Source organism: Streptomyces sp. NPDC088817 (assembly GCF_044750345.1).
GTDB lineage: Bacteria > Actinomycetota > Actinomycetes > Streptomycetales > Streptomycetaceae > Streptomyces.
The window spans coordinates 1-57,671 of sequence record NZ_JBIVJN010000015.1; the positions used below are offsets into that span (position 1 = coordinate 1).

At 72.0% G+C, this 57,671-nt stretch carries 38 protein-coding genes and 1 rRNA gene (1 of these 39 running past the window's edge); 21 read left to right on the top strand and 18 right to left on the bottom strand.

Annotated elements, in window-relative coordinates:
• Positions 1–87: ribosomal RNA gene (gene rrf, locus ACIP4X_RS25270) — 5S ribosomal RNA — on the top strand; the annotation flags it as partial.
• 116 nt (positions 88–203) lie between these two features.
• Here rrf and ACIP4X_RS25275 read toward each other — a convergent pair.
• From ACIP4X_RS25275 to ACIP4X_RS25295, 5 genes are read right to left on the bottom strand one after another with little or no spacing between them, the layout of a single operon-like run.
• A complete protein-coding gene (locus ACIP4X_RS25275; protein ID WP_401350749.1) occupies positions 204–1,514 on the bottom strand; it encodes a DUF58 domain-containing protein in 1,311 nt (436 codons plus the stop codon).
• Complete coding sequence (locus tag ACIP4X_RS25280; RefSeq protein ID WP_358728012.1) at positions 1,514–2,503, bottom strand: MoxR family ATPase; 990 nt, start codon at positions 2,501–2,503, stop codon at positions 1,514–1,516. Before ACIP4X_RS25280 ends, ACIP4X_RS25275 begins: the two co-directional genes overlap by 1 nt.
• Entirely contained in the window at positions 2,503–3,699 is a 1,197-nt protein-coding gene (locus ACIP4X_RS25285; RefSeq protein ID WP_401350751.1) for a DUF4350 domain-containing protein, read from the bottom strand. The genes ACIP4X_RS25280 and ACIP4X_RS25285 overlap by 1 nt, the downstream gene beginning before the upstream one ends.
• Positions 3,696–4,481, bottom strand: coding sequence for a DUF4129 domain-containing protein (locus tag ACIP4X_RS25290; RefSeq protein WP_401350753.1), 786 nt, complete (start codon positions 4,479–4,481; stop codon positions 3,696–3,698). Before ACIP4X_RS25290 ends, ACIP4X_RS25285 begins: the two co-directional genes overlap by 4 nt.
• Positions 4,482–4,485: 4 nt before the next feature.
• Positions 4,486–5,853 (bottom strand): hypothetical protein, encoded by a 1,368-nt coding sequence (locus tag ACIP4X_RS25295; protein ID WP_358728017.1) that lies wholly within the window; start codon positions 5,851–5,853, stop codon positions 4,486–4,488.
• Positions 5,854–5,993: 140 nt separating this feature from the next.
• On the opposite strand from ACIP4X_RS25295, the gene mtnA reads away from it, so the two are divergent.
• The 7 genes from mtnA (at position 5,994) to ACIP4X_RS25330 (ending at position 14,837) form a co-directional block, all read left to right on the top strand.
• A complete protein-coding gene (gene mtnA, locus ACIP4X_RS25300; RefSeq protein ID WP_358728019.1) occupies positions 5,994–7,136 on the top strand; it encodes an S-methyl-5-thioribose-1-phosphate isomerase in 1,143 nt (380 codons plus the stop codon).
• A gap of 122 nt (positions 7,137–7,258) precedes the next feature.
• Positions 7,259–7,948: a two-component system response regulator MtrA gene (mtrA, locus tag ACIP4X_RS25305; RefSeq protein WP_009188938.1), complete on the top strand. Its 690-nt coding sequence runs from the start codon at positions 7,259–7,261 to the stop codon at positions 7,946–7,948.
• A gap of 1 nt (position 7,949) precedes the next feature.
• Positions 7,950–10,019 (top strand): MtrAB system histidine kinase MtrB, encoded by a 2,070-nt coding sequence (gene mtrB / locus ACIP4X_RS25310; RefSeq protein ID WP_401350755.1) that lies wholly within the window; start codon positions 7,950–7,952, stop codon positions 10,017–10,019.
• Positions 10,009–11,847 carry an LpqB family beta-propeller domain-containing protein gene (locus tag ACIP4X_RS25315; protein WP_358728023.1) on the top strand — a complete coding sequence of 613 codons (1,839 nt, stop codon included), beginning with the start codon at positions 10,009–10,011 and terminating at the stop codon, positions 11,845–11,847. Before mtrB ends, ACIP4X_RS25315 begins: the two co-directional genes overlap by 11 nt.
• A 137-nt stretch (positions 11,848–11,984) precedes the next feature.
• A complete protein-coding gene (locus tag ACIP4X_RS25320; RefSeq protein WP_401350757.1) occupies positions 11,985–12,872 on the top strand; it encodes a ComF family protein in 888 nt (295 codons plus the stop codon).
• A gap of 316 nt (positions 12,873–13,188) precedes the next feature.
• The gene (hpf, locus tag ACIP4X_RS25325) at positions 13,189–13,875 is read left to right on the top strand and encodes a ribosome hibernation-promoting factor, HPF/YfiA family (RefSeq protein WP_358728027.1); all 687 of its coding nucleotides are present in this window, start codon (positions 13,189–13,191) and stop codon (positions 13,873–13,875) included.
• A gap of 215 nt (positions 13,876–14,090) precedes the next feature.
• Entirely contained in the window at positions 14,091–14,837 is a 747-nt protein-coding gene (locus ACIP4X_RS25330; RefSeq protein WP_358728029.1) for a response regulator transcription factor, read from the top strand.
• Between the two features lie 24 nt (positions 14,838–14,861).
• Here ACIP4X_RS25330 and ACIP4X_RS25335 read toward each other — a convergent pair whose 3' ends face one another.
• Positions 14,862–16,064, bottom strand: coding sequence for a winged helix-turn-helix domain-containing protein (locus ACIP4X_RS25335; RefSeq protein WP_401350759.1), 1,203 nt, complete (start codon positions 16,062–16,064; stop codon positions 14,862–14,864).
• A 127-nt stretch (positions 16,065–16,191) separates the two neighbouring features.
• Entirely contained in the window at positions 16,192–16,770 is a 579-nt protein-coding gene (locus ACIP4X_RS25340) for a GNAT family N-acetyltransferase (protein WP_401350761.1), read from the bottom strand.
• Between the two features lie 297 nt (positions 16,771–17,067).
• On the opposite strand from ACIP4X_RS25340, the gene secA reads away from it, so the two are divergent.
• The gene (secA, locus tag ACIP4X_RS25345; protein ID WP_358728035.1) at positions 17,068–19,884 is read left to right on the top strand and encodes a preprotein translocase subunit SecA; all 2,817 of its coding nucleotides are present in this window, start codon (positions 17,068–17,070) and stop codon (positions 19,882–19,884) included.
• A gap of 89 nt (positions 19,885–19,973) precedes the next feature.
• Here the strand turns inward: secA and ACIP4X_RS25350 are convergent, their stop codons facing one another.
• Positions 19,974–20,690, bottom strand: a complete 717-nt coding sequence (locus ACIP4X_RS25350; protein ID WP_401350763.1) for an Rv3235 family protein — start codon at positions 20,688–20,690, stop codon at positions 19,974–19,976.
• Between the two features lie 782 nt (positions 20,691–21,472).
• On the opposite strand from ACIP4X_RS25350, the gene ACIP4X_RS25355 reads away from it, so the two are divergent.
• The 4 genes from ACIP4X_RS25355 to ACIP4X_RS25370 all read left to right on the top strand — a co-directional run bounded on the left by ACIP4X_RS25355 (position 21,473) and on the right by ACIP4X_RS25370 (position 30,076).
• Positions 21,473–21,988, top strand: a complete 516-nt coding sequence (locus ACIP4X_RS25355; RefSeq protein ID WP_401350765.1) for a DUF6912 family protein — start codon at positions 21,473–21,475, stop codon at positions 21,986–21,988.
• A 92-nt stretch (positions 21,989–22,080) separates the two neighbouring features.
• On the top strand, positions 22,081–22,749 hold the full coding sequence (locus tag ACIP4X_RS25360) for an HAD hydrolase-like protein (RefSeq protein ID WP_358728041.1): 669 nt from the start codon (positions 22,081–22,083) through the stop codon (positions 22,747–22,749).
• 637 nt (positions 22,750–23,386) lie between these two features.
• Entirely contained in the window at positions 23,387–28,321 is a 4,935-nt protein-coding gene (locus ACIP4X_RS25365) for an NAD-glutamate dehydrogenase domain-containing protein (RefSeq protein ID WP_391457848.1), read from the top strand.
• A gap of 240 nt (positions 28,322–28,561) precedes the next feature.
• Positions 28,562–30,076 carry a hypothetical protein gene (locus ACIP4X_RS25370; RefSeq protein WP_401350768.1) on the top strand — a complete coding sequence of 505 codons (1,515 nt, stop codon included), beginning with the start codon at positions 28,562–28,564 and terminating at the stop codon, positions 30,074–30,076.
• Between the two features lie 40 nt (positions 30,077–30,116).
• Here the strand turns inward: ACIP4X_RS25370 and ACIP4X_RS25375 are convergent, their stop codons facing one another.
• Both ACIP4X_RS25375 and ACIP4X_RS25380 read right to left on the bottom strand, forming a co-directional pair.
• On the bottom strand, positions 30,117–30,926 hold the full coding sequence (locus tag ACIP4X_RS25375; protein WP_358728047.1) for an ABC transporter ATP-binding protein: 810 nt from the start codon (positions 30,924–30,926) through the stop codon (positions 30,117–30,119).
• Positions 30,919–31,833, bottom strand: a complete 915-nt coding sequence (locus tag ACIP4X_RS25380; RefSeq protein ID WP_358728049.1) for an ABC transporter permease — start codon at positions 31,831–31,833, stop codon at positions 30,919–30,921. Before ACIP4X_RS25380 ends, ACIP4X_RS25375 begins: the two co-directional genes overlap by 8 nt.
• Positions 31,834–32,003: 170 nt before the next feature.
• Between ACIP4X_RS25380 and ACIP4X_RS25385 the strand changes: the two genes are divergently transcribed.
• Positions 32,004–32,642, top strand: a complete 639-nt coding sequence (locus ACIP4X_RS25385; protein ID WP_358728050.1) for a TetR/AcrR family transcriptional regulator — start codon at positions 32,004–32,006, stop codon at positions 32,640–32,642.
• A gap of 75 nt (positions 32,643–32,717) precedes the next feature.
• On the opposite strand, the gene galE is transcribed toward ACIP4X_RS25385, so the two are convergent.
• The 8 genes from galE to ACIP4X_RS25425 form a co-directional block, all read right to left on the bottom strand.
• Complete coding sequence (gene galE, locus ACIP4X_RS25390) at positions 32,718–33,689, bottom strand: UDP-glucose 4-epimerase GalE (protein WP_358728051.1); 972 nt, start codon at positions 33,687–33,689, stop codon at positions 32,718–32,720.
• 58 nt (positions 33,690–33,747) lie between these two features.
• A complete protein-coding gene (locus tag ACIP4X_RS25395) occupies positions 33,748–35,358 on the bottom strand; it encodes a glycosyltransferase (protein ID WP_391458142.1) in 1,611 nt (536 codons plus the stop codon).
• Positions 35,359–35,402: 44 nt separating this feature from the next.
• Positions 35,403–36,692, bottom strand: coding sequence for a glycosyltransferase 87 family protein (locus ACIP4X_RS25400; protein ID WP_358728053.1), 1,290 nt, complete (start codon positions 36,690–36,692; stop codon positions 35,403–35,405).
• Positions 36,692–37,138 carry a CDP-glycerol glycerophosphotransferase family protein gene (locus ACIP4X_RS25405; protein WP_401350771.1) on the bottom strand — a complete coding sequence of 149 codons (447 nt, stop codon included), beginning with the start codon at positions 37,136–37,138 and terminating at the stop codon, positions 36,692–36,694. The genes ACIP4X_RS25400 and ACIP4X_RS25405 overlap by 1 nt, the downstream gene beginning before the upstream one ends.
• A gap of 208 nt (positions 37,139–37,346) precedes the next feature.
• Complete coding sequence (locus tag ACIP4X_RS25410) at positions 37,347–38,258, bottom strand: carbohydrate ABC transporter permease (protein WP_358728055.1); 912 nt, start codon at positions 38,256–38,258, stop codon at positions 37,347–37,349.
• Positions 38,255–39,598 carry a sugar ABC transporter permease gene (locus ACIP4X_RS25415; protein WP_358728057.1) on the bottom strand — a complete coding sequence of 448 codons (1,344 nt, stop codon included), beginning with the start codon at positions 39,596–39,598 and terminating at the stop codon, positions 38,255–38,257. The genes ACIP4X_RS25410 and ACIP4X_RS25415 overlap by 4 nt, the downstream gene beginning before the upstream one ends.
• A 7-nt stretch (positions 39,599–39,605) precedes the next feature.
• Positions 39,606–40,997 carry an ABC transporter substrate-binding protein gene (locus ACIP4X_RS25420; protein WP_401350773.1) on the bottom strand — a complete coding sequence of 464 codons (1,392 nt, stop codon included), beginning with the start codon at positions 40,995–40,997 and terminating at the stop codon, positions 39,606–39,608.
• 358 nt (positions 40,998–41,355) lie between these two features.
• On the bottom strand, positions 41,356–45,417 hold the full coding sequence (locus ACIP4X_RS25425; protein ID WP_401350897.1) for an FHA domain-containing protein: 4,062 nt from the start codon (positions 45,415–45,417) through the stop codon (positions 41,356–41,358).
• Between the two features lie 493 nt (positions 45,418–45,910).
• Here ACIP4X_RS25425 and ACIP4X_RS25430 point away from each other — a divergent pair, with 493 nt between their 5' ends.
• From ACIP4X_RS25430 to ACIP4X_RS25460, 7 genes are all read left to right on the top strand, one after another.
• Positions 45,911–47,629: a serine/threonine-protein kinase gene (locus ACIP4X_RS25430; protein ID WP_358728061.1), complete on the top strand. Its 1,719-nt coding sequence runs from the start codon at positions 45,911–45,913 to the stop codon at positions 47,627–47,629.
• Between the two features lie 111 nt (positions 47,630–47,740).
• A complete protein-coding gene (locus tag ACIP4X_RS25435; protein ID WP_401350775.1) occupies positions 47,741–48,988 on the top strand; it encodes a serine/threonine-protein kinase in 1,248 nt (415 codons plus the stop codon).
• A 305-nt stretch (positions 48,989–49,293) separates the two neighbouring features.
• Positions 49,294–50,181 (top strand): TauD/TfdA family dioxygenase, encoded by an 888-nt coding sequence (locus ACIP4X_RS25440; protein ID WP_358728065.1) that lies wholly within the window; start codon positions 49,294–49,296, stop codon positions 50,179–50,181.
• A gap of 40 nt (positions 50,182–50,221) precedes the next feature.
• Positions 50,222–51,424, top strand: coding sequence for a cytochrome P450 (locus ACIP4X_RS25445; protein ID WP_358728067.1), 1,203 nt, complete (start codon positions 50,222–50,224; stop codon positions 51,422–51,424).
• A 145-nt stretch (positions 51,425–51,569) separates the two neighbouring features.
• Positions 51,570–52,145, top strand: coding sequence for an FcoT family thioesterase (locus ACIP4X_RS25450; protein WP_358728069.1), 576 nt, complete (start codon positions 51,570–51,572; stop codon positions 52,143–52,145).
• A gap of 7 nt (positions 52,146–52,152) precedes the next feature.
• Entirely contained in the window at positions 52,153–52,554 is a 402-nt protein-coding gene (locus tag ACIP4X_RS25455) for an acyl carrier protein (RefSeq protein WP_358728071.1), read from the top strand.
• Between the two features lie 141 nt (positions 52,555–52,695).
• Positions 52,696–57,671, top strand: partial view of an SDR family NAD(P)-dependent oxidoreductase gene (locus ACIP4X_RS25460; protein WP_401350778.1) — the 5' portion only. It continues 1,384 nt past the right edge of the window; 4,976 of the gene's 6,360 nt are visible here — the first part of the coding sequence; the start codon lies at positions 52,696–52,698; the stop codon falls past the right edge of the window.

Genomic DNA, 57,671 nt, shown 5'->3' on the forward strand with positions numbered 1-57,671 from the left:
GGTTACATTCCGAACCCGGAAGCTAAGCCTCACAGCGCCGATGGTACTGCAGGGGGGACCCTGTGGGAGAGTAGGACGCCGCCGAACAAATTGTGGGAAAACCCCCGTGCTTTCAGCACGGGGGTTTTCTGCGTTTACGGCCGATCGGCCAGCACTCGGGGAGAGATTCACGCTCCCCGTGCCCCGTCCCGGCCTTCGTTTTTCTAAAGCTTCCCCGCCGCCTTCAGCGTCAGATACGCGTCTGCCAGGGCCGGCGCCAGATCGTCCGGTGTGGCGTCGACGACGGTGACACCGTGGTGGCGGAGTTGCTCCGCGGTGCGATGGCGTTCCGTCTGCGCCTGTGCCGCCGCGGCGGCTTCGTAGACCGCGTCCACGTTTCCACGGGCCCCGGCCATCCGTGCGACCAGTGGATCCGCCACCGAGGCCACCAGGACCGTATGGCGCTGGGTGAGTTGAGGGAGCACGGGCAGCAGGCCCTCCTCGACAGGGGCCGCGTCCAGGCTCGTCAGGAGCACGATCAGCGAGCGGCGCGGTGCCGTACGCAGGGCTGTTGCCGTAAGGCCCCGGGCGTCCGTCTCGACGAGTTCGGGTTCCAGTGTCGCCATGGCGTCGACCAGTGACGGCAGGACATCTCCAGCGGAGCGGCCCTGGACCAGGGCGCGAACCCGGCGGTCGTAGGCCAGCAGGTCGACGCGGTCGCCGGCGCGGGAGGCGAGGGCCGCGAGGAGCAGGGCTGCGTCCATGGAGGCGTCCAGGCGGGGTGCGTCGCCCACCCGGCCCGCCGAGGTGCGGCCGGTGTCCAGGACGAGCAGGATGTGCCGGTCGCGCTCGGGGCGCCAGGTACGGACGGCGACCGCGGACTGGCGGGCCGTGGCGCGCCAGTCGATGGAGCGGGTGTCGTCGCCGGGGACGTACTCGCGCAGACTGTCGAACTCCGTTCCCTCTCCTCGCATGAGCACACTCGTGCGGCCGTCGAGTTCCCGCAGCCGCGCGAGCTTCGACGGCAGGTGCTTTCGGCTGGTGAACGGCGGCAGTACCCGTACCGTCCAGGGGACCTTGTGAGTGCCCTGGCGGGCGAAGAGTCCGAGGGGACCGTAGGACCGGATGGTCACGCGGTCCGCCTGGCGGTCGCCGCGGCGGGTGGGGCGCAGGCGGGTGGTGACACGGCGGCGTTCGCCCGGTGGCACGGTCAGGCGGTGCCGGGAGGCCGTCGTCTCGGTGCCCGGCTGCCAGCTGCTGGGGGGCCAGGCGTCACGGAGCCGGGCGCGCAGCGGGCGGCGCGAAGGGTTCGTGACCGTGAGAGTGACGTCGGCGCTGTCGCCCAGGCGCACAGCGGTGTCCCCGGAGCGTGTCAGGCCGAGGCTCCGCACCGGCGCCGCCAGGGCGTAGTCGCAGGCGCAGGCCACAGCCAGAGGGGCGTTCACGGCGAGGATGCCCGACCAGCCCGGGTCCCAGATGCCGACCGGGAGGGAGCCGAGGGCCGCGAGCAGCGCGGCGCGTCCGGTGAGAGCCATCAGCGAGGGACCGGGACGTGGGCGAGGATCGCGTTGATCACCGAATCGGCGGTCACGCCTTCCATCTCGGCCTCCGGGCGCAGCTGTACGCGGTGGCGCAGGGTGGACAGGGCGAGTGCCTTGACGTCGTCGGGGATGACGTAGTCGCGGCCGGTCAGCCAGGCCCACGCGCGTGCCGTCGACAGCAGTGCCGTGGCTCCGCGGGGGGAGACACCGAGGGCCAGGGACGGGGATTCCCGGGTGGCCCGGCAGATGTCGACGACGTAGGCCGTGATCTCCGGGGAGACCGTGGTCCGGGCGATCGCGGCGCGGGCCGCGTCCAGGTCGGCGCGGCCGGCCACCGGGCGTACGCCGGCGGCGTGCAGGTCGCGCGGGTCGAAGCCGTCGGCGTGGCGGGTGAGGACGTCGATCTCGTCCTGGCGGGAGGGCAGCGGGATCGTCAGCTTGAGCAGGAAACGGTCCAGTTGGGCCTCGGGCAGGGGGTAGGTGCCCTCGTACTCGACCGGGTTCTGGGTCGCGACGACCAGGAAGGGGTCGGGGAGCGGGCGAGGGGTGCCGTCGACGGTGACCTGGCGTTCCTCCATGGCCTCCAGCAGCGATGACTGGGTCTTGGGCGGGGTCCGGTTGATCTCGTCGGCGAGGAGAAGGTTGGTGAAGACCGGGCCGGGCTGGAAGGAGAACTCGGCGGTGCGGGAGTCGTAGACCAGCGAGCCGGTCACGTCGCTCGGCATCAGGTCGGGGGTGAACTGTACGCGTTTGGTGTCGATGTCCAGCGCGGCGGCGAGCGTGCGGACGAGGAGGGTTTTCGCGACTCCGGGGACTCCTTCGAGGAGGACGTGTCCGCGGCAGAGCAGGGCGACGACGAGGCCGGTCACGGCGGGATCCTGGCCGACCACGGCCTTGGCGATCTCGGCGCGCAGGGCCTCCAGGGAGGACCGGGCGTGGTCCGTGTCCCCGGTGTGCCCGGCGATGTCAGTGGTCGGGTCCATCATGGACGGCGTACCTCTCTTTCGAGGGCGTCGAGTCGGTCGGCGAGGGTGACGAGGGCCGCGTCGTCGCCGGGCGGCGGGCCGAAGAGCAGGTCGTGCAGGGACTGTCCCTTGCCGTGGACGCGGGCGGACAGGGCGGGGAGCAGGGCCTCGGGCGTGTGCGCCTGGGAGACGGGGACGCCGACGAGGGGCGCCAGGCGGATGCGTGTGGTGGAGCGAAGAGCGGTGGCGGCGCGGTCGCGGGCGTTCGCCTTGCGGTAGAGGCGGGCGCGGCCTTCGACGGTTTCGGAGGCGCGGATCGCCACGGGGAGTTTTTCGGGCACGAGGGGGCCGAGCCGGCGTCCTCGCCACAGGGCGGCGAGGGCTGCGGCGATGAAGAGTTGCAAGGTGCCCCAGACCCAGCCCGAGGGGAGCAGGTCGAAGAAGTCGCGCTCGCCGGCACCGGCGGCGGGGGCGTCGGAGAGCGAGGGGAGGTACCAGACCAGATGGGGGCGGGAGCCGAGGAGTTGCAGGGCGAGGGAGGCGTTGCCCTGTTTGGCCAGGCGGTTGTTGTAGAGGATGTCGGGGGCGCCGAGGACGACGGTGTCGCCGCCCTTGGTGGCCTGCGGGATGCGCAGCAGGGTGGGCAGGCCGTCGCTGGGGTAGCAGGCCTCGGCGTCCTTGACGGTCGTCACGTAGCGGATGCCGCCGCCGGTGTCCGCGTCGCCCGCTCGGCGGGCTGCGGGCAGGGAGCAGGCCGGGGAGAGCGTGGTGTCGAAGCTGGGTGTGTGAGCGGCGGTGACGTCGGGGGCCAGGCCGCTGGCGGAGGGGAAGTCGGGGGCGACGAGGACGGTGCGTCCGCCGGAGGTGTCGGTCGCGTGGCGGAGCCGGGACTGCTGTCGGTCCGTCAGCAGGTCGGGGAGGGCGACCAGCACGGTGGTGTCGGGTCCGGCGGCGGCGCGTGCCTGGTCGAGGGTGGTGACCACGCGTGTGGAGACGCCGCGGTCGGCGAGGAGCGCGGCGACGGCGCGGCTGCCGTAGGGGTCGGCGGAGCGGGGGTCCAGGCGGCCGTGCTTGGCGCCCGACTGGACCGCGGCGATCGCGACGCCGGCGGCGAGGAGGAGGACGAGGGCGAGCAGGATCCCGCGCGTGCGGGTCCACATCTGGCGGCCGGTGCGCGAGACGGAGGTGGAGGGGGACGTGGCCTCGGTGGTCATCCGGCGGCTCCCTGGGAGCCGGCGGTCGTGCCGGTGCCGGTACCACTGCTGGTGCCGGCGAGTTCAGGCTTGGTGCGTTCCAGGTGGCGGTCGAGTTCCGCGATGCGCTGGTACGCCGCTTCGGTTGCCCTGCGGCCGCCGTATGTGACGTCGTCGAAGTCCCGGGCGGCGGCACGCAGTCGTTCGGTGTGCGCGGGGAGGGCGCGGCCGGCCTCGGCGGCGGCCTCGTCGGCGGTGCGGCCGGGGCGTATGTCGAGCAGGGCTCGTTCCTCCAGGGAGCGGACGATGGCGCGCATGCGTTCCTGGACGGCCTGGTTCCAGTGGCCCTGGGCGGCGTGCGCCTCGGCGGCGGCGCGGTGTTCGGCGGCGCTGCGGGGGCGGTTGTCGAACAGGGCCGACGAGGACGTGGGTCCGCGGCGTGGGGTGCCCAGGCGCCACCACAGGGCCCCGGCCACGGCGAGGACGGCCACGAGGACGACGATCAGTCCGACGCTCCCGCCCGGGGTGGCGAGCAGGGCGGTGCCGAACAGTTTGCCGAGCCAGTTCCAGAAGGCGTTCAGAGCGCGTTCCAGCAGGCCCGGGTCGTGCTCGTGGTACATCGGCTTGGACAGTTCCCGTTGGGCCGCCTCCCGCGCCGGGTCGCGTGGGACGGTCACCGGTGGTTCGGCTCCGGAGCGTGACTGTGCCAGGACCGCGCCGTGGACGTGCGCGGCCCGCAGGGCTCCGGCCACGGCTCGTGGGAACGCCGGCAGTGCTGTGAGAACTCCCCCCGCCAGGCTCACGGCATCAGCTCCCGGAGGCTGGAGCGTCGGCGCCGTGGCCCTGCACGCCGGCGGCCCGGGCCAGGTCGAGGTCGAGGGCCTCGCGGCGGATGCGCTGGTCGACGTAGAGCAGCACGGCCACGCCGGCCGTGATCGGGAAGGTGACCGTGGAGCTGATCACGGCACCGATCCCGGTGATGATCAGGTAGGTCCAGCCGATGTTCGGGGTGCCGTCGAGCAGGCCGGACATGCCGTTCCCGCCGAAGGCCACCGCGAGAGCGAGGAAGGGAACGGCGATGACCATGGAGACGAGGCCCGCGATGAGTCCCGCCAGGAACTGGATGCCGAAGACGCGCCACCACGAGCCGCGGATCAGCTTGGCGGAGCGGCTCATCGACTTGCGGATGCCCTGCTTCTCCAGCATCAGGGCGGGCGAGGCGAGCGAGTAGCGGACCGCCAGCCACACGGATGGCACGCAGGCGACCATGCCGCCCAGGAAGGCCAGTGCTATGCCGCCCACGGGCGAACCCGTGGTGGCGACGAGGATGCCGGGCAGCGCGCCGACAGCGATGATGCCGAGGCAGATGACGAGCAGCAGGAGGACCAGCCCGAACAGCTTGAACACCTGGGGGCGGGCGTCCCGCCAGGCCTCCGCGGTGGTGACCGGCTTGCCGAGAACCGCACGGCTGGTGACCGTCGTGAGCAGCGCGGTGGCGATGACGGTGGAGACCAGGGAGACGATGAGGTCGGCGCCGGAACCGAGCATGGTGTCGCCCATCGCGCGGCCGACTTCTCCGGCGGTGGCGTTCGGGTCGCTGAGGGCCTGGCTGCTCGTGGCGCTGTCGATGGCCAGGCGTTGCAGCAGGATGACGATGATCTGGGAGAAGACCGCGACGGTCAGGGTGATGCCCAGGACGGTGCGCCAGTGGGTGCGCATGGTGGACACCGTGCCGTCGAGGATCTCGCCCACGCCCAGCGGGCGCAGCGGGATCACGCCGGGCTTGGCGGCGGGGGGCGGGCCGCCCCAGCCGGCACCCCAGCCGCCGTGGCCGCCGGGGCCGTAACCGGGAGCGCCGTAGCCGCCGGGGCCGTAACCGGGGCTGCCGTATCCTGCCGGGCCGTAACCGCCGGGGCCCTGTCCGCCGTGGCCGGCCGGGGGCGGTGGTGCCTGGCCGGGGGCCGGGGCTCCCGTGGGCGCGGACCACTGGCCCGCCGCCGGCTGCTCCTTGGACCACTTCACGCCGGGGCCCTGCGGCTGCTCGCCCGACGGGTCCGCGGCCGGGGCGGGGTCGGGGTCGGGGCGGCCGGCGGCGTCGGCAGGTCCGGACGTACCGGTCTCCTGCCCGTCGGACGGGGCGGATCCGGGCGAGGCCCAGCCCGGAGTGTCAGTCATCGTCGCTCCTTCACGGTGCCCGTCCGCCGTCGCGGCGGCAGGTTGGCTGCCATCGTGCCATGGGGTGGACTTCCGGCGACCGGCGGTGGTTGCGGCTGCGCACCTTCAATTGTCCGGCGGATACGGGGCAGACTGACGGCATGGCTGATCAGTACGCGCAGACCCGCGAGGACGACCGGGCGGTCGGAACCTCGGCGATCCGCTGGGAAGAGCCCCCCGAGGGGCCGGTGCTGGTCCTTCTCGACCAGACCAGGCTCCCCGCCGAGGAGGTCGAGCTGGTGTGCACGGACGCGCCCGCGCTGGTGGAGGCGATCCGGTCGCTGGCCGTGCGCGGGGCGCCGGTGCTCGGCATCGCGGGGGCGTACGGTGTCGCGCTCGCCGCCGCGCGCGGCTTCGACGTGGACGAGGCGGCGACCGCGTTGGCGGCCGCGCGGCCCACGGCCGTGAACCTCTCCGTGGGTGTGCGCCGGGCGCGGTCCGCCCATCAGGCGGCGCTCGCCAGGACCGGGGACTCGGGGCAGGCCGCCTCGGCGGCGCTCGCCGCGGCGCGGCAACTGCACCAGGAGGACGCCCGGGCCAGCGCGCGGATGGCCGAGCACGGGCTGGCGCTGCTGGACGAGCTGCTGCCCGGCGGCGGGCACCGGATCCTCACCCACTGCAACACCGGGTCGCTGATCTCGGGCGGGGAGGGCACGGCGTTCGCGGTGGCGCTCGCGGCTCATCGCGCGGGCCGGCTGCGGCGGCTGTGGGTGGACGAGACCCGGCCGCTGCTGCAGGGCGCCCGGCTGACGGCGTACGAGGCGGCCCGCAACGACATGGCGTACACGCTGCTCACCGACAACGCGGCGGGCTCGCTGTTCGCGGCGGGTGAGGTGGACGCGGTGCTGATCGGCGCGGACCGTATCGCCGCCGACGGCTCGGTGGCGAACAAGGTGGGCAGCTATCCGCTCGCGGTGCTCGCGCGCTACCACCACGTGCCGTTCGTCGTGGTGGCCCCGGTGACGACGGTGGACCAGGCGACCCCGGACGGAGGGGCGATCGAGGTCGAGCAGCGACCGGGGTACGAGGTGACCGAGTTCATCGTGCCCCAGGCACCGGTGACGGGAGCCGGCGGCGGCCTTCCGGTCGCGCCGCTGGGCACCCAGGCCTACAACCCGGCGTTCGACGTGACCCCGCCGGAGCTGGTGACGGCGATCGTCACCGAGGAGGGCGCCGTCTCGCCGGTGACCGCCAAGGGTCTGGCCGAGCTGTGTGCCAGGTCGCGGGGGGCCGCCACCGACTGAGCATCGGCACCCCTGTTCCCGGGGTTCTCGGGCCGGAGGCAGACAGTGACCGCTCGGTACGACTATCGTCACTGGCCAGTGAGCTGTCTCACCTGGATCTTCGCCACCGTTACGAGAATGGGATGATGTCGTTTATGAAGGGACGAGTCCTTGTCGTCGACGACGACACCGCACTGGCCGAGATGCTCGGGATCGTGCTGCGTGGTGAAGGTTTCGAGCCGTCTTTTGTGGCCGACGGAGACAAGGCGCTGGCCGCCTTCCGTGAGGCCAAGCCCGATCTGGTTCTCCTCGACCTGATGCTGCCCGGCCGGGACGGCATCGAGGTGTGCCGCCTGATCAGGGCGGAGTCCGGGGTGCCGATCGTGATGCTGACGGCCAAGAGCGACACGGTGGACGTCGTCGTGGGCCTGGAGTCGGGCGCCGACGACTACATCGTGAAGCCGTTCAAGCCGAAGGAGCTCGTGGCCCGTATCCGGGCGCGGCTGCGCAGGTCGGAGGAGCCCGCGCCGGAGCAGCTTGCCATCGGCGACCTCGTCATCGACGTCGCGGGGCACTCCGTGAAGCGGGACGGGCAGTCGATCGCGCTGACGCCGTTGGAGTTCGACCTGCTGGTCGCGCTGGCCCGTAAGCCGTGGCAGGTGTTCACCCGCGAGGTGCTCCTGGAACAGGTCTGGGGTTACCGGCACGCGGCCGACACCCGCCTGGTGAACGTGCACGTCCAGCGGCTGCGCTCCAAGGTCGAGAAGGACCCGGAGAAGCCGGAGATCGTGGTGACCGTCCGCGGTGTCGGTTACAAGGCCGGACCGAGCTGACGTGTCGGAGGACAGCGCCGCTTCGGCGCCCGGGGGTACCGGGGCCGGCGCGGGGCGGCCTGTCGGCCGGACGACCGCCGGCTCCCGCTGGGGACGCCTCCTGGAGGGCGGGCTGCTGCACGGCGGCGTCCAGGGCAGCCCCGTCCTGCGTCTCTTCCTGCGCTGGGTGCGCCGGCCGCTGCTGCCCGTGATGCGGCTGTGGCGGCGCAACATCCAGCTCAGGGTCGTCGCCACCACGTTGCTGATGTCGATGGGCTTGGTCCTGCTGCTCGGTTTCGTCGTCATCGGCCAGGTGCGCAACGGACTGCTCGACGCCAAGGTGAAGGCCTCGCAGAGCCAGGCCGCCGGCGGTTTCGCGGTGGCCAAGCAGCGGGCCGACGAGGCGGCGACCGGCGCGGGCGACGACGCCTCCGCCGTGGACGGCCACTCCTCGCAGAACGTCATCCAGTGGATGAGCGACCTGGTGTCGTCGCTGTCCAGCGGCGGTCAGGGCGCCTTCGACGTGGTCACGCTGCCGGCCGGCGACGACAGCGGGGGCGGGCGCGGACCGCGCGCCTCCGGCGGCGTGGATCCGACGGCGAGTGTCCCGGAGGAGCTGCGCGCCCGCATCAACAGCAGCATGGTGGCCGCGCAGAGCTACGCCCGCATCGTCTACCAGGGCGGCGACAAGGGCTCCCAGCCCGCGCTGGTCGTCGGCAAGCAGGTCAACGACCCCAACGGCGATCCGTACCAGCTGTACTACCTCTTCCCGCTCACCCAGGAGGAGAAGTCGCTGAGCCTGGTCAAGGGCACGCTGGCGACGGCCGGACTCTTCGTCGTCGTACTCCTCGGTGCCATTGCCTGGGTGGTGGTGCGGCAGGTCGTCACGCCGGTGCGGATGGCGGCCGGGATCGCCGAGCGGCTGTCGGCCGGGCGGCTTCAGGAGCGCATGAAGGTCACCGGTGAGGACGACATCGCGCGTCTCGGCGAGGCCTTCAACAAGATGGCGCAGAACCTTCAGCTGAAGATCCAGCAGCTGGAGGAACTGTCGCGTATGCAGCGCCGGTTCGTCTCCGACGTCTCGCACGAGCTGCGCACGCCGCTGACGACCGTGCGGATGGCCGCCGACGTCATCCACGAGGCGCGCGAGGACTTCGACCCGGTCACCGCCCGCTCGGCGGAACTGCTCGCCGACCAGCTCGACCGGTTCGAGTCGCTGCTCGCGGACCTGTTGGAGATCAGCCGCTTCGACGCGGGCGCGGCGGCGCTGGAGGCCGAGCCGATCGACCTCAGGGAGGTCGTGCGCCGGGTCGTCGGCGGCGCGGAGCCGCTCGCCGAGCGCAAGGGCACGCGGATACGGGTCGTCGGCGACCAGCAGCCCGTCGTGGCCGAGGCCGACACCCGGCGGGTGGAGCGCATCCTGCGCAACCTGGTCGTCAACGCGGTGGAGCACGGCGAGGGCAGGGACGTCGTCGTCAAGCTCGGCGCGGCGGGCGGCGCGGTCGCGGTCGCGGTGCGCGACTACGGCGTCGGGCTCAAGCCGGGCGAGGCGACCCGCGTGTTCAGCCGCTTCTGGCGGGCGGATCCGGCGCGCGCCCGCACCACGGGCGGTACCGGTCTGGGGCTGTCGATCGCCCTGGAGGACGCCCGGCTGCACGGCGGCTGGCTTCAGGCATGGGGCGAGCCGGGCGGCGGCTCGCAGTTCCGGCTGACGCTGCCCAGGACCGCGGACGAGCCGCTGCGGGGCTCGCCCGTCCCGCTGGAGCCGAAGGACTCGCGCCGCAACCGCGGGCTCGACGACGCCGGTCTGCCGAGCGGGAAGCGTGCCACCGTGCCGGCGCAGGCGACGGGTGAGCGGACGGCGTCGCCGCGGGACATCGTGTCCCGGCCGGCGGTGGCCCCGACGGCCGATCCGACGGCGCTGCCCGGCAACGGCGCGCGCGTGGTGCCCCGGCCGGCCTCGGGTGGGCGACGGCAGGAGACGGTGTCCGCCGCGGACGCGATGGACGACGGGTCGGCGGACCTCGCGGTGGCCGAGCAGGCCGGGCCGCTGGACGTGACACAGCAAGGGGAGGCATTTCGTGGGCGCTGACCGCGTGGGGGGCGTGCGGCGGCCGGCGCGCGCGGTGGCGTACGCCGCTTGCGGGGTCGTACTGCTGGCGGGGTGCGCCTCGATGCCGGACAGCGGGGATCTGCGCGACGTGGAGTCCACCCCGCGCCAGGACAGCCAGCTGCGGGTGTTCGCCATGCCGCCCCGGGAGGACGCCCGGCCCATGGAGATCGTGCAGGGCTTTCTGGAGGCGCTGACCAGCGACGATCCGCAGTATGCGACGGCGCGTCAGTATCTGACGGGGGAGGCCTCGGGGCACTGGCGGCCGGAGCAGTCCACGACCGTGCTCGCGGGTAGCCCGGACATCCAGGTCGATCGCATCACGGAACGCGACAGCACCGACAACTGCGCGTTCGCCCTGACCGGCAGCAAGGTGGCCCGGGTGGACGAGCAGCAGTCGTACACGCCGATGGGCGGCAACTACAGCCAGCCGGTTCATCTGACGCGGGACAAGAAGAGCGGGCAGTGGCGCATCGACGTGCCGCCGCAGGGCGTCGTCATGGGCCAGTCGGACTTCCAGCGCAACTACACGTCCGTCAACAAGTACTACTTCGCCTCCGACTCCTCGTCGGGCTCGGCGGCATCCGCGACCGCCGTCGCCGATCCCGTCTTCGTGCGGCGGCGCGTGGACGCGATGACGCAGGTGGTGCGCTCCCTGCTGAGCGGGCCCACGAAGTGGCTGAAGCCCGCGGTCAGTTCGAGCTTCCCGTCCGGGACGGCGCTGCGCCGCGGCGTCACCTCGCTCGCGCCCGACGACCAGAACCGGCTGACGGTGCCGCTTAACGAGAAGGCCTCCGGGGTCGGGCGCGAGAAGTGCCGGGAGATGGCGACCCAACTGCTGTTCACGCTGCAGAACCTGACACCCACCGTGGACGCCGTCACGCTTGAGCGCGCCGACGGCGGCACCCTGTGCTCGTTCGAGTCGGACCGGGCCGAGTCCGTCGCCACGCGCGGGTCGGTGAGGCGGCCCGACTACCTGTACTTCGTCGACGACAAGCAGCGGCTGGTGCGGATCTCCGACACGGGCACGGCCTCGGGTGTCGAGCCTGTGCCGGGGGCGCTGGGCGAGGGTGTGCAGAAGCTCAAGGCGGCGGCGGTGTCGTGGGACGAGCGCACCGCGGCCGGGGTCGGCTCCGACGGCAGGTCGCTGTTCGTGAGCTCGCTCGTGACGGGCGGTGCCCTCGAGGCGCCGGTGCTGCAGAGTCAGGGCAGGGCCGAGGGCGACGGGCTGACGGTACCGAGCTGGGACGCGCGCGGTGACCTGTGGGTGGCCGACCGCGATCCCGCCCGGCCGCGGCTGTGGGTGCTGGAGCAGGGCGGGGGCGAGCCGCTCGAGGTGAAGGTCCCGGGTCTGAAGGGGCGTGTCGACGCGGTGCGGGTGGCCGCCGACGGAGTGCGGATCGCCCTGGTCGTCAAGGCGGACGACAACAGCAAGTCCCTGTTCATCGGGCGGATCGAACGCGACGAGAAGGCCGGGGAGCGGCCGGTCGTGTCGGTGCTCGGGCTGCGTTCGGCGGCTCCGGAGCTGGAGGACGTCAGCGCCATGTCGTGGGCCGGGGACAGCCGGCTCGTGGTGGCCGGACGGGAGCAGGGGGGCGTGCAGACGATGCGGTACGTCCAGGTCGACGGCTCCACGCCGGAGGGCCCGCCGCCGGCCGCGCTCACGGGGGTGCAGTCGATCGCGGCGGCCGAGGACGACCGGTTCCCGCTGGTGGCGTCGTCCTCGGAGGACGGGATCGTCCGGCTGCCGTCCGGGGCGCAGTGGCAGAAGGTGACCAAGGAAGGGATGGCGCCGGTCTATCCGGGGTGACGCGTCGCTGGTGCTGGTGTCTGTCGGGGCACTAGGTCCCTCGTGTGGGTGAAGTCTCGTTGGCGGTGGACGGAGTTGTCCACAGGCGGTTGTCCACAGGGCTGGCCGGGACGGTGCGCCGTCGGCACAGTGGAGGCATGCACGGGTGGTGGCAGGACCTCACCGACCTGGTGCTGCCGACCGAGTGCGGAGGCTGCGGCAGGCCTCGTACCGTGCTCTGCCCTCGGTGCCGTGCCGCCCTGAGCCACGGCGCACCACGCCGGGTGCGCCCGGTTCCGGAGCCGTACGGACTTCCGGCGGTGTACGCGGCGGCGCGGTACGCGGACGCGGCGCGGGCGGCCCTGCTCGCCCACAAGGAGCGGGGAGCACTGGCTCTCGCCCGCCCGCTCGGCACGGCGCTGGCGGGTGCGGTACGGGCCGGGCTGCGCGCGGCCGCGGTGGGATCGGCGGCGGACGGAACAGCGGGGAGAGTGGCGGGAGGAACGGGAGCGGGTGCCGGGCCGGCCGGGGGGTCCGGGACGGTCGTGCTGCTCGTCCCCGTGCCGTCCGCGCGGCGGGCGGTGCGGGCCCGGGGGCACGATCCAGGGCGGCGGATCGCGCTCGCGGCGGCGGGTGAGCTGCGGCGGTCCGGGACGCCTGCGCGGGCCCTGCCGGTGCTGCGCCAGCGGCGTGCCGTGGCGGACCAGTCGGGGCTGTCCTCCGGGCAGCGGCTTGAGAACCTCGCCGGCGCGCTGGAGGCGGCCGCGGGCGGTGTGCGGCTGCTGCTGAGCGGTCCGGTGGTGCTGGTCGACGACGTCATGACGACGGGGGCCTCGCTGACGGAGGCGGCGCGCGCGGTGACGACGGCCGTGTACACGGCGCGGGTCCGGGAAGGGATGAGGAAACGGAAGCCGGGATCACGGCAGAAGGAGGGGAACCCGATGTACGACGCACCGGAAATGGCGGGAGAGCGCGGAGCCGGTGGAGTGATCTGCGCGGCGGTCGTCGCGGCCTCTCCGGATTCCTTCGGAATAGAACGGAACTGACGGAGAACTTGCATCGTTGCAGGTAATGAGCGGGTCAATTCACCTGAACGGAGGTACGCGGCAGTAGAGGGTGACGTCATCCGTCCGGGCGAGATATGTTCGGGATGTGAGGGAAAGGCGCAGGCCGTCCCCGCCATATCCGAATGCCGTGCTGCGGGTTTTTCGCCATCACCCGTACCGGCCGGGTGGAGATCTCGCCCGCGGGGGAGGAGGAGGTGGACGTCACCGAGTCCGAGGTTCCGGAGCTCACCGGAACCGGGTGCACAAGGGAGATGCTCCGCCGTCGGAGCGGAGCGATCCGGGAACGGAGTTCTGCGTGGACATCGTCGTCAAGGGCCGCAAGACCGAGGTGCCCGAGCGGTTCCGCAAGCACGTGGCCGAGAAGCTGAACCTGGAGAAGATCCAGAAGCTCGATGGCAAGGTGATCAGCCTCGACGTCGAGGTGTCCAAGGAGCCCAACCCCCGACAGGCCGACCGCTGCGACCGGGTGGAGATCACCCTCCGCTCCCGCGGTCCGGTGATCCGGGCGGAGGCGGCGGCCAGCGATCCGTACGCCGCGCTCGACCTGGCGGCGGAGAAGCTCGGGGCCCGGCTGCGCAAGCAGCACGACAAGCGTTTCTCGCGGCGTGGCGCACGCCGGATCTCGGCCGCCGAGGTCCCCGACCACGTCCCCGGTGCGGCCACGCTGAACGGCAGCGGTCAGACCGCCACGGAAGCGGCCGCGGGCCAGGTGCCCACCAAGAAGGTCGGCTCGCTGGAGGTGCAGGGGGACGGACCCCTCGTCGTCCGCGAGAAGACCCACGTCGCTTCCCCGATGACCCTCGACCAGGCCCTCTACGAGATGGAACTGGTCGGGCACGACTTCTATCTCTTCGTCGACTCCGAGACCAAGGAGCCCAGTGTCGTCTACCGGCGGCATGCCTATGACTACGGAGTGATCCACCTCAGGACGGACACGATGGTCACCCAGGCGCCCGAGGCGGGCGGCACGCTGGGCGGTTGAGCAACCCCGTTCGGCGACAACAGCTGTGACGGTGCCCCTGGAGCGCGGTGTGCGCCCCCAGGGGCATCGGTGTGCGCCCCCTTCACACGGCGCTTGGTCACCGCAGTGCCGGCCGGACATGGAATCATGGCGGCAACGGCCCAACCGATGGGTCGTTGCCTTGGGTTGGCCACAGCACCACAGACCGGGCCACAGCCTCAGGGGGAGGAACAACGATGGCGGACAGCTTCGGACCGATGCGGGTCGGGGACGCCGACGGTGGCGCCGTCGGCGTGGGACCGGAGGCGGGCACTGCGCGCAAGGAGCCGATCAGAGTCCTTGTCGTGGACGATCATGCCCTCTTCCGCCGAGGCCTGGAGATCGTGCTCGCCGCTGAGGAGGACATCCAGGTCGTCGGAGAGGCGGGCGACGGGGCCGAAGCCGTCGACAAGGCCGCCGACCTGCTGCCCGACATCGTCCTGATGGACGTCCGCATGCCCAAGCGCGGCGGGATCGAGGCGTGCACGTCCATCAAGGAGGTCGCGCCCAGCGCCAAGATCATCATGCTGACGATCAGCGACGAGGAGGCCGACCTCTACGAGGCGATCAAGGCCGGCGCCACCGGCTACCTCCTCAAGGAGATCTCCACGGACGAGGTGTCCACCGCGATTCGCGCCGTGGCCGACGGACAGTCACAGATCAGCCCCTCCATGGCGTCGAAGCTGCTCACCGAGTTCAAGTCGATGATCCAGCGGACCGACGAGCGCCGCCTCGTCCCCGCCCCCCGGTTGACGGACCGTGAGCTGGAGGTGCTCAAGCTCGTCGCCACGGGGATGAACAACAAGGACATCGCCAAGGAGCTGTTCATCTCCGAGAACACGGTGAAGAACCACGTCCGCAACATCCTGGAGAAGCTCCAGCTGCACTCCAGGATGGAGGCCGTGGTCTACGCGATGCGGGAGAAGATCCTGGAGATCCGGTAGCGCCCGGCGGCGCTGCCCGGAAGGTCAGCCGACGGCGCGGGCCAGCTCCAGCACGAGGGGCTCGCGCAGCTCGGGCGCTTCCACCCGCTCCACGCGCACGTCCGTGCAGTCCACCCAGCTCGCCGCCTCGACGAGCGCCTGGGCGACCGCGGGCACGGACCGGACGCCGTCCAGGGTGACCTGCTTGGCCACGAGGGTGCGGCCCTCCCGGGCGGGGTCCACACGGCCGACGAGACGGCCGCCGGCGAGCACGGGCATCGCGAAGTAGCCGTGAATCCGCTTCTGCTTGGGGACGTAGGCCTCCAGGCGGTGGGTGAAGCCGAAGATCCGCTCGGTGCGCGCCCGTTCCCAGACCAGTGAGTCGAACGGGGACAGCAGCGTGGTGCGGTGGCGGCCGCGCGGGGGCGTCGCCAGTGCCTCCGGGTCCGCCCAGGCCGGCTTGGACCAGCCCTCGACCGTGACTGGGACCAGCCCGGAGTCCCCGATCACCGCGTCGACCTGCTCGGCCTTGAGGCGGTGGTAGTCCGCGATGTCCGCGCGGGTGCCCACGCCCAGGGACTGGCCGGCCAGCCGGACCAGCCGGCGCAGGCACTCGGTGTCGTCCAGCTCGTCGTGCAGCAGTTCCTCGGGGACGGCGCGCTCGGCGAGGTCGTACACCCGCTTCCAGCCCCGGCGTTCCACGCAGACGACCTCGCCGTACATCAGGGCGCGCTCGACGGCGACCTTGGTGCCCGACCAGTCCCACCACTCGCTGGTCCTCTTGGCCCCGCCCAGCTCCGTCGCCGTCAGCGGGCCCTCGGCGTGCAACTGCTTGACGACCTGGTCGTACGCCCCGTCGGGCAGCTCGTGGTTCCAGTGCGGGCGGTTGCGGTAGGCGCGGCGGCGGAAGGCGAAATGGGGCCACTCCTCGATGGGCAGGATGCAGGCGGCGTGCGACCAGTACTCGAAGGCGTGCGGACGCTCCGACGGCTCGCCCGTGGACGCGACCGTCCAGTAGGCCCGCTCGACGGTCCCGCGGCCGACCGCGCCCAGGCGGGCGTAGGGCACGAGCTCGTGGGAGCGGGCGAGCACCGAGATGGTGTCGAGCTGGACCGCGCCGAGGTGCCGCAGGACGCCGCGCACCCCGGACCGCCGGTCGGGCACGCCGAGGAAACCCTGGGCACGCAGGGCGAGGCGGCGGGCTTCGTCCGCCGAGAGGTCGGTGGTGGGGCGCGGGAGCGAGGTCATGGCTCGCACGATAGAGGGCGGCACCGACAACACGGGCTGAGCTGCGCCTTCCCTGCCGCCTGCCGCCTGCCGCGTGCCGCCAGTGCGTACGAAAGCCGCCCGCCGCCCGCCGCCGGGCAGCAGGTCCTTAGGCCGGTGCGGGCAGGTACGGGGCCGCCGAGGGCAGGCTCAGGTCGGACGGCAGCAGGGAGCCCACCCAGCAGTCCCGTCGCACCCCCTTGTTGTTGAGCCCCGAGCGGAGGACGCCCTCCACGGTGAAGCCGACCCGTTCGGCGACCGCGCGTGAGGCGTGGTTGCCGACCTCTGCGCGCCACTCCAGGCGGTCCACGGCGAGCTGGGTGAAGGCCCAGCGGGCGACGGTGAGGGAGGCCTCGGTCACATAGCCGTTGCCGCGGTGCTCCTTCGTGGCCCAGTAGCCGATCTCGGCCTCGCCCAGCGACCGCATCGACATGCCGAGCGTGCCCACGAGGTCTCCAGAGGGGCCGGCCAGGAAGAGGCCGAAGGTGAACATCGAACCGTTGGCCCAGCCCACCGGGACCATGTCCTCGGTGAAGCTCCGCGCGTGTTCGGGCAGGTACGGCGAAGGCAGCTGGGAGAGCCAGCGCTGGATGTCCGGGTCCTGCACGGCCGCGTGCACCGCGTCGGAGTCCGCGGGCAGGAGCGTGCGCAGGAGCAGACGGTCGGTGGTGAGCGTGACGGGTTCCATCGCCCGATTCTGCTCGGGGGCCGCGGGGGCCGCCATACCTTTGACCGGCGTGCCACGAGCCGGCCGCACTCCCCGCCGCGTGCGGAAGTGATCATAATTCGCGCAAATCACCGCCGGGACACGGCACCATCCGCGGCCCCGGGACGTTGTTCCCGTGAGGGCCCCGCGAAGCTGCGGACGGGTGGCCTTGCGGCAGGCCCTCCCGGCTCGGCCGTGTCCTCGCATACGATGGCCGTTGCTCAGTACGTCAATGGAAACCGACCGTCCCAGGCCCGACCGGCAAGGAGACCAACCCCCGTGTCCGTCCTCTCGAAGATCATGCGTGCAGGCGAAGGCAAGATCCTGCGCAAGCTGCACCGCATCGCGGGCCAGGTCAACTCCATCGAAGAGGACTTCGTCGCCCTCTCCGACGCCGATCTGCGTGCCCTCACCGATGAGTACAAGCAGCGGTACGCGGACGGCGAGAGCCTGGACGACCTGCTCCCCGAGGCGTTCGCCACGGTGCGCGAGGCGGCCAAGCGTGTCCTCGGCCAGCGGCACTACGACGTCCAGATGATGGGCGGCGCCGCCCTGCACCTGGGTTATGTCGCCGAGATGAAGACCGGCGAGGGCAAGACCCTGGTCGGCACCCTGCCCGCCTATCTGAACGCGATCTCGGGCGACGGCGTGCACATCATCACGGTCAACGACTACCTGGCCGAGCGCGACTCGGAGATGATGGGCCGCGTCCACAGGTTCCTGGGTCTGTCCGTCGGCTGCATCCTCGCGAACATGACGCCGGCCCAGCGCCGCGAGCAGTACGGCTGCGACATCACCTACGGCACGAACAACGAGTTCGGCTTCGACTACCTCCGCGACAACATGGCGTGGTCCCAGGACGAGCTCGTCCAGCGCGGCCACAACTTCGCGATCGTCGACGAGGTCGACTCCATCCTCGTCGACGAGGCCCGTACGCCGCTGATCATCTCCGGCCCGGCCGACCAGGCCACCAAGTGGTACGGCGACTTCGCCAAGCTGGTCACCCGCCTGAAGAAGGGCGAGGCGGGCAACCCGCTCAAGGGCGTCGAGGAGACCGGCGACTACGACGTCGACGAGAAGAAGCGCACGGTCGCCATCCACGAGGCCGGTGTCTCCAAGGTCGAGGACTGGCTGGGCATCGACAACCTCTACGAGTCGGTGAACACCCCGCTCGTGGGCTACCTGAACAACGCCATCAAGGCCAAGGAGCTCTTCAAGCGCGACAAGGACTACGTCGTCATCGACGGCGAGGTCATGATCGTCGACGAGCACACCGGCCGTATCCTCGCCGGCCGCCGCTACAACGAGGGCATGCACCAGGCGATCGAGGCGAAGGAAGGGGTGGACATCAAGGACGAGAACCAGACGCTCGCCACGATCACCCTGCAGAACTTCTTCCGCCTCTACAGCAAGCTCTCCGGCATGACCGGTACGGCGATGACCGAGGCCGCCGAGTTCCACCAGATCTACAAGCTCGGCGTGGTCCCGATCCCGACCAACAAGCCGATGGTCCGCAAGGACCAGGCGGACCTGATCTACCGCACCGAGGTCGCCAAGTTCGAGGCGGTCGTCGACGACATCGCCGAGAAGCACGAGAAGGGCCAGCCGATCCTGGTCGGCACCACCTCGGTGGAGAAGTCGGAGTACCTCTCGCAGCAGCTCAGCAAGCGTGGCGTCCAGCACGAGGTGCTCAACGCCAAGCACCACGAGCGTGAGGCGTCGATCGTCGCCCAGGCCGGCCGCAGGGGCGCGGTGACCGTGGCGACGAACATGGCCGGCCGCGGTACGGACATCAAGCTCGGTGGCAACCCGGAGGACCTCGCCGAGGCGGAGCTGCGCCAGCGCGGCCTCGACCCCGAGGAGCACATCGAGGAGTGGGCGGCGGCCCTGCCGGAGGCGTTGCAGCGCGCCGAGGCGGCGGTCAAGGCCGAGAAGGACGAGGTCGAGCGGCTCGGCGGCCTGTACGTGCTCGGCACCGAGCGGCACGAGTCGCGCCGTATCGACAACCAGCTGCGTGGTCGTAGCGGCCGTCAGGGCGACCCGGGCGAGTCCCGCTTCTACCTCTCCCTGGGCGACGACCTGATGCGTCTGTTCAAGGCGCAGATGGTCGAGCGCGTGATGTCGATGGCGAACGTGCCGGACGACGTGCCGATCGAGAACAAGATGGTCACGCGCGCGATCGCGTCCGCCCAGTCGCAGGTCGAGCAGCAGAACTTCGAGACACGCAAGAACGTTCTGAAGTACGACGAGGTGCTCAACCGGCAGCGCGAGGTCATCTACGGCGAGCGGCGCCGCGTCCTGGAGGGCGAGGACCTGCAGGAGCAGGTGCAGCACTTCATGAAAGACACCATCGACGCGTACGTCGGGGCGGAGACCGCCGAGGGCTTCCCGGAGGACTGGGACCTCGACCGCCTGTGGGGCGCCTTCAAGCAGCTCTACCCGGTGAAGATCACCATCGAGGAGCTGGAGGAGGCTGCCGGGGACCGCGCGGGTCTGACGGCGGAGTTCATCAGCGAGTCCATCGAGGACGACATCCGCGAGCAGTACGAGGCCCGCGAGGCGCAGCTCGGCTCGGAGATCATGCGTGAGCTGGAGCGCCGGGTGGTGCTGTCGGTGCTGGACCGCAAGTGGCGCGAGCACCTCTACGAGATGGACTACCTCCAGGAGGGCATCGGCCTGCGCGCGATGGCGCAGAAGGACCCGCTGGTCGAGTACCAGCGCGAGGGCTTCGACATGTTCACCGCGATGATGGAGGGCATCAAGGAGGAGTCCGTCGGCTACCTGTTCAACCTGGAGGTCCAGGTCGAGCAGCAGGTCGAGGAGGTGCCGGTCGAGGACACGAAGCCGGTGGCCGACCTGGAGAAGCACGACGCGGTTCCGGCGCAGGCCGGCGCGCGCCCGGAGATCCGGGCCAAGGGGCTGGACGCGCCGCAGCGGCGTGACCTGCACTTCTCGGCGCCGACCGTGGACGGCGAGGGCGGCATCGTCGAGGGCGAGTTCGCCACGGACGGCGAGCCCGTGCGCTCGGAGGCCGACGGCCTCACGCGTGCGGAGCGGCGCAAGCAGGCGAAGTCCGGGCGCCGCCGCAAGAAGTGACCGCCGCTTCCTGAAGCATCCGGCTGCGGCCGGGGAAGGGCCGGGCATCCTCGGGATGCCCGGCCCTTCGGCCTGTCCTCGGTTCGCCGTCAGGGCAGGTCGTCCCTCGTACGGGGCATACGGGGGCCGCCGAGCTCCACCGCGGTGCAGCGCCAGCGCCGGTCCCGGCCCTGCTCCAGGCGGAACGCCATCGCGCGCAGCTGGTCGCCCGCGCCGATGCGGGCGAAGGCCTCCACGGCGCCCGGGCGGGGCTCGTAGTAGCCGATGTCGCGCACGACGGGGCGGGCACCCCGGGTGCGCAGCGTGCCGCGCTCGGCGAGCCACGCGAGCTCGTCGTAGGCCCGGCCCGCGGTGTGCCGCAGCATCCAGTGCACGGGTCGCTGCCCGCTGAGCACGGCGAGCAGCCGGTCCGCGAACAGATCGGTGGCCATGGGCAGCGAAACGGCCCGCGCGGCGCCGGGAGCCCCGGCTCCCGCCGGGGCGGCCCCGTCAGCGCGGATCCCCGCCGCGAGGGCGGCCTCACCGACGTGGATGCCTGCCGCGCGGACTGCCGCGTGGGCGCGGGTGCCCGAGGCGCCCGCCGCGCCCGTGGCACCTGTGGCGCCCGCCGTGCCTGCGGCGCCTGCCGTGCCTGCGGCGCCCGCCGCGCCCGTGGCGCCTGCGGTGCCCGTGGCGCCTGCCCCGCCTGCGGCGCCTGCCGTGCCTGCCGTGCCTGCGGCGCCTGTGGCACCCGGCGCGCCTGCGGTGCCCGTGGTGCCCCTGGCTGTGCCCGTGGTGCCCGTGCCCGTGGTGCCAGTGGCGCCCATGGCACCCGCGCCACCCGCGTCGCTGCCCGGTACGGAACGGTGCGTACCCGCCCGGCGGGCTCCTGCTGTGCCCGCTGTGCGGCCTGGGGCGGCCTCGGAGCCTACGTTCGCGCGGGCTGCCGGGTGGGCGTCTGCGGGGGTCGTTGCCGTCCTGTGGGACGTGTCCGGGGCGGCGGTGCTGGTCGGCCTCGGTGCGGGGTCGCCTGAGGTCCGTGTGCCGGTGCGTGTTCGGTGGGCGCCGAGGGGGGTCGCCGGGGGGCGGGTGTCCCGGGGGCCTGTGGGGAGTGCGGGGGTGTGGCGGGGCGGGGGGTTGTCCTCGGCTGTGCGGGGGAGGGTTCCTCCTGGAGTGCGGGGCGGGTGGCCGCCGGGGCGGCGGTGGTCGCGGCGGCCCGGCGGGTGGGAGCCCGGGCGGCGCTGGGTCCTGGTCATGACCTTGTTCATGAGTCCCCGTTCGGTGTCGTGCCCGGCGTAGGCGCCCAGAGGCATGGGCCGGCCGAGGGCCGGCCGTTTCGTACCGGGCAGTAACTTCCTGCTGGGCCTCTTGTACGGGTCCGAGGGCCCCGCGGCAAGGAAGGCGCGGCGCGCGTCGGACCGTGGACGAGTTCACCCCTCCGTGTGATCGTGGGCGCCGCCGGCCGTGCGGGGACTGGGGTGTACCGGGTGAGGTGAGGGGTGCGCGGTGGACGGACAGGAGGTGTGGCCGGGGACTCGAAAGGGGACTCCCGCACGTATCCTGAAGGCCGTCCGGGCGGCGAGCCCTCCGACCACGAAAGCGGCCTGCCATGCGTGTCTACGTCCCCCTGACCCTCTCGGGCCTCGCCGAGGCGCACAAGACGGGGGAGCTGGGGACAGGGGCGCTCACCGCGTACGCCGTGACGCCCGCGCTGCGCGAGTGGTACCTCTCCGACGACATCGAGGAGTTGGAGTACGCCGCGCTGAACCGGGCCGCGCTCGCCTCGCTGCGCCTGCTGGCGCTGGACCCGGGCGCGCCGCGGCGCCGCGTGGTGGTCGCCATGGACGTGGCCGACGGCGCGGCGACGGCCGACCCCGACCGCGGGCTCGACCCCGCCGCGCTCGGCGAGGTGCGGGTGGCCGGTCCCGTGCGGCTGGCCAAGGCGGCCGCCGTGCACGTCGACGCCGGTGACGCGGAGGCGGACGTGACCGCCGCGGCCGGGGCCCTGGGGGCGGCGGACGCGGGCGACGACGACGCCCGGTTCGTCGTGGACGGCGCCGAGGATCACGAACTGCTCTGGTACGCCACGCAGGAGATCCCGAACCTGGTGGGGCTCGACGGCTGAGCCCCGCGGACCGCGACCGGGCCCGTGACCTGACCACGGGTCGCGACCTGCCGTTCTCCTGATTGTCAGTGGCGGCGGGTACGTTTTCCGGTATGGGGAAACAGTCAGGGGCGCACATCGTCTGGGACTGGAACGGCACGCTGTTCCACGACAACGACGCGGTCATCGGCGCGACGAACGCGGCTTTCGCCGAGCTGGGCATGGAGCCGATCACACTGGAGCAGTACCGCGCGCTGTACTGCGTGCCGGTCCCGAAGTTCTACGAGCGGCTGCTGGGCCGGCTGCCCACCGAGGCCGAGTGGGACGCGATGGACGGTGTCTTCCACCGGTACTACTCCGAGCACCGCACGGCGTGCACCCTGACCGAGGGCGCCGTGGACCTGCTCACCGACTGGACGTCGGCCGGGCACAGCCAGTCGATCCTCAGCATGTACGGGCACGAGGACCTCGTCCCGCTGGTCCGAGGCTTCGGGATCGAGGCGCACTTCCTCCGGGTGGACGGGAGAACGGGGAGATCCGGCGGCAGCAAGGCCGAGCACATGGTGCGGCACCTGGGCGCGCTGTCCGCGACGGTGAACCCCGCGCGCACGGTGGTGATCGGGGACGCGGCGGACGACGCGGTGGCCGCGCGGCACGTCGGGGCGCGGGCGGTGCTCTACACCGGCGGCTCGCACAGCCGGGCCAGCCTGGAGGAGGTCGGCGTACCGGTGGTGGACACCCTGCGGGAGGCGGTCGCGGAGGCGCAGCGGCTGGCCGACTGAGCGGGCCGCGGCGACAGGCACGGGAGGAGCAGCCCGGCGAGGAGTCCGGCGAGAAGTCCGGGGAGAAGCGCGGACGGACGCGCGGCAGGACGTGGGAGAGGACGACGCGGGGGAGCGACGGGGTCAGAAACGTGGAGTGGGAAGCGCACAGCGGGAAACGCGGAACGTCGGGGTCCGGCGGAGCCATACGCCGCCTTCGCCGGCATCACCCCTGTGCAGAACGTCAAACTTCCACCCCCGGTTTTGTACACATACGGCTCATGACGGGCCCCCCGTGAGGAGCGATAGCCTTGTGGCGTGATCAGCGCGATAGTTCGCGGAGGCACCGTCGCCTCCGCTGTGCGCCCGGTGAGCACGGACCGTATCCGTGTCCGGGCGGCGGTCGCTGGTCCTCGCGGGCGGGAAGGGGCCGTGGCGGCCCCCGGGACGCCGCGTCAACCACGGGTTCGGGCGCCGCGGAGAGCAGCGTCACACCCGTCGGACGCGTCGAACATGACTGATATCCCCCCGCTCATCTCACTTTCCGGCATAGCGTCGAAGCACACCGGACATCCCGGGCCGCGGCGTCACGCCGGAGGGGAAGAGACCGTACTTCCTTCTACGTCACGCAACGGCGCGCGACAGGAGCCAGAGGACAATGCAGACCAAGCTGGACGAAGCCAAGGCCGAGCTGCTCGAGAGGGCCGCCCGGGTAGCTGAGAACAGTCCGCTCGGGGGACACGCCCCGACCGGGTCGACGGGCGAGGGCATGCCGGACCGGGAGTCCGTGCTCGCGTTCCTCCAGCGCTTCTACCTGCACACCGCCCCCGAGGACCTCGCCGACCGCGACCCGGTCGACGTCTTCGGCACCGCCTACTCCCACTACCGCCTGGCCGAGAGCCGCCCGCAGGGCACGGCCAACGTCCGGGTCCACACCCCGACCGTCGAGGAGAACGGCTGGACGTGCAGCCACTCCGTCGTCGAGGTCGTCACCGACGACATGCCCTTCCTCGTGGACTCCGTGACGAACGAGCTGACCCGCCAGGGCCGCGGCATCCACGTGGTGATCCACCCGCAGTTCGTGGTGCGCCGTGACGTCACCGGCAAGCTCATCGAGGTGCTGCCCAGCGCGGCGCCCGGCGAGGAGCTGCCGCACGACGCGCACACCGAGTCCTGGATCCACGTCGAGACCGACCGCGAGACCGACCGCGCGGACCTCAAGCAGATCACCGCTGACCTGCTGCGCGTGCTGTCCGACGTCCGCGAGGCCGTCGAGGACTGGGAGAAGATGCGCCAGGCGGCGACCAGCCTCGCCGAGGACCTGCCCGGCGAGCCGGCCCCCGGCGACCTGCGCGCGCAGGAGGTCGAGGAAGCCCGCGAGCTGCTGCGCTGGCTGTCCGACGACCACTTCACCTTCCTCGGCTACCGCGAGTACCGGCTGCGTGACGACGACTCCCTGGCCGCCGTCCCCGGTACCGGTCTCGGCATACTGCGCGCGGACCCGCCGCACGCCGGCGACGACAGCCACCCGGTCAGCCCGTCCTTCGAGCGGCTGCCCGCCGACGCCCGCGCCAAGGCGCGCGAGCACAAGCTGCTGGTGCTGACCAAGGCCAACAGCCGGGCCACCGTCCACCGGCCGTCCTACCTGGACTACGTGGGTGTCAAGAAGTTCAACGACAAGGGCGAGGTCGTCGGCGAGCGCCGTTTCCTCGGCCTGTTCTCGTCCGCCGCCTACACCGAGTCCGTGCGCCGGGTGCCCGTCATCCGCCGCAAGGTCGAGGAGGTCCTGGAGCTCGCGGGCTTCTCGCCCAACAGCCACGACGGGCGCGATCTGCTCCAGATCCTGGAGACGTACCCGCGCGACGAGCTCTTCCAGACCCCGCCCGCCGAGCTCCAGGCGATCGCGACCTCCGTGCTGTACCTCCAGGAGCGCCGCCGGCTGCGCCTGTACCTGCGCCAGGACGAGTACGGCCGTTACTACTCGGCCCTCGTGTACCTCCCGCGCGACCGCTACACCACCGGCGTCCGCCTGCGGATCATCGACATCCTGAAGGAGGAGCTGGGCGGCACCAGCGTCGACTTCACGGCCTGGAACACCGAGTCGGTGCTCTCCCGGCTGCACTTCGTCGTCCGGGTGCCGCAGGGCACCGAGCTGCCGGAGCTGTCCGACGGCGACAAGGAGCGCATCGAGGCCCGCCTGGTCGAGGCCGCCCGCTCCTGGACGGACGCCTTCTCCGAGACGCTGACCGCCGAACTCGGCGAGGAGCGCGCGGCGGAGCTGCTGCGCCGCTACTCGGGCGCCTTCCCCGAGGGCTACAAGGCCGACCACACCCCGCGTGCCGCGGTCGCCGACCTGTGCCACCTCGAGCAGCTGGGCGAGGACAAGACCTTCGCGCTGAGCCTGTACGAGCCGGTGGGTGCCGCCGCCGGGGAGCGCCGGTTCAAGATCTACCAGAAGGGCGGCTCGGTCTCCCTGTCCGCCGTTCTGCCGGTGCTCAGCCGGCTCGGCGTCGAGGTCACCGACGAGCGGCCCTACGAACTGCGCTGCGTGGACCGTACGACGGCGTGGGTGTACGACTTCGGTCTGCGGATGCCGAAGGAGTCCGTCGGCACCGGCGACCACCTCGGTGACGACGCCCGCGAGCGCTTCCAGGACGCCTTCGCCGCCGCCTGGACGGGCAAGGCGGAGATCGACGGGTTCAACGCCCTGGTGCTCGGCGCCGGGCTGACCTGGCGTCAGGCGATGGTGCTGCGCGCCTACGCCAAGTACCTGCGCCAGGCGGGCTCGACCTTCAGCCAGGACTACATGGAGGACACCCTCCGCAACAACGTCCACACCACCCGGCTGCTGGTCTCCCTCTTCGAGGCGCGGATGTCGCCGGAGCGCCAGCGCGCCGGGCACGAGCTCGTGGACGCCCTGCTGGAAGAGGTCGACGCGGCCCTCGACCAGGTGGCGTCCCTCGACGAGGACCGGATCCTGCGGTCCTTCCTCACCGTCATCAAGGCGACCCTGCGCACCAACTTCTTCCAGGAGGCGCGGGGCGGCGGGCCGCACGACTACGTGTCCATGAAGTTCGACCCGCAGGCCATCCCGGACCTGCCGGCGCCGCGCCCGGCGTACGAGATCTGGGTGTACTCGCCGCGGGTGGAGGGCGTGCACCTGCGCTTCGGCAAGGTCGCCCGCGGTGGTCTGCGCTGGTCCGACCGGCGCGAGGACTTCCGCACCGAGATCCTCGGCCTGGTCAAGGCGCAGATGGTGAAGAACACCGTCATCGTGCCGGTCGGCGCCAAGGGCGGATTCGTCGCCAAGCAGCTGCCCGACCCGAGCGTGGACCGGGACGCGTGGATGGCGGAGGGCATCGCCAGCTACAAGACCTTCATCTCGGCGCTGCTCGACATCACCGACAACATGGTCGCCGGCGAGGTCGTGCCCCCGCAGGACGTCGTGCGCCACGACGGTGAGGACACCTACCTGGTCGTCGCCGCCGACAAGGGCACGGCGCGGTTCTCGGACATCGCCAACGAGGTCGCCGAGTCGTACGACTTCTGGCTCGGCGACGCCTTCGCCTCCGGCGGCTCGGCGGGCTACGACCACAAGGGCATGGGCATCACCGCCCGCGGCGCCTGGGAGTCCGTCAAGCGGCACTTCCGGGAGCTGGGCGTGGACACCCAGACCCAGGACTTCACGGTCGTCGGCATCGGCGACATGTCCGGTGACGTGTTCGGCAACGGCATGCTGCTGAGTGAGCACATCCGCCTGGTCGCCGCCTTCGACCACCGGCACATCTTCATCGACCCCGAGCCGGACGCGGCCGTCTCCTACGCCGAGCGCCGCCGCCTGTTCGAGCTGCCGCGTTCCTCGTGGGAGGACTACAACGCCGAGCTGATCTCGGCCGGCGGCGGGGTGTTCCCCCGTACGGCCAAGTCGATCCCGGTCAACGCGCACATCCGCGAGGCCCTCGGCATCGAGGCCGGTGTCACCAAGCTGACCCCGGCCGACCTGATGCGGGTGATCCTCAAGGCCCCGGTGGACCTGCTGTGGAACGGCGGCATCGGCACCTACGTCAAGGCGTCCACCGAGTCCCACGCCGACGTCGGCGACAAGGCCAACGACGCCATCCGCGTCGACGGCCGCGACCTGCGGGTCCAGGTCGTCGGCGAGGGCGGCAACCTCGGCTTCACGCAGCTCGGCCGGATCGAGTGCGCGACGCAGGGCGCCCGGATCAACACCGACGCCATCGACAACAGCGCCGGTGTGGACACCTCCGACCACGAGGTGAACATCAAGGTCCTGCTCAACGGCCTGGTCGCGGAAGGCGACATGACCGTCAAGCAGCGCAACAAGCTGCTCGCCGAGATGACCGACGAGGTCGGCGCCCTGGTGCTGCGCACCAACTACGCGCAGAACACCGCGATCGCCAACGCGCTCGCCCAGTCCAAGGACATGCTCCACGCCCAGCAGCGCTTCATGAAGCACCTGGTGCGCGAGGGTCATCTGGACCGGGCGCTGGAGTTCCTGCCCACCGACCGGCAGATCCGTGAGCGGCTGGCCGCGGGCAGCGGCCTGACCGGTCCGGAGACGGCCGTCCTGCTGGCGTACACGAAGATCACGGTCGCCGAGGAGCTGCTGCACACCTCGCTGCCGGACGACCCGTACCTGCGCGGCCTGCTGCACGCCTACTTCCCGGCCCCGCTGCGCGAGCAGTTCGCCGAGCGGATCGACAACCACCCGCTGCGCCGTGAGATCACGACGACCGTCCTGGTCAACGACACGGTCAACACGGGCGGTACGACCTATCTGCACCGCCTGCGGGAGGAGACCGGCGCGTCGCTGGAGGAGATCGTCAGGGCGCAGACCGTGGCCCGCACGATCTTCCGCTCGGCCCCGGTGTGGGACGCGGTCGAGGCGCTGGACAACAAGGTCGAGGCCGACGTCCAGACCCGTATCCGCCTGCACTCGCGCCGACTGGTCGAGCGCGGCACGCGCTGGCTGCTGAACAACCGGCCGCAGCCGCTGGAGCTCGCCGAGACCGTCGAGTTCTTCTCCGAGCGGGTCGGACAGGTGTGGGCCGAGCTGCCCAAGCTGCTCAAGGGCGCGGACCTGGAGTGGTACCAGCAGGTCTACGACGAGCTGTGCGGCGCCGGCGTCCCGGACGAACTGGCCACGCGCGTGGCCGGGTTCTCCTCCGCCTTCCCGGCGCTCGACATCGTCTCGGTGGCCGACCGCATGGGCAAGGACCCGATGGACGTCGCCGAGGTGTACTACGACCTCGCCGACCGCCTGCACATCACCCAGATGATGGACCGCATCATCGAGCTGCCGCGCGCCGACCGGTGGCAGTCCATGGCCCGTGCGGCGATCCGTGAGGACCTGTACGCGGCACACGCGGCACTGACCGCGGACGTGCTGGCCGCGGGCAACGGCACCGCCACGCCGGAGCAGCGCTTCAAGGTGTGGGAGCAGAAGAACGGGGCGATCCTGTCCCGGGCGCGTGCCACGCTCGAGGAGATCCGCAGCTCGGACGCGTTCGACCTGGCCAACCTGTCGGTGGCGATGCGGACCATGCGCACGCTGCTGCGCACGCACGCGTAACGCGCGGGAGGCCGACCCGTACCCGAGGGCGCCCCGGACCTTTCCGGTCCGGGGCGCCCTCATGCCGTCCACGCTTGCCGTCCACGCTCCCGCCCCTGCCGTCCTCCTGTCGTCGGCACCGTCATCCTGACGTCGTCCAGGAAACGCGGCCCGCCGAAATTCCCCTTTCCTGCCAAACGGGATCATTCGTATAAAGTTGCCGCGTGAACTCCCCCGGCAGTCGCACCCGGCTCCTGCGTCATGCGCGCCGCGCCGCCTGAGGCGCCGTCAGCGGATGCGGCCGTCGCCCGGCCGTCCACCGCCCCGGCAGGGGCCTTCGCGCCCCGCGCGGCCGTCGTGTTCCTCGTCGCCCTGCTGCTCCTGGTGGTCGTCCGGCTGCCCTGGGCCGGTGACCTGGGCATGCACGCGGCGACCATCCAGCGGCTGCGCCACAGCCTGTTCCACCCCGGCAACCCGCTCGTCGACGTCGACACCCCGAGCCCGTACTACTCGCCCTGGATGGTGCTGCTCGGGTGCGTCGCCCGGGCCGGCGGGCTGTCGGTGTTCGTGGTGCTGCGGCTCGCCGCGCTCACCGGGCTCACACTGCTCGCGACGGGCGTCTGGCGGTACGTCAGGACCCTGAGCGCGCACCGGGCCGCGCCCGCCCTTGCCGCCCTGAGCCTGGTGCTCCTGTGGGGCACGGAACTCATCAACTGGAGCGGCTTCCTCTCCCTCAACTCCCTCGCGCTGACGGTGTCGTACCCGAGCGTGTTCGCCCTCGGCCTCGCCTTCCACTACTGGGCTTGGCTCACGCGGGCGCTGCGCGTGGCGGCCGGGTGGGGGGTGTGGCTGGGGCTCGGGGTGCTGTGGGCGCTGATCCTGCTGTGCCATCAGTTCACCGGGGTCGTCGCCACGCTCGGCGGTCTCGCCGCGGTGCTCGCGGCCCGGCCCCCGCGGGCCCTGTGGCCGCGGCTCGGCGCCGGAGCCGCCCTGGGACTGCTGGTGCTGTGGCTGTGGCCGTACTACGACTTCTTCGCCCTGTTCTCGGCCGGAGGCGATCTGGAGGAGGTGCACCGGGCGCTCTACGAGCAGTTCCTCGGCCGCTACTGGCTGGCCCTGCTCGGAGTGGCCGCGCTGGTCCTGCGGTGGCGGCGGGACCGGCGCGACCCGCTGGTGGTCTTCTTCCTGCTGGGCGCGCTGATGTGCGCCGCGGGCTTCGCCACCGGCCACTACGCCTGGGGCCGTACCCTGCCCGCCGCCCTCGTCCCGGCGCAGCTCGCCGCCGCGCTGGAGGTGGTGCGCGGCGGCCCGCGGACCGTGCGGATCCGCTGGGCGTGGGTGCTGGGCGGCGCGCTGGCCGTGGGCGCGTGGACCCAGGCGGGCGTGCTCGGGTACGTGTTCGGGCGCGAGGCGCTGCCGGACGTGCTGTCGGCCGGGTACACCCGGACGTGGGACGGGTACTACTGGATCACGCCGTACGTGAAGTACGGGGATGTGGTCATGGCCCGCGACCTGCCCTCCCGGCTGATCCCGGCCTACGGCCCCTACACCGTCGCCCCCGGCTACCCGGACTTCTTCCTGCCGGACGAGTCGCGGCGGGAGTGGGCGGTGCGGCTCTACTACACGCGCCGCACGCCGGAGGGCGTACGCCGGGAGATCCTGCGCACCTACGACGTGCGCTGGGTCGTGGACCGGAGCACGCCCCGCCGCGACCCCGAACTGCGGGTGGTGACCCGCGGTCCGGGCGGCCAGATCCTGTACGCGGTGAGGCCCTGACCGGTCCGCCGAGGGCGCCGAAGGCGTCGGAGGTGAGGGACTACCGCTTGGCCTTCTTCTTGGCGGAGCCGCCCGTGAAGGCCTCGTAGGCCTCGAGGACCTCCTCGGTGGGGCCGTCCATGCGCAGTTCGCCGCGTTCCAGCCACAGGACGCGCTCGCAGGTGTCGCGGATGGAGGAGTTGCTGTGGCTGACCAGGAACACGGTGCCGGCCTGGGTGCGCAGCTCGCGGATCCGCTTCTCCGAGCGCTGCTGGAAGGAGCGGTCACCGGTGGCCAGTGCCTCGTCGATCAGCAGGACGTCGTGGTCCTTGGCGGCGGCGATGGAGAAGCGCAGCCGGGCGGCCATGCCGGAGGAGTAGGTGCGCATCGGGAGCGTGATGAAGTCGCCCTTCTCGTTGATGCCGGAGAAGTCGACGATGTCCTGGTAGCGCTCCCTGATCTCCTCGCGGGACATGCCCATGGCCAGTCCGCCGAGGAGGACGTTGCGTTCACCGGTCAGGTCGTTCATCAGCGCCGCGTTCACGCCGAGCAGCGAGGGCTGTCCGTCGGTGTAGATCCTGCCGTTCTCCACGGGCAGCAGTCCGGCGACCGCCTTGAGCAGCGTGGACTTGCCGGAGCCGTTGGTGCCGATCAGGCCGATCGCCTCGCCCTTGTAGGCGACGAACGAGACGTTCTTGACCGCGTGCACCCGGCGTACGCCGGCCGCCTTCTCCGCCTTCTCGCGGCGCAGGATGCGGTTGAGTGCGGCGGTCGCGGAGCCCCGGCCGGAGCCGGTGCCGTTGACCCGGTAGACGATGTCGACGCCGTCGACGACGACGGTGGGGACCTTGTCGGTGTTCAGCTCAGCCACGACCGTACGTCTCCTCAGCCTTCCAGAAGTAGATGAAGCCGCCGACCCCGGCGAGCAGGGCCCAGCCCAGCGCGAAGGCCCACACATGGTGGGGGAGCTGGTGGGCCTTGAAGCTGTCGATCAGCGCGAAGCGCATCAGGTCGATGTAGACGGCGGCCGGGTTGGACTGCAGCAGCACCTTCAGCACGTGCGGCATGTGGCTGCGGTCCAGGACCTTGTCGATGCTCCACATCACGCCGGAGACGTACATCCAGGTGCGCAGGAGGAACGGCATCAGCTGGGCGATGTCCGGGGTCTTGGCGCCCATCCGGGCCATGATCATGGAGACACCGGCGTTGAACACGAACTGGAGCAGCAGCACCGGGACGGCCAGCGCCCACGACATGGAGGGCACCATGCCGAAGCAGAACAGGATCATCACGAGGGCGACCATCGAGAACAGCAGTTGCTGGAGCTGCTGCAGCGCGAAGGAGACCGGCAGCGCGGCGCGCGGGAAGTGCAGGGCCCGCACCAGGCCGAGGTTGCCGGAGATCGCCCGGGTGCCCGCCATGATCGAGTTCTGGGTGAACGTCCAGATGAACACGCCCGTCACCAGGAACGGGATGTAGTCGGCCACGCCCCGGCTGGTGCCCAGGAGGATGCCGAAGATGAAGTAGTACACCGCCGCGTTCAGGAGGGGGGTGGCGACCTGCCAGATCTGGCCCAGCTTCGCCTGGCTGTACTGGGAGGTGAGCTTGGCGGTGGCGAAGGCGCTGATGAAGTGGCGCCGCGCCCAGAGCTGGCGGACGTACTCGGGCACGGAGGGACGGGCGCCGCTGACCGACAGGCCGTGGCGGACGGCGAGCGCCGAGAGGGGGTGCTCGGCCGCGGCCGGTGTGTGGGGCGGTGTGTGGAGGACCTGGCTCACATCCGCTGCTTTCGCTCGGGGGGAGGTGGTGCGGGGGTCCGGCTCCGGGTCGTCGATCGTTTCCTTACGCTTCTCTTCATGTTTTCTTACGTCGGAACGGGACCGTATCGTCGCAACGCGAGCGTACGGCGAAGGCACGCCGCAACGCAACCGTTTCGTCGTAACGCCCTATGCTTGGCCCCATGACGACGAACGCCGACGAGCCCCAGACGCGCCCCCGCCGCCGGGTCCCCGCCGGAGCGGCCGTGCTCCGCGAGGACGTGACGGAGGCGATCCGCGCGGCGGTCTTCGAGGAACTGGCGTCCGTCGGCTACGCGCGGATGTCCATCGAGGGGATCGCGCGGCGCGCGGGCGTCGGCAAGACGGCCGTCTACCGCCGGTGGCGTTCCAAGCTGCATCTGGTGCTGGACATCGTCTCGGCGCTCGCCGTGCAGGGCCTGCCCGCGCCGGACACCGGCTCCCTGGAGGGCGATCTGCGGCTGCTGTACGAGGTGACCTCCCGGGCCCTGCGCCACCCCATCGCCTCGCAGATCATCCCCGACCTCCAGGCGGAGGCGGCCCGCAATCCGGACATCGCCGAGGCCATGCAGAAGGCGCTGCGCGACGGCCAGGAGAGCGTGGCCAGCAGCATCCTGGCGGCGGCCGAGCGCCGCGGCGAGATCAGCCCCGGTCTGGACCGGGACCTGGCCCTCGACCTGATCTCGGGCCCGCTGTACTGGCGCGCGGTCGTCATCCGCACGCCGAAGCTCCCCAAGGGCTACCTGGCCGCCCTCACCCACGGCACGGCCGAGGCGCTCAAGGCCCTCTGACCGCGGGGCCCCGCGGGCAAGAACGCCACCGGGTCCGCGGGCGAGGCGGACCCGGTGGCGTCCCTGCAGGCGGGGTCAGGACCGGGGGTGGTGGTGGAGCCAGCCCTGCCAGGCCGTGCTGATCATGTCGCGGAGGTCGCGGCGGGCCTTCCAGCCGAGTTCCATGGTGATGCGGTCGGCGGAGGCGACCACGCGGGCGGGGTCGCCGGGGCGGCGGGGGACGACCGTCGGAGGCCTGTCGTAGCCGGTGACGGCGTTGATCGTGTCGATCATCTCGCGCACCGAGACCCCCTCCCCGCGGCCGATGTTCAGCGTGAGGTCGCGGCCCGGGGAGGAGCGCAGGGCGCGCGCCGCGGCCACGTGGGCCTCCGCGAGGTCCGCCACGTGGATGTAGTCACGGATGCAGGTGCCGTCCGGCGTGGGGTAGTCGTCCCCGAAGACGAGCGGGGGCTTGTCCTCGGTCAGCCGTTCGAAGACCATCGGGACCAGGTTGAAGACCCCGACGTCGGCCAGCCCCGGGTTCGCCGCGCCCGCCACGTTGAAGTACCGCAGGGACGCCGTCGACAGTCCCGTCGCCCGGCCGGTCGCGCGCACCAGCCACTCGCCGGCCAGCTTCGTCTCGCCGTACGGCGACATCGGCACGCACGGCGTCTCCTCCGTCACCAGGTCCACATCGGGCATGCCGTACACGGCCGCCGAGGAGGAGAACACGAAGGAACCGACCCCGGCCGCCGTCACCGCCTCCAGCAGGATCCGCAGGCCCTCGACGTTGTGCCGGTAGTAGAGCAGGGGCTGCTCCACCGACTCGCCCACCTGCTTCTTCGCCGCCAGGTGGACGACACCGGTCACCTCGTGCTCGGCGAGGGCGCGCGCCACCCGGTCGCCGTCCAGCGTGGAGCCCTCCACCAGCGGGACGCCCCGCGGGACGCGCTCGGCGAAGCCGGTGGACAGGTCGTCGTACACCACCGCCCGCTCGCCCGCCTCCGTCATCGCGTGGACGACGTGCGCTCCGATGTAGCCGGCGCCGCCGGTGATCAGCCAGGTCATGCGGGCGTCTCCTCGTCAGTTGGCCCAGGTCGGGGTGAGTATGCGGATCGTGGCACGCTCACCGGGGCGCGGTCCGGTGGAGCAGACGGCGCAGCCTGCCCCGCAGCACGGACGTCATCCCGCTCAGTCCCGCCGCCAGCCGCAGCGCCAGCGCGCCGGAGTGCGTGGCGTAGGGCTGGACCAGCAGGACGCCGTAGCGCACGCTCGGTACGACACTGCGGCGCAGCAGACCCGCGCCCGTGCGCGCGTGCGCCGTCACCTCACGGCTCGCGCCGTCGGTGAAGCGCACCCGCAGCCGCAGGTCCCAGGTGCCGGCCCCCAGCCCTGCGAGCTCCACGGCCGTCTCGGCCGACCAGGTGCCGTCCTCGGACGGCGTGAGCGGGACGGCGGCGTGCTGGACCGTGCGTCCCGCCTCACGGTGCCGCCACTCCACCTCCAGCACCTCGGGCCCGGCGGACGCCACCCTGCCGTACAGGTCGTGCAGGCGAAGGCGCAGCAGGCTGGTGCCCGCGTGGGGGTGCAGTTCCGCGTCCACGGCCAGCGGCAGGACGTGGATCGGCCGGACCAGGTAGGGTTCCAGGCTGATCTGGGGAAGATCGTCCGCCCAGACGGGGGTGCCGTCCTTGTCCCGGGCGTAGGGCGGGCACAGCCGGGACGGGCGGGCGGCGAACTCCTTCAGACGCGCGAGATCCCGCGGCTCGGGCGACGCGAGAATCACTCGTCCGAGGAGGCGTCCGGAGGCCGTCGGGTTGACAGCCCAGTCGGCCGCGTCGTATTCGCCGAGATACTTCCGCGTGTGGGCCCACCACGCGCGCCGGTACTCCGCGTCGCGCAGGCCCAGCTCACGCGCGTACATGCGCAGTTCGTGGTCGAGGAACTTGGCGCGGGCCGCCCGCGCGAGCTCCTTCTGACCGGCGCTCAGCAGGATGTCGTACGCCGTCCGGCCGGCCTCGGTGCGCGCCTGCCAGTTCTCGATGTCCGCGCGGTCCAGCGAGATCGACAGCCGTCCGGCGGACCGGCGTACGTTCCACACGTAGACCTGGTCCGGGATGAGGGCCATGCGCGGCCCGGCGGCCAGCACGCGCGCGGTGAACACGATGTCCTCGTAGGGGAAGCGCCCTTCGGGGAAGCGGATCGCGTGCTCGCGCAGGAAGTCGGTGCGGTACAGCTTGTTGACGCACAGGGTGTCGTGCACGAGGCGCGGGTGGTGCGCGGGGCGCGCGAGGACGGCGCCCTCGGCGTACAGCTTGCCCTGCCACGGCACTTCGCGCCCCGAGGGCAGCTCACGGCGCACGCACAGGCCGCTGACGACCTCGGCCTGCTCCTCCCGGGCGGCGGCGAGCAGCGCGTCCACCGCGCCCGGCGGGAGTACGTCGTCACTGTCGAGGAACATCACGTACGGCGTCGTGACCGCGTCGATGCCGGTGTTGCGCGGGGTGCCGCAGCCGCCGCTGTTCTCCTCGCGCCTGATCACCCGCACTCTCGGTTCGGCCGCGGCCAGCCGGTCGAGCAGCTCGGAGGTGCCGTCGGTCGAGCAGTCGTCGACGGCGACGACCTCGCTGACGGGGCCCTGCGCTAGTGCCGAGCGCACGGCGTCGGTTATGTGGGCGGCGTCGTTGTAACCGATCACGACAACGCTGACGTCGACTGACTGGGGCTGCAGAGGCATGAAGTCCACGGGCGGGAATAGTAGGGGCGGTCGGTAATCTCCCGTTAAGAGGGACTTAGCGTCCCATGGGGAAGACGGTGTGGGCCCGGTTCGGGTTCCCCTTCCCGCGTCATCCATTTCGTCGATCGCCACAACCGGGCGAAAGAGAATAGCGCGGCGGCGGCCAGCAGACCGTTGCGCGTGACCATGAGCGCGCAACCTGTCCACGTGCAGGCCACGACCTGGTGGTACAGCGCGGGATAGGCGATCACGCTGACCGGGCTCGCCAGTGCGATCAGCGCGGCGGCCGGGCGCTGCGTGGTCAGCGGTGACGTCAGGCACACCGCCGCGAGGCCGAGCAGCCACACCATGTACTGCGGGCTGATCACCCGGCTGGTCACGGTGAACAGCAGCACGGCGCTCAGCGCGGCGTCGTACGGGGTCGCGGGCGTCCAGTGCCGGGCCCGGATCCGCCACAGCACCAGCAGCCCGAAGGCGCTCGCCGACAGGGCCAGCGAGAGATGCGCGACGGTGGAGACGTACGGTCCGGTGAACTCCAGGGCCCCGTACCGGTAGCGCACCCGGCCCGGCCAGCCGGCGTGCCGGGCCAGCGCGAGCGCGGTGCCGCCGAACGACTCGATCTGCACGCCCCGGCCGCCCTGCTGGCGTGCGAAGGCGAGCGGGTTCCTGAACAGGGCGGCGAGGACGGTCAGCGCGACGGCGCCGGTGGCGGCCGCCCAGGTCCACGCCGAGCGGGTCGGACGGCCCCGGGGAAGTCCGAGCAGCGCCAGGACCGGCCACACCTTCACCAGGGCGCCCAGCGCGGCGAGTGCGCCGCACGCGCGCGGGGAGCGCGACAGGGTCAGCAGGGACAGCACGGCCAGGGCGGTCGCCTGGATGTCGTAGCGGGCCAGCGGGACGTGCAGCAGCAGGGGCAGGCCCAGCGTCCAGTAGCCGGCCCCGCGCAGGCTGCGGCCCGGCCGGGTGCCCGCGTGCGCCAGCGCCAGCGTGACCAGCGCGTCGACGGCGAGGGTGAGCACCACGAACGCCTGGAAGTAGGTCAGGCCCGGCAGCAGCGCGGGCGACAGCAGCACCGGACCGGCGCCCGGCGGGTACTGCCACAGCGTGTCGTGCGCAGGGAACGCGCCGTGGGACAGCAGGACGTACCAGTGCTGGTACAGCTTCCACACCTCGCGCGCCACCGAGCCACGGCCGAGCAGAGGCAGTCCGTTGTGGGCGAGCAGCCACAGCATCAGGGCGCGCGTGAGGAGCCAGGCGGCCGTCAGGCCGAGGAGGCGGTGTCTCGTCGACGGACGCGCGGGAAGACGCCGCGTCACGCTCTGGAACGCACTCATCACGGCGGATCGTAATCCGATGGAAAGCCGTATATGTGCTGATACGCGGCTCGTCGTCGGTAAGAGCCTGCCAAGTGGACCAAACCGGCCCCGGCGCCCTCACCGGGCTCACCGGGAGGGGACGAGGGCCGGGGACGTCCGCCGCGGGCCGGAGCGCCACACGCTCCAGCAGCAGCGGCACCCCCACCACCGGCAGCAGCCAGGCCGTCACGATCAGCCGTTCGATCGCGGCCGGAGGCCTGGGCGGGCAGGTGGGCGACCTTTCCGGAGGCCGCGGGCGCCGCCGCCGGATCCGGTGTCCACTCCGTGTCGCCGAGGATCAGGGTCCGCACCACCCGCTCGGCCGCCCAGCCGTCGTCGAACTCGCAGAAGCGCTCCCGGAGGCCGGTCCGCAGCCGCGCCGACTCGGCGTCCCGCCAGTCGCCGGAGGTGAACAGCCGCGCCAACTCCTCTTAGGTGCGCGATACATGGCTCGGCGGTTCGGCGGTTGTTGATTCGGTCCGCTGCGTGCATACGGACTCCCAAAAGAGCAAACGGTGTTCAAAGGCTCCGGGTGACGGCCCGCCGACCGGCGGGTTGCGGCACGGTTGCGAGCGGGCATCGGACCGGGGGCGGGCCGGTGCCTGCCCGCCCCCAAGTCCCGCTCCAATGCGGCTACTTGACCGCGCCCGCCATCACGCCGGAGACGAACTGGCGCTGGAAGGCGAAGAACACGGCCAGCGGGATCACCATGGAGATGAACGCCCCGGGCGCCAGAACGTCGATGTTGTTGCCGAACTGGCGTACCTGCGTCTGGAGGGCGACCGTGATCGGCTGCGTACCGGACTTGGTGAACACCAGCGCGACCAGCATGTCGTTCCACACCCACAGGAACTGGAAGATGCCGAGGCTCGCGATCGCGGGCCCGCCGAGCGGCATCACCACGCGGGCGAACAGCCGCAGTTCACCGGCGCCGTCGAGGCGGGCCGCCTCCAGCAGTTCGCGGGGGATCTCCGCGAAGAAGTTCCGCAGCAGGAACACCGCGAACGGCAGGCCGTAGCCCGTGTGGAAGAGGATCACCCCGAAGATCGTGCCGAACAGGCCGAGCCTGCCGAACAGTTCGGCGATCGGGATCAGCGCGACCTGCACCGGCACGACCAGCAGTCCGACCACGGCCAGGAACCACCAGTCCCGGCCGGGGAACTCCATCCACGCGAAGGCGTAGCCCGCCAGCGAGCCGACGAGGACCACCAGGAGCGTCGCCGGCACGGTGATCAGCACGGTGTTCACCAGGGAGTCGGTGATGTCACCGTTCGCCAGCAGTTTCCGGTAACTGCCGAAGGTGAGCTGCGCGGGCTTGCTGAAGACCGTCCACCAGCCGCTCGCGCTCATGTCCTCGGGCGCGCGCAGCGACGACAGCAGCAGGCCGATCGTGGGGACCAGCCAGAACAGGCCCACCACGATCAGGAAGACGCGCACCGCTCCGCCGCCGGCGGCCTCCGCCAGCCGCGACCCGAGGGACCGCTGTGCCGTCACGGCCCCGGGACCGGGCGCCGTCCTCGCCGGGCTCTCGGCCTGCGCCGTCATCGCCGCACCTCCCGCCGCAGCCGCCGCATGTTGAACAGCATCACCGGGACGACCAGCAGCAGCAGGAACACCGCGATGGCGCTGGCGATGCCGGGTTGCCCCTCCGAGAAGCCCTTGCGGTACAGCTCCAGGGCCAGCACGTTGGCGTCGTCCTGGGAGGATCCCGGGGCGATGATGAAGACCAGGTCGAAGATCTTCAGCACGTTGATCATCAGGGTGACCACGACGACCGCGAGCACGGGCGCCAGCAGCGGCACCGTGACCCTGCGGAACACCTGCCACTCGTTGGCGCCGTCGACCCGGGCCGCCTCCAGCAGCTCCCTGGGCACGCCCGCGAGCCCGGCGGCGATCAGCACCATCGCGAACCCGGCCCACATCCACACGTACGCCCCGATGATGGCCGGGGTCACCAGGGTCGGGCCCAGCCAGTCCACGCCGTTGTACGGCGCCTTGAAGTTGCCCGCCGGGAGCCGCAGTCGAGCGCCGTCCGCCTCGGCGGGCAGGGTGAACGTGCCGTCGTCGGCGGCCTTCGTCGACGCGACCACCCTGCCGTCCCTGACCGCCTCGATGCGCATCCCGGCGTAGCCGAACTCCGACGGGTCGACCGCGCCGAGCCTCCCGACGCCCTTGCCGCGTGTGAAGTCCTGCCAGGCGGTGCCGGTGATCCTCCCGGCCTCCGGCTCGGCCTGTACGGCCCTCTTCGCACTCTTGGGCATCTGGTCGGGGGCGACGCCGACGAGGGGCAGGGCCACCCACTCGCCGGTGCGTACCGTGGCCGAGGTGATGAAGCCGCCCCGGTCCGGCCGCAGCGGCGAGTCGCGGCCCGGGTGGGCCTTCGGGAACGCCGAGGACTGCGCGAAGGTGTCGTGCACACCGACCCACACCGCGTTGGCTACGCCCCGGTCCGGGTCCTGGTCGTACACCAGCCGGAAGATGATCCCGGCCGCCAGCATGGAGATCGCCATCGGCATGAAGACGACCAGCTTGAACGCCGTTCCCCAGCGCACCCGTTCGGTCAGCACCGCGAAGACCAGGCCGAGCGCGGTGGCGACCGCCGGCGCGAACACCACCCAGATGATGTTGTTCTTCAGCGCGGTGCGGATGCCGTCGTCGGTGAACAGGGCCTTGTAGTTGTCGAATCCGGCGAATCCGTCGCCGGAGGCGTCGTAGAAGCTGCGGACGACCGAGTACCCGATGGGGTAGACCACGAGCGCGCCGAGCAGCACCAGGGCGGGCAGCAGGAAGAGGGCCGCCACGGTCCTGCGGGTGCCGGTCACGCTCTTGCGACGACGGGGCGCGGCGGGACCCGTCGGGGCTCCCGCCGCCGTGGCCGGCGTCATCGCCGGATCAGCTCCCGCCGCCGTACGCCGCCGCCGCGTCCTTCTCCAGCCTCGCCTGGGTGCCCGCGACGTCCGACGGGTTCTTCAGGAAGTCCTGGAGTTCCTTCCACTCGCCCTTGCCCGGCGTGCCGCCGAAGGCCTGCGGGGCCTGGTCGGACATGTCGAAGCGGAAGTCGTCGCCCGAGTCGATCAGCGCCTTGGCGATCTTCTGCTGGACCGCGTTCGGATACGCCGAGTCGGGCACGTTCTTGTTCGGCGACAGATAGCCGCCGAGCTTCGCCTGGATCGTCGCCGCGTCCGCCGAGGCCAGGAAGGTGACCAGGGCCTGGGCCGCCTTGGAGTCCTTCAGGATCACGGCCGCGTCGCCGCCGGAGACGACCGGCGGGGTGGGGCCCACGGCCGGGAACGGGAACACCTTCGCGTCCGTGCCCACCTCGGCCTTGGTCTCGCCGATGTTGACCTGGGCGAAGTCGCCCTCGTAGACCATGCCGGCCTTCGGCTGGTCGCCGCCGGTGAAGGTCTGGGTCACCGAGGCCGGGAACTCGGTCTGGAGCGCGCCGTCCGGGCCGCCCGCGATGTAGTCCTTCCTGGACCAGATCTGGGCGAGCGTGGTGAGCGCGTCCTTGACGGACGGGTCCGTCCACTTGATCTTGTGCTGGGCGAGCTGGTCGTACTTCTCCGGGCCCGCCTGCGAGAGGTAGACGTTCTCGAACCAGTCGGTGAGGGTCCAGCCGTCGGCGCCGCCCACGGAGAACGGGGTGACCCCCGAGTCGTAGACCTGCTGCGCGGCGCTCAGCAGTTCCTTCCAGGTTTTCGGCTCGCTCGCGCCCGCGTTCTCGAAGACCTTGGCGTTGTACCAGATCAGCGACTTGTTGGCGGCTTTGTAGTAGGCGCCGTACTGCGTGCCGTCGACCTTGCCGATGTCCTGCCAGCCCTGCGAGTAGTTCCTGGCGAGCTGCGCCTGTGCCTCCGGACCGAGGGGCTTGGCCCACTTCTTTTCCACGGCCTGCTTGATGGCACCGGGCTGCGGCAGCAGCGCCACGTCCGGCGGCTGGCCGCCCGCGACCTTGGAGCCGAGGAAGTTGATGATCGGGTCCTGGGCGGGGACGAAGGTGACCTTGGCGCCGGTGCGTTTCTCGAACTCGGCGAGGACCTGCTTGAAGTTCTTCTGCTCGCCGCCGGTCCAGACGGCGGCGACCTCCAGCGTCGCGCCGTCCAGTTTGGGCAGAGCGACGGCGGCGCCGGGCTTCGTGCCCCTGCCGCTCCGGTCGTCGCCGCTCTTCTTGTCGTCGCTTCCGCCGCCGCACGCGGTGAGGGAGAGGGCCAGTGCTCCCGCGGCGACGGCCGCGGCGGTCCTGGCGGCCCTGTGGCTGAGGATGGTGCTGCTCGTGCTGCGCATGAGTGCCCCGTTCTCCGTTACTCGTCGAACGTCCGAGCGCTGTCCCGTGGGCTCTGGTGTACGCCGGGGCCCGGGAGTCGGCAAGGGCGCCCACGGTGTCAACCGGGCGATCGTGACCACGTCGTGACTCAGGGTCAGATACCGATCACGGTGACGAGGGGCCGGTGACGTGGGGCGTATGGCGGTGACGGGGTTGATGGCGGGGGCGGGGCTGCCGGTGGCGACGGGGCCCGGTTACCGGGACGCGTGCAGAAAGCCCCGGCGTTCACGCCGGGGATGAATGCATCTCAAGCAGGAAGCCCCCGGAAGGGCCAGCCGGCCCAGGCCGGAATTCCTGGACTTCAGGCCAGGGAGCACGTCAAAGCAACGAGGGAATGCGGGCCGCCGACACCTCCCGCGCCGCCCGCTCCAACGCGCTTGCCAGCAGGGCCAGATCCGTCGGCCCGTTGCCCAACTCCCGTACCGAGCGCCGGGCGGGCGGGTCGCCCATGCGGTGCCACTCCAGGGGGACGACCGTGGGGCGCTGGGTCGCGGTGCGGGGGATACGGCCCGTGACGCGACCGCCCTGGAACGGCGTCACCCGGCCGTCCGCACAGGCCAGCCGGCCGCGTCCGGGCGCCGGCTCGTCCGGCCCCTGGGCCGGCGCGTCCAGCGTGACCCGCAGTGCGGCCCGGCGCGCGGGTTCGGTCTGCGCCGTACGGCCGCCGGGCGTGGTGGCCGCCACCAGGTGGACGCCGAGGCGCTCGCCCTCGCGGGCCACCGCCTCCAGCGCGCGGATGACCGACCCGGCCGAGGGCCGGCCGGGCGAACCGAGCGAGGGGGAGACCAGAGCGTCGAGGTCGTCGACGACCACCACCAGCCGGGGCAGCGGTGGCGCGGCCTCCGCCTGCCGGCGGGCGGCGCCGGGCCTCAGCCGCATCGTCGAACTGGGCGGGCTGTCGAGGTCTCCCGCACCGCCGACGCCCGGTCCGGCCGGGCCCGTGCCGGCGTGCCCCGGCGGGAACGCGCCGTGAACGGCCGCCGCACGCTGCCCGGCCCGGACCGCGTCCACGCCGGTCGCCCTGGGGCCGGGCAGAGCCGTGGGGGCCGTGCCGGGGCCGGTGGGGTCCGCGGGGGCCGCCTGGCCGGGCGCTGTCGCTCGCTGCGGGGTGCCGGTGGCCTGGGGGTCGGCTGCGTCCGCGCCGGTTGTCCTCGTGCCGTGCGGGACCGTGCGGGCCGGGCCTGCGCCGTGGCCGGGCTCGTACGTGCTGCGAGGTGTCGGCCCTTGTTGCGAGGTGCCGGTGCCGGTCGTCCTCGGGCCGGGCAGGGCCGGGCCTGCGCCGGTGCGGCTGGACTCGTACGTGCTGCGGGGCGTTGTCCCTTGCTGCGAGGTGCCGGTTGTGCCGGTTGTGCCGGTTGTGCCGGTGTCGCTCGTCCTCGGACCGGGCAGAGCCGTGCCCGCGGCGGTGTGGCCGGGTTCGTGCGTGCCGCGGGGCGTCGTCGCTCGCTGCGGGGTGCCGGTGGTGGGGGAGTCGGCCGCGCCCGCGTGGGCCGAGGTCGGGCCGGAGGGGGCCGGTGTGCGTTGGGGGGCGATGCGGCCGGAGACCTCGCGGCGGGTGTGCCACTCGGTGAAGTCCGTGAGGCCCACCAGCTCGGCCCGGCGTTTCAGCTCGGCGCTCAGCGACTGGGCGAACTCCCGCATGCGCACGGGGTCGTTGGCGGTGAGGTGGGTGGTCACGTGCGGCACGTCCGTGCAGACCCGCAGGCCGTCCCCGTGTCCACCGCCCGCGCCGGTGCCGTCCCGGCCGTCCACCAGCACGATGCCGAGGCGGTCGGGGCGCTCGGCGGAGGCGAGCGAGGCGACGACGGACCGCAGCAGTTCCGTACGGCCGCTGCCCGCCGGACCCTCGATCAGCAGATGCGGTCCGTCCGCCGCGAGGTCGGCGCAGACCGGCCCGCGCGGACCGGCGCCCAGTATCGTCCAGGCGCGCCCGCCCAGGGCCGCCGTGTCGTCGGCCGCGTCCGCCCAGCGGGTCTGGAGCGAGGCCGGGGTGGCCCGGGCCAGCCCCAACTCGTCGAGCAACCGCGCCGACAGGGGCAGCGGCGCCGACACCCGGGCCGGCCGGTCCGCTGCGGGCCCGTCCGTCCGCAAGGGCGCCAGGGCCCGCGCGAACCGCTCGGCCCACGCCAGGGACACCGCGTCGACGACGGCGACGGTGCCGGGGGGTATGGGATCGCGGTGCGGGGCCCGTGCCGCCGGTGCCCCGGAGGCCCCGCCCGCGCGCGGGGCGCGAAGGGGATCGTCCGGGTGCCGCCGGATCCGCTCGGCCCCGCCGTCCGGCCGGGGCGCGGCCGGGTGCCCCGCGACCCGCATCAGCCGCAGCGCCGTCGCCACGTCACCGCTGAGCAGCGCGACGGCCCCGCACTCCCCGAACCCCGGCGACACCGCGCACGCCGACTCGTAGGTGTCCGTCACCGGGGACGCGGGCGAGGCGGGCGTCGTCTCGGCGAGACACAGCACGTGTATCCCGGCCCGCGGGCCGTCGTGCGCCAGGCGTGCCACCGCCTCGCGCGCCCCCGCGCCGCCGGGGTCGCCGTCCACGACCACCACCGTGTACGGCCCCGCGAAGCCCCGTTCGCCCGCCGGGTCGCCGTCCCGCGTCCCGGCGGGCCGCGGCGCGCCGGACTGCGCGTCGTCCGTCCCGGAGGCGGGCTCGCCGCGCAGGTGGTCCGCGGTGTGGTCCGTGTGGTGTGCCGTGCGGTCCTCGACGCGCCGCAGGAGTTCGTCCGTGCGGGCCGCGGCCTGCTCGCGGTCGTGGGCGAGCAGGAGGCGGCAGTCCTGGCCGTGGGCCGGGCGGACGTGGGGCAGCCAGCCGAGCCAGGACCACTCGGCGGTGCGCTCCTCCAGCGGGCGGCCGCCGTCGGCGCTGATCAGCACGATCTCAAGGGTGTCCGGGGAGTGCGCCGCGGCGAGCTGGGCGAGCACCGCGCGGGCCAGCCCCGACAGACGGGCGCGCGGTCCGGCCAGGCCGAGCGCCCCCACCTCGCGCAGGTCGGCGGTGACCGGGACCGCGGGCAGCAGCCCCGAGCCGTCGGGCGCCGGCCGGTCGGCCGTGCCGAGCCGCACGGTGAGCGCCTCCGGGTGCCCCGGCCCGCGCTCCCACAGCCGCGGCCCCGGGCCCAGCGCCGCGAGGAGCAGGGCCGCCGGGTCCGGCCAGGTGTCCGGCTGCTGCGGCGCCGCGCACCACGCGGGCGCGTCCTGCGCGCGCGTGCCCGCCGCGCCGCCGTCGTACGTCCCCCGCCGGTCGGACGCCTGCTCGCCGCGTCCGCCGGTGAGCCGCCGCGCCCACGCCCCGAGTCCGCCGCGCCGCCGCAGGACCTGCGGCACGCCGGTGCCGCCGTCGGCCGTGATGGCGAAGGGCACGGGCGGCGGCGCCGAGCCGTGCGGGCCCTGGCCGTTCTCGATCCGGGGCGCGCCGGCCCGCGCGGGAACCACGGTCGGGTCGACGGGCCCGTGCGCCTGGGGGTGCGGCGGGTGCGGCGCGAACGTTCCCCGGTGGGTCACGGTCGGGCCCGCGGCGTCGCCGTACGCGCGCGTGGCCGCCGCCTGAGCACCGCTGCCGTCGCCCGCGCCGTCCCGCACGCGCGCGTGTGAGGGAGTGGAGGTGGCCGGTGCGGGGGTGTTCTCGGCGGGGAGCCGCACATGGCCCTCCCCGTCGGGTGTCGTCCGTACGCGGGCGTCCGGACCCGCGGCCGGTGTCAGGCGCAGGGCCGACTCGCCGATGCGCAGCAGCGCTCCCGGCGCGAAGCGGACCGGACGGGATCCGACGGGACTGCCGCCAAGGACCGTGCCGTTGGTGGAGCCCAGGTCGGCGACCGAGACGCCGCCGTCGGGAGCGACCGTCACCGCGCAGTGCACGCGCGAGACGTCGGGGTCGTCCAACGGCACGTCCGCGTCGGCGGATCGGCCCACCGTGATCTGCCCGCCGTGCAGCAGGTGCACCCCGCCCGCGTCAGGACCCGCGACCACGTGCAGCTGGGTCGGCGCGTCGTCGAGCTCGGGGTGGGGCTCGGGGTCGGCGGGGGCGCCGAGGGACAGCACCGCGCCGTCGAGCAGCGGGGGCTCGCCGAGCGTGCAGCGCTGGGCGTCCAGCCGCTCCGCGCCCGAGTACAGCACCACGGGTCCCGCTCCCGGCTCCCGGCCGCCGGACGCGCCACGCTCCCGGCCGCCACGCTCGGACGCCGAGGTCCCCTCGCCGCAGACCGCCGCGGCCAGTGACGCCGCCACCGCGGCCAGGGCGGTGCCGGCGGGCGCCGTGACCAGTACGTCGCAGCTCGCCGCTCGGCCGCGCGCCGGTGGGGGGCCGCCCCGCTCCTGCGAGGCCGAGACCGTGGGGGAGGGCGGGCCCAGCGGATCTACGACGGTCAGCCGGATCTGCATCGCCGTCAGCGGTCCCTTCTGCGCGGGCGCCCGCGACCGGCGTGGGGCGAAACCGCCCCGCGGTCCCCCACCGCGGACTTTCCCCCACCACCGCACGAGCACGTCGGCCAGTTCTGGAGGCATCCTCGCACCTACCACCGACAGCGCGCCCGCCGCCCACCGCCAAGTGATCTTGATTGGTCGGCTCTGCCCGCAAAAGTTCCCGGCACATGCCCGTCGAATGTCCGCTCGATGCCTGCTTGGGATCGTTCATGTCCGTACGGGGCAACCAACCGACCCGTGCCGAGCGTCTTTCCGTCGAACATGTACGGGGCCCCGTGCGTACGTCGCCGTGGAAGGAGCCGGCGAGACGCGGTGCCAGGGCCTGCGAGCCCGGCACGATCCAAATGAGAGGCCCTAAAGTGGGTCGGAACACCCGCGCGGCGGGTCGCGGCACCCGCGGGACGCCCCGGGGGCGCGGGTTCAGGCAAGCAAGCAGCAGGGAGCGCATGACGTGCGGCCGGTAGGCAGCAAGTACTTCCTGGAGGAGCCGCTCGGACGCGGTGCCACCGGGACCGTCTGGCGAGCCCGCATGGGGGCACCCCCTGCTCCGGAGCTCGTCGCAGGAGCTTGGGGGAGGATGGCGGCGGGCGCCGAGGCGGCCGTGCCCGGGCAGCCCGGTGAGACCGTCGCCATCAAGGTCCTCAAGGAGGAGCTGGCGAACGACTCCGACATCGTGATGCGGTTCCTGCGGGAGCGGTCCGTCCTGCTCCGGCTGACCCATCCGAACATCGTGCGGGTGCGCGACCTGGTGGTCGAGGGCGATCTGCTGGCGCTGGTCATGGACCTCGTCGACGGCCCCGACCTGCACCGCTACCTGCGCGAGAACGGCCCCTTCACGCCCGTGGCCGCCGCGCTGCTCACCGCCCAGATCGCCGACGCGCTCGCGGCCAGCCACGCCGACGGGGTCGTGCACCGCGACCTGAAGCCGGCCAACGTCCTGCTGCGGCAGGACGGCGGGCAGATGCACCCGATGCTCACCGACTTCGGCATCGCCCGTCTGGCCGATTCACCCGGACTCACTCGCACCCACGAGTTCGTCGGCACGCCCGCGTACGTCGCGCCCGAGTCCGCCGAGGGCCGGCCGCAGACCTCCGCCGTCGACGTCTACGGCGCCGGGATCCTGCTGTACGAGCTGGTCACCGGCCGTCCGCCGTTCTCCGGCGGGTCCGCGCTCGAGGTCCTGCACCAGCATCTGAGCGCCGAGCCGCGCCGCCCGTCCACCGTCCCGGACCCGCTGTGGACGGTCATCGAGCGCTGCCTGCGCAAGAACCCCGACGAGCGGCCCAGCGCCGAGAACCTCGCCCGGGGCCTGCGCGTCGTCGCCGACGGCGTGGGCGTGCACGCGGGCGCCGCGCAGATCGCCGCCGCGGAGGCCGTGGGCGCGCTGCTGGCACCCGACCCGGCACCCGCGCCCGTGCCCGCTCCCGACGTGCCCGGCGCCGCCGACCCCACCCAGGTGCTGCCGCAGGGCGCGGCGTCGTACGACCCGAACGCCGCGACCAGCGTCCTGCCGCACACGGGCATGCCCGGCGCGGCCGATCCGACCACCGTGCTGCCCGCCCACGGCGGCGGCGACTCCACACGCGTGATGCCGCCGATGCCGCAGGGCCCGCCCGGCGACATGAACGGCGCGGGCGGTCCGTACGGGGACCAGCAGCCCGAGCAGCCGCACCCCTGGCAGAACCAGCTGCGCGCCGCCCGCGACCGCAACGAGCAGACGCAGGTCCAGTACCTGGACCCCGGCGAGGACCCGCTGCGCCGCCGCCCCCAGCGGCAGGTCGCCCGGCCCCAGCAGCCGCCGCGCCGGTCGCAGGCCCCCCAGGCGCAGCCCCGCGGCTACCAGCAGCAGCAACAGCCGCAGCGGTACGCGCCCCAGCCGCAGCGGTACGCGCCGCCCGCCCAGCCCGAGCCCCGGCGGCCGGTCCGCGAGCCGAGGCCGCCGCGGCAGCGCAGCGCGAACCCGATGAAGATCCCCGGTCTCGGCTGCCTCAAGGGCTGCCTGTTCACGATCATCATCCTGGTGGTGGCGGGCTGGCTCGTCTGGGAACTGACGCCGCTGCACGAGTGGTTCGGGACCGGCAAGGGCTACTGGGACCAACTGGGCTCCTGGGCCGGCAAGGTGGGCGACTTGTTCAAGGAACTCGGCGGCGGGGACGGCGGCAGCAACTAGGCGCGGGTCTGGGGATTTGTCGACAGCCGGCGGGTGAATTCCTGTTCCGTGGTGAGGGTTGGCTCGCCGGACGCGTAGCTTTGTCGGCAACACGCGTCTGTAGGAGCAGTCTTGGCACGGAAGATCGGTAGCCGGTACACCGCCAACCAGATCCTGGGGCGGGGCAGCGCCGGCACGGTGTGGCTCGGCGAAGGACCCGACGGCCCTGTCGCCGTCAAGCTGCTGCGCGGGGACCTCGCGTCCGACCAGGAACTCGTGGGCCGCTTCGTGCAGGAGCGGACGGCGCTGCTGGGCCTGGAGCACCCGCACGTGGTCTCCGTACGGGACCTGGTGGTCGACGGCAACGACCTGGCCCTCGTCATGGACCTGGTCCGCGGCACGGACCTGCGCACCCGGCTGGAGCGGGAGCGGCGGCTGGCGCCCGAGGCGGCCGTGGCGATCGTGGCGGATGTGGCGGACGGACTCGCCGCGGCGCACGCGGCCGGGGTCGTGCACCGGGACGTCAAGCCGGAGAACGTGCTGCTGGACATGCAGGGACCGCTCGGCCCCGGCGGCGCGCATCCGGCGCTGCTGACCGACTTCGGTGTGGCCAAACTCATCGACTCCCCGAAGCGGACCCGGGCGACGAAGATCATCGGTACGCCGGACTATCTCGCGCCGGAGATCGTGGAGGGCCTGCCCCCGCGGGCCGCCGTGGACATCTACGCGCTGGCCACGGTCCTGTACGAGCTGCTGGCGGGCTTCACCCCGTTCGGCGGCGGGCATCCGGGCGCGGTGCTGCGCCGGCACGTCACGGAGACGGTGGCGCCCCTGCCGGGCATCCCGGACGAGCTGTGGCGGCTGATCGTGCAGTGCCTGGCCAAGGCGCCGGCGTCGCGGCTGCGGGCCTCGGAGCTGGGCGACCGGCTCAGGGAGCTCCAGCCGATGCTCGTGGGGATGCCGCCGCTGGACGTGGACGAACCGGAGGCGGAGGCCTCGCGGGAGGCGGGCGAGGAGACGTCGTCCGACCGGCCGGTGCCGCCCAGCGGGCCCGGGGAGCGGGTACGGCGCGGAGCGGTCCCGTTGGTGCCCGGGGCGAAGCCGGACTCCAACCGGGACACGCACACGTCGATGCGGGTGCCGGCACCGGACGAGCTGGCGGGAGGCGCGCGGGGCACGGCCCGGGTGCCGCGGGCGACGGGCGCGCCGCGCCCCGGCTCCGCCGCCCGCCACCGGGCCGCGGCACGGCGGCGGAGGCTGACGCTGGCCGTCGCGGGCGTGGTGGTCGCGGGGGTACTCGGGGCGGGCGTGTGGTGGGCGTCGTCGGAGGACGGACCGGACGGGACCCCGGGGACACCGGGCCACTCGGTGTCCCCGTGACGGCGCCCCCGGCCTCCGGGGTTGCGCCCCGCCTCCACTCACCCGCCCGTCTCGGGGCCTGAAGGCCCCGGGCCGGCCCCTGCCGATCACTCACGCCACAGCCCTGCGGGCACCCTCCCCCGGCGCGAGAGCCGGGCCCGCGGCCTGCCCACCAACAGTCCGGCAGGCGAGGACGGCCGGCCGGTTGAAATGACGACCGTCATGAAAAGTCCATATTAAGGGTCTCTTTAGCGACCTGAGATAGCGTCGTTCCGAGCATGAGCTTGCCGATGAACGCACGTTTTCAGTCAATGGGGAGGACTGAAGTGGAAATCACTCGACAGGCCGGTGAGAAGATGGGGGCGGTGGTCGAGTCCTTCGATCTTGCCACTGCTTCGGACGGGGACTTCGAGGAGCTCAAGGCCCGGACCTACCGCGACAAGATCCTGGTGCTCAAGAACCAGGATCTTTCACCCGAGCGATTCCTCGAACTCGGCAGGAGGCTCGGCACTCCGGAGACCTACTACGAACCGATGTACCAGCACCCCGACGTGAAGGAAGTCTTCGTCTCCTCCAATGTGAGCGACGGGGAAAAGCAGGTCGGGGTGCCGAAGACGGGCAAGTTCTGGCATGCCGACTACATGTTCATGCCGAAACCGTTCGGGCTCACGCTGATCTACCCCCAGGTCATACCGAAGAAGAACCGCGGCACCTACTTCATCGACATGGGGAAGGCCTACGAGAGGCTCTCCGGCGAGCTGAAGGCCACCCTCGCCGACGCGGTGGCGCTGCAGACCGTGCGCCGGTACTTCAAGATCCGTCCGACCGACGTGTACCGCCCGATCTCCGAGATCCTCGACGAGATCGAGACCAAGACGCCGGCGTCGCCGCACCCGGCGGTCTTCAAGCACCCCGGGACCGGCGAGCAGATCCTCTACATCAGCGAGGGGTTCACCGCCGAACTGCGGGACGCCGACGGCAACCGGCTCGACGACTCGGTCCTGAGGGACGCGCTGGAGGCCGTGGGCCAGCTGGACCCGGCGGGCGAGCACGAGAACATCCACCTTCAGACCTTCGAGCAGGGCGACCTCCTGCTCTGGGACAACCGCAGCCTCGTGCACCGCGCGTTGCACACCGCGACGCCGGAGCCCACCGTCTCGTACCGCGTCACCGTGCACGACCACCTCCCGTTCTACGAGGGAATCTCCGCCTGACCAGCCCGTTCCTGCATCTCACGACCGAGGAAGAGTCGTCATGACCACAGCGCAGCCGGCCCCCAGGCATCCGAACCCGTTCGATGAGGCGTTCTTCAAGGACCCGTATCCCACCTACGCCGAGTTGCACAGGACGGGCGCGCCCCTGCACCGCGTGTCCCTGTCGGACGGCAACGACGTCTGGCTCATCACCGGCTACGAGGAGGCCAGCGAGGCGCTCAAGGACCGCCGCCTGGTCCGCAACCGCCGGCATGCCGGCCCGGACTACCAGAGCGAGATCCTGCCCGAGATCGTCCGCTCCGGGAACCTGCACATGGAGGACGGGCAGATCCACACCCGCCTCCGCCGCTTCATGAACTTCGCCTTCACCCCGAAGCGGGTCGCGGCCATGGTGCCCCGGATCGAGCAGGTCACGAGGGAGCTGCTCGACGCCATGGAGGCCAACGGCGGCGGCGACATCATGGACGGCCTGGCCGCGCCGCTCCCGATCACGATGACCACCGGCATCCTCGGCGTGCCGGACGACCAGCGGGGCGACTTCCGCTACTGGAGCGACGAGCTTCTCGGCGGCGCGCCCGGGCGCGCCCGCGAGGCCGCCGAGCGGCTGCTTGTCTATGTCCAGGGGCTCATCGACCTGAAGCGTAGCGAGCCGGCCGACGACCTGATCTCGTACTGGGTCTCGGTCAAGGACGACGAGGGGCAGCCGCTGACCGATCAGGAAATGGTCGGCATGACCTTCTTCCTGCTGCTCGGTGGCTACGACACGACGGTCGGCCAGATCGGTGCCTCCGTGATCGCACTGCTCAAGCACCCGGAGAAGGCCGAGCAGATGCGAACCAACCCGGGGATCATCCCGGACGCGGTCGAGGAACTGATGCGCTGGGACGGCTCGACCCACAGTGGCATCCGGCGGTTCGCGGCCGAGGACGTGGTGATCGGTGGCGAGACCATCGCCGCCGGCGACTGCGTGCTGATCTCACTCGGCGCGGCCAACCGCTGCCCGGTGCGCTTCGCCGACGCCGACAAGCTGGACTTCGAGCGCGAGGAGAACTGGCAGCTCGGATTCGGCCGGGGCCCGCACCACTGTCCGGGCAAGGAGCTCGCCCGGCACGAGCTGCGCATCGCGCTGGGTGAACTGGTCCGCCGCTTCCCGAAGATGCAGTTGGCCGTGCCCGAGGAGGAGGTCGTCTGGCGCCCGTCGTACCTGATCCGGGTCCCGCACAAACTGCCGGTGAGGTTCTGAACACGTCGCCGACGCCGGATACCCCGGGGCCCCGCCGTCCGTACGGCGAGGTGAAGACTCCCTTCGGCGCCGCGGCCCGGGTATTCCATCCGATCCCTGGAAAAGCTGACTGTCGCGCACTGATCTCATCCTGGGGGGTAATGAGATGCCGGCCCTGTCCCAGCCACCGGCACCGGCAACTGAATTCGCCACCGACGAGGTGCTGCTCGAGCAGGTGCTGAAGCCGTACCGGCTCAACTGCCAGTACCTCAAGTCCGCGGTGGTGAAGCTGGCCGACCGCCCTGGAGAGGCGGGACGGGTGTCGGCGTCCTGTGAGTTCGAGATCCCGGAGTCGTGCTACATCGACGACACCGGGCACTTCAACTCGGTCGAATTCAACATCTGCTACAACCAGATGATGTATTACGTGATCGCCAAGGTGGTGAAGGAGCGGCTCCTGGAGCCGCTCTCTTCCTGGAGCATGGCGGATTACTGGTCGCGTCAGCTTGCCGACTTCCTCATCACCGATTTCCGCAGCGCCTTCCGGCGTGCGATGCAAGGTGGGAGGTTCTCCGGTGAGATCGAGATCCTCGACCTCACCGAATGGGAAGGGGACGACCTCCACGAGGCGCTGCTGGTCGCGCAGACCTCCTGCCGTTACTGGGACGAGAACGGCGGCAACTGCCACGGCGAAGTGCGGATAGCCATCACGAACCCGATATGCAATCAGAATCGATCCTGAGGCATTCATGACGAAGACCACGCCACTGGTTGAGCAGCTGCGCGGCCTTTCCCGGCCGGAGCGGCGTTCTCGGGTCGAGGAACTGGCGCGCAGCGAGTTCCGGACCGCGCTGCTCATGTCCGAGGGCGAAGAGGTTCCGCTCGACCAGAACTACTTCGACCTGGGCCTGACCTCACTCCGTGTCACCGAGATCAAGCAGCGCCTGGAGGCGCAGCTCGGCTGCGCCATCGACACGGCGGTGCTCTTCGCGGTACCGACATTGGCCCGCCTCGTGGAATACCTGCAGAACGAGATCCTCCCGACGCTGACCGGGGAGTCGACGGCGTCGGAAGGAAGGGGCGCCGGCACCGTGCCGCCCGCCCGCAAGGCACTGATCACCGACCTGCTGAACGACCTGTACAGGGACTGAACGCATACCTGGTCCGGCCAACGAACTATTCCGGGGGCGCAGCGCTGCCTCTGAAGCGGAGGATCCGTCATGCCCAATCGGCGCCCGGATGCGCAGGGAGAGCTGGACGCTGCTCGCGAAGCACTTCAGGAGCAGCGTCAAGTGCTCAGGGAGTTGCTGCTCGAAAAGTACGAGCCCATTGCGATCGTGGGGGTCGGGATGCGTTTCCCCGGCGGGAACTCCACGCTTCCGGGCTTCGCCGAATTCCTTGAGCAGGGCCGGTCGGGCACGGGGCCGATCCCCGTGGACCGTTGGGACGTGGAGGGGTTCTCCTCGGGCGGTCAGGATGTGAAGGGAAGGATTCGCACGTTCGCCGGCGGATTCCTGGACCGGGTGGACCAGTTCGACCCGCAGTTCTTCAACATCTCGCCGAAGGAAGCGCAGTACATCGATCCGCAGCAGCGGCTCGCGCTGGAGACCGCGTGGGAAGCCCTGGAAGAAGCCGGAATCGACCCGAACAGCCTGCGGAACGGCAACGGCGGTGTCTACGTCGGCGTCTCCACCGTCGACTACACCATCGAGGCGGACGCCCTCGCGTACGAGGAACTGGACGCCAACGTGGGTACCGGGACGGCGCATTCCGCGGTGCCCGGCCGGATCTCGTACTTCCTCGGCTGGCGCGGACCGAGCATGGCCGTGGACACCGCCTGCTCGGCCTCCCTGGTGACTCTGCACCTGGCCGCCGAGGGGCTGCGCCGCGGCGAGTGCGACATCGCGCTGGCCGGCGGGGTGAACGCGATCCACCACCCGCGCAACCACATCGTCTTCTCGCAGGCGAACATGCTCTCCGTCGACGGCGAGTGCAAGACCTTCGACTCCTCCGCCGACGGATACAGCCGCAGCGAGGGCTGCGGCATGGTCGTGCTCAAGCGGCTCACGGACGCCAAGCGCGACGGTGACCGCGTGCTGGCGCTGGTACGCGGTTCGGCCGTGCGCCAGGACGGCGAGAGCGGCGGCCTGACCGTGCCCAACGGCTCGGCCCAGGAAATGGTCATCCGCGCCGCGCTCGACAACGCGGTGCTGGACCCCGCGGACATCCAGTACGTCGAGGCGCACGGCACCGGCACCTCGCTGGGCGACCCCATCGAGATGGGAGCCATCCAGTCCGTCTTCGCCGAGTCGCACTCCAAGGCGGCACCGATCGTCGTCGGCTCGCTGAAGACCAACGTCGGCCACATGGAAGCGGCGGCGGGCATCGGCGGTGTGATCAAGGCGGCGCTGCAACTGCACAGCGGGAGGATCTATCCGCACCTGAACATGGCGACCCCCTCGGAGCACATCCCGTGGGACGACTACTGCGTCGAGGTGCCGGTCGACGGACGGCCCTGGAAGGCGGACACCCGCCGTGCCATCGTCAACTCCTTCGGTTTCGCGGGCACCATCGCCTGCGCCGTACTGGAGCAGGCCCCCGCCTTCGCCCCGGCCGAACCGTCGGCGACCGACGGGGGGCACATCTTCACCCTCTCGGCGAAGAACGACAAGGCCCTGGCGCTCCAGATGGAGCGCCACCGTGCGCACCTCGCCGAGCATCAGGATCTGAGCCTGGCCGACGTCTGCTACACCAGCAACGTCGCCCGGGCCCACTTCGGCAGCAGGCTGGTGGGCGTCGTACGCGACACCGAGGAACTGACCGCGCTGCTCGCCCGCACCCCCACCGCCGGCCCCGAACTGAGCAGGACCGCCTTCCTCTTCACCGGCCAGGGCTCCCAGTACACGGGCATGGGCAGGCCGCTCTACGACGCCTATCCGGTGTTCCGGGAGCACATGGACGCCTGTGACCGGCTCTTCGAGGCGCGTGTCGGCCGGTCCGTCAAGGCACTCCTCCTCGGCGACGCCGAGGACCCGGAGGCGATCGACCAGACCTGCTTCACCCAGCCCGCGCTGTTCTCCCTGGAGTACGCCACCGCACGGCTGTGGCTGAGCTGGGGCGTCCAGCCGAGCGTCCTGATCGGCCACAGCATCGGCGAAGTGGTCGCGGCGACCGTGGCTGGACTCTTCTCGCTGGAGGACGCGGTCCGCCTGGTCGCGGCCAGGGCCCGGCTGATGCAGTCCGTCACCGCGCCCGGCGCGATGGTCGCCGTGGAAGCCGGGGGGAACGAGGTCGCCCCCCTCCTCGAAGCTTACGAGGACGTCACCTTCGGCGCCTTCAACGCCCCTGGTCACTGCGTCGTCTCCGGCGGTGAGGCTTCCGTCGTGGCCATCACCGGCCAGCTCGAGGAGCGCGGTGTGCGCACCAAGCGGCTCGCGGTCTCGCACGCCTTCCACTCGCCGCTGATGGCAGAGGTCTTCGACGCCTTCCGCGAGGAGATCCAGGACATCACCTTCCACGAGCCCGAGTTCACTCTGGTCTCCAACGTTTCCGGCCGGGTCGCCGACGTCGCCGGGATGTCCACCCCCGAGTACTGGGTGCGGCACATCGCGGAGCCCGTCGACTTCCAGGCCGGCATGGCCGCCATCGGCGCCCGCGGCCGCCACGTCTTCATCGAAGTGGGTCCCTCGGGGACTCTGTTGGGACTGGGCAAGCGGATCCTGGACGCCAAGGAGCACGTCTGGCTGCGGAGTTCGGCGAAGGGTGACACGGACTCCTCGGTCATCCGGGCGTCGGTGGCCGAGTGCTACGCCGCCGGCCTGGGGATCGACTGGGCGGGTTACCACCAGGGGCGCGGTGGGCGGCGGACCGCACTGCCGACGTACGCCTTCGACACCAAGCGGTACTGGCTGCCCATCACCGGCGACCGGCACTCCAAGGAGCGCGTGGTCGACGCCTCGCGGGCGTACAACCCGCTGCTCGGTGTCGAGGTGAGCACCGCCGCGCAGCTCCGGGACGGCATGCGCGAGTTCGCCGCCGAGATCGGCCCCGAGCAGCCGTCCTACCTGCTCGACCACGTCGTCATGGGACAGACGGTGTTCCCCGGCGCCGGCTACGTGGAGATCCTGCTCGCCCTGCAGGACGCGGTCTACGGCGAGAGCGGCCGCGTCCTGCAGGACGTGGCCATCCAGGAGCCGGTCATCCTCTCGGACGAGCGGCGCACCGAGCTCCGTACCCGGCTGCGGGAACTCCCCGGCGGCGGCGCGGAGGTCGAGATCCTCAGCCGGATACCGGGAGCCGACAACGCCATCGAGCGCTGCCACGTCACCGCCCGCATCGGCACGGACTACACACTCCTTCCGGAACTGCGGGAGGTCGCGGCGGAGTTGGAGAGCAAGGCGGCGGCCGAGGGTCGTCCGTCGCTGCCCCGCCGCCCAGACGACCTGTACGCGGAGTTCGCCGACCTCGGGCTCGAATACGGCCCGGAGTTCCAGCGCATCGAGCACATCGCACGCCAGGGCGACGGCGTCTCCGTCGCCCGGCTGCGCGGCCGGGCGGCCCACGCGCTGGAGCACCTGCCGCCGGTCGTGCTCGACAACGTCACCCAGTCGCTGGCCGGAGTGCTGGACAACGGCAACACCTACCTCCCGGTCGGCTTCTGCCGCTTCCAGCTGCTGAAGAAGCCCAAGAGCGACGAACTGCGCAGCTACGTGCGGCTCACCAGTGAGGAGAACACCGACGGTGAGATGACCGCGGACATGCTCCTGACGGAGCAGGGCCGGCCGGTGTTCGTCGTGCGCGGCTTCCGGCTGAAGAAGGTCACCGCTGCCGCGGGCGCCCCGCGCCGGCAGCTGTTCCACGAGCCGCGCTGGGTGAAGCGCTCCCTGGTACGCCAGGGCGGCGGCGAACGCGAACGGCGCGTCCTGGTGGCCAACCGGGGCGCGGCGGACCTCGAGTCCGTACGCGAGCACCTCGAAGCGGGCGGCGCCTCCCTGACGTTCGCGCCGGACGCGAACGGGGCAGCCGGGCTGCTGGGGGATCGGCCCACCGATGTCTGCTGGTTCTGGAAGAGCGCACCCGGCCCGGTCACCGCCGAGCGCCTGCGGTCGGAGTGCGAGGCCAACTACCGCGAGCTGCTGGAGCTCCTGGCGGCGCTGGAGAAGGCGGCGTTCGGGCGCGGCCAGCGGTTGTGGCTGGTCACCGAGGGGGCCCAGCGGCTGCCCGGTGACCGCCCCGGCCGGCCGGGCCGTGCCTCGGAGGTCTCGCCCGCCGCGACTCTGTGGGGCTTTGGCCTCACGCTGTGGAACGAGTACCCCGCCTACCAGGCCACGCTGATCGACCTCCCCGTCGGCGGCGACAGCAGGGCCCTGGCCGACGAGCTGCTGATCGCCGAGCCGGACGAGTACCAGGTCGCCTTCCGGGACGGCAACCGGCACGTGCGCCGGATCCACCGCGCCGACCCGGCCGGTACGAACGACGCCAACTTCGAGCTCGCCATCACCGAGTTCGGGGAGTTCTCCAACGTCCGGCCCGTGCCCATCGAGGACGTGGCACCCGAGGGCGACCAGATCCAGGTCCAGGTGCACGCGGCGGGCCTGAACTTCAAGGACGTCCTCAACGTGCTGGGGCTGCTCAAGGCCCACGCGGAGGACAGCGGTGTCGAGTACCGGCCGCTGGACCTCGGCTTCGAGGGCGCCGGCACGGTGGTCGCGGCCGGCCCCGACGCCGAGTTCCGGCCCGGCGAGGAGGTGCTGCTCAGTCACCTCGGCTGTATGAAGCGGCGCGTCACCGTGCCGTCGGCGATGGCGGTGCGCAAGCCCGCCAACATCGGGTTCGCCGAGGCGGCCGGACTGGCCACCGCCTATGTCACCGCCTACTACGCGCTGCACGGCCTGGCCGGCATCAAGCAGGGCGACAAGATCCTCATCCACGCGGCGGCCGGCGGTGTGGGCCAGGCCGCGGTACAGCTGGCCAAGCTCGCGGGCGCCGAGATCATCGCCACCGCCGGCCCCCGCAAGCAGGAGCTGCTGCGCGCCCAGGGTGTCGAGCACGTCTTCAACTCGCGCACCCTGGAGTTCGCCGACCAGGTACTGGAGGTCACCGGCGGCAAGGGCGTCGACATCGTCCTGAACAGCCTGAACAAGGACTACATCACGGCCGGTATGAGGGCGCTCGGCGAGGGCGGCCGGTTCGTCGAGCTCGGCAAGATCGGCATCTGGTCGGCCGAGCAGGCGCGTGCGGCACGGCCGGACGTCACGTACTACAACTT

What these genes read in the sequence shown, in the direction of transcription:
- ACIP4X_RS25385 (WP_358728050.1), top strand. Translation starts at nt 32,004, where the DNA reads ATGCTTGGCCCCATGACGACGAACGCCGACGAGCCCCAGACGCGCCCC.
- ACIP4X_RS25420 (WP_401350773.1), bottom strand. Translation starts at nt 40,997, where the DNA reads ATGCGCAGCACGAGCAGCACCATCCTCAGCCACAGGGCCGCCAGGACC.
- ACIP4X_RS25285 (WP_401350751.1), bottom strand. Translation starts at nt 3,699, where the DNA reads ATGACCACCGAGGCCACGTCCCCCTCCACCTCCGTCTCGCGCACCGGC.
- mtnA (WP_358728019.1), top strand. Translation starts at nt 5,994, where the DNA reads ATGGCTGATCAGTACGCGCAGACCCGCGAGGACGACCGGGCGGTCGGA.
- ACIP4X_RS25450 (WP_358728069.1), top strand. Translation starts at nt 51,570, where the DNA reads ATGCCGGCCCTGTCCCAGCCACCGGCACCGGCAACTGAATTCGCCACC.
- ACIP4X_RS25455 (WP_358728071.1), top strand. Translation starts at nt 52,153, where the DNA reads ATGACGAAGACCACGCCACTGGTTGAGCAGCTGCGCGGCCTTTCCCGG.
- ACIP4X_RS25295 (WP_358728017.1), bottom strand. Translation starts at nt 5,853, where the DNA reads ATGACTGACACTCCGGGCTGGGCCTCGCCCGGATCCGCCCCGTCCGAC.
- ACIP4X_RS25365 (WP_391457848.1), top strand. Translation starts at nt 23,387, where the DNA reads ATGCAGACCAAGCTGGACGAAGCCAAGGCCGAGCTGCTCGAGAGGGCC.
- ACIP4X_RS25410 (WP_358728055.1), bottom strand. Translation starts at nt 38,258, where the DNA reads ATGACGGCGCAGGCCGAGAGCCCGGCGAGGACGGCGCCCGGTCCCGGG.
- galE (WP_358728051.1), bottom strand. Translation starts at nt 33,689, where the DNA reads ATGACCTGGCTGATCACCGGCGGCGCCGGCTACATCGGAGCGCACGTC.
- ACIP4X_RS25320 (WP_401350757.1), top strand. Translation starts at nt 11,985, where the DNA reads ATGCACGGGTGGTGGCAGGACCTCACCGACCTGGTGCTGCCGACCGAG.
- ACIP4X_RS25400 (WP_358728053.1), bottom strand. Translation starts at nt 36,692, where the DNA reads ATGAGTGCGTTCCAGAGCGTGACGCGGCGTCTTCCCGCGCGTCCGTCG.
- ACIP4X_RS25340 (WP_401350761.1), bottom strand. Translation starts at nt 16,770, where the DNA reads ATGGAACCCGTCACGCTCACCACCGACCGTCTGCTCCTGCGCACGCTC.
- ACIP4X_RS25355 (WP_401350765.1), top strand. Translation starts at nt 21,473, where the DNA reads ATGCGTGTCTACGTCCCCCTGACCCTCTCGGGCCTCGCCGAGGCGCAC.
- ACIP4X_RS25330 (WP_358728029.1), top strand. Translation starts at nt 14,091, where the DNA reads ATGGCGGACAGCTTCGGACCGATGCGGGTCGGGGACGCCGACGGTGGC.
- ACIP4X_RS25370 (WP_401350768.1), top strand. Translation starts at nt 28,562, where the DNA reads ATGCGCGCCGCGCCGCCTGAGGCGCCGTCAGCGGATGCGGCCGTCGCC.
- ACIP4X_RS25335 (WP_401350759.1), bottom strand. Translation starts at nt 16,064, where the DNA reads ATGACCTCGCTCCCGCGCCCCACCACCGACCTCTCGGCGGACGAAGCC.
- ACIP4X_RS25445 (WP_358728067.1), top strand. Translation starts at nt 50,222, where the DNA reads ATGACCACAGCGCAGCCGGCCCCCAGGCATCCGAACCCGTTCGATGAG.
- ACIP4X_RS25360 (WP_358728041.1), top strand. Translation starts at nt 22,081, where the DNA reads ATGGGGAAACAGTCAGGGGCGCACATCGTCTGGGACTGGAACGGCACG.
- ACIP4X_RS25425 (WP_401350897.1), bottom strand. Translation starts at nt 45,417, where the DNA reads ATGCAGATCCGGCTGACCGTCGTAGATCCGCTGGGCCCGCCCTCCCCC.
- ACIP4X_RS25395 (WP_391458142.1), bottom strand. Translation starts at nt 35,358, where the DNA reads ATGCCTCTGCAGCCCCAGTCAGTCGACGTCAGCGTTGTCGTGATCGGT.
- ACIP4X_RS25280 (WP_358728012.1), bottom strand. Translation starts at nt 2,503, where the DNA reads ATGGACCCGACCACTGACATCGCCGGGCACACCGGGGACACGGACCAC.
- ACIP4X_RS25415 (WP_358728057.1), bottom strand. Translation starts at nt 39,598, where the DNA reads ATGACGCCGGCCACGGCGGCGGGAGCCCCGACGGGTCCCGCCGCGCCC.
- ACIP4X_RS25275 (WP_401350749.1), bottom strand. Translation starts at nt 1,514, where the DNA reads ATGGCTCTCACCGGACGCGCCGCGCTGCTCGCGGCCCTCGGCTCCCTC.
- ACIP4X_RS25350 (WP_401350763.1), bottom strand. Translation starts at nt 20,690, where the DNA reads ATGGGCGCCACTGGCACCACGGGCACGGGCACCACGGGCACAGCCAGG.
- mtrA (WP_009188938.1), top strand. Translation starts at nt 7,259, where the DNA reads ATGATGTCGTTTATGAAGGGACGAGTCCTTGTCGTCGACGACGACACC.